This window comes from Allobosea sp. GW821-FHT09G06 (assembly GCF_059416005.1).
The window spans coordinates 163,568-219,695 of the sequence record NZ_JBWKOI010000004.1 but is presented as its reverse complement, the minus strand read 5'-3'; the positions used below and the strand labels follow the sequence as shown (position 1 = coordinate 219,695).

The window sequence follows — 56,128 nt, the reverse complement described above, 5'->3', positions numbered from 1 at the left end:
TCCCGGCCACGCCATCGAAGAGGCCCTATGCGGGCAGTTGCCGGAACGAGCTCGAGTGGTCTCACCCTTGTCATTCCGGGGCTTCGCATCGCGAAGAACCCGAAACCCACGACTGGGCGCGCCCTTGTCATCAGGTGTAAGAGGCCTCGCCCAGTCGTGGGTTCCGGATTCGCGCCTGTGGCACGCCCCGGAATGACAAAGGCGTAGTTCGCCCCTTGCGATCAACCGAGCCCAGGTCCCTTCCCCGCCCCCCTCGGATCGTGCCAATCCTCCCCGGCGCCAGCCTGAAGGGAATCGGTCTTGAGCGAGGGTCTCCGGCGAATCCGCATCGCAGCCGCCCTGCTGATCGACGCGCGCGGGCGCCTGCTGCTCGTCCGCAAGCGCGGCGCCGCCTGGTTCATGCAGCCGGGCGGCAAGATCGAGCCCGGCGAACAGCCCCTCGATGCGCTTGCCCGTGAACTCCGGGAAGAGCTGGGACTTGTCGCCTTGCCCGAAGTCGCGCGCCATTGCGGGCGTTTCGCCGCGCCGGCCGCCAACGAGCCGGGCTTCATCGTCGAAGCCGAGCTTTACGCCCTGCCTCTCGACGGCGAGCCACAGCCGGCGGCGGAAATCGCCGAGATCGCCTGGCTCGAACCCGACACGGCCTCCACGCTTCCCCTCGCCCCGCTGACGCGCGATCACGCCCTGCCGCTCTGGCGCTCCCTGCTGACGGAGACATCCCGATGAACGACATGACTTCGAGCCCGCGCCGGGCGGATGGCAGCGCCGGTGACGCCGATTACGGCCGCATCGGCCAGGGCTACGCGTCCTATCGCCAGCCCGAACCCGCCATCGCCGCGCTGATCGAGACGGCGCTCGGCCCGGCCCGGCGCATCCTCAATGTCGGCGCCGGCGCCGGCTCCTATGAGCCGCGCGGCCGCGACATGACGGCGGTCGAGCCCTCCGCCTCGATGCGGGCACAGCGCCCGGCCGATATCGTCACGGCGATCGACGCCACGGCTGAGGCCCTGCCCTTCCCCGACGGTCATTTCGACGCGAGCATGGCGACCTTCACCGTTCATCAATGGGGGGATCTCGATGCGGGCCTGCGCGAAATGCGCCGGGTGACGCGCGGGCCGGTCGCGATCCTGTCCTGCGATCCCGAGCTGGTGCAGGCCTTCTGGCTCAATCATTACGCGCCGGAGGTGCTGGCGACCGAGGCGCGGCGCTATCCCTCGCTCGGCCATATCGGCACGGTTCTGGGCGGCGATGTCGAGATCGTCGCGGTGCCGATCCCGCTCGCCTGCCGCGACGGCTTCAACGAGGCCTATTACGGCCGGCCGGAGCTTTTCCTCGATCCGGGTGCGCGCTCGGCCTGCTCGGCCTGGAGCTTCGTTGGCGAGACCGAGAACACCGCCTCGATCGAGAAGCTGCGTCAGGATCTGGAATGCGGCGCCTGGGACGCCTGCTACGGCTTCCTGCGCAATCAGCCGAGCTTCGAGGGCTCGCTGCGCCTCGTCATCGCGCGGCCCTGAGCTTGCTGATTTTCCGTGGAACCACATCGTCATCCCGGGCTTGACCCGGGATCCATCGGAGGGCTCCGGAGCTTTACGATGGAACCCGGATCGGCGCTTCTATGCAGCTTGCCCGGGATGACGGCGTGTTTTCGTGCGAACGACCGTACTCCGAGCCAATAGCAGAAGGGCCGGCTCTCCAACGAGAACCGGCCCTTCAAAATCACAGGCTGAACTCGTCATCCCGGACGCAGCGAAGCGGAGATCCGGGATCCATGCCTGAACCTCGATCGGCAGCGCTCCGGAATGGATCCCGGGTCAAGCCCGGGATGACGGTGCATTTCCGAGAAAAATTCCCAAGCCCTAGAACGGGATGTCGTCGTCGAGATGGCTGGAGGACGAGCGTCCGCCGCCACCACCGCCACCACCCGACGACATAGCCGGCTGGCGCGAACCACCGCCGCCACCGCCCATCGCGCTGGAACGGCCGAAGGAACCGCCACCGCCGCCGCCCGAGCGGTCGTCCATGTAGCCGCCGCTGCTGCCGCCACCCTCGCCGCCATACTCGTCCGAGCCGCCCTGGCGGCTGTCGAGGATGGTGAGTTCGCCGCGGAAGCGCTGCAGCACGATCTCGGTGGTGTATTTCTCGACGCCGGACTGGTCCTGCCATTTCCGGGTCTGGAGCTGGCCCTCGATATAAATCTTCGAGCCCTTCTTCAGATACTGCTCGGCGACCTTCGCCAGGTTCTCGTTGAAGATCACGACCGAGTGCCACTCGGTGCGTTCCTTGCGCTCGCCGCTCTGCTTGTCGCGCCAGGTCTCGGAGGTGGCGATACGCAGATTGACGACAGGCTCGCCGCTGCCGAGGCGGCGCACTTCGGGATCACGCCCGAGATTGCCGACCAGAATGACCTTGTTGACGCTACCAGCCATGACAGGCTCCATTTCCTGCGCACTTCACACAAACCGGCCGATCGACCGGAGCCGAACCCTATCGGCCGATTGAGGCATTATCAATGATGTTCCCGTTTTGTTCAAGAGCTTAGAGCATGGTTTTCCCCCGCTGATTCGCTGACCGTCACCGCGGCGGCTGCCGCGCGCCGAGAACAGCCTGCGCCATCCGGTCGAGCAGCACGGCGAGCAGGACGATGCCGAGCCCACCGACGAAGCCGAGGCCGGGATCGGCTCTTTGCAGGCCGAGCAGCACGACCTCGCCCAGCCCCTTGGCGCCGATCATCGAGGCGACCACGACCATGGCCAGCGCCATCATGATCGCCTGGTTCAGCCCCTGCAGGATCACCGGCCGGGCGAGCGGCAATTCGATCAGCCAGAAGGCCTGCCGCGGCCTGAGGCCCAAAGCCCGCGAGGCCTCGACCAGCCCGGCATCGACGCCACGCAGGCCGAGTTCGGTCAGGCGCGCGAAGGGCGGCAACGCATAGACCAGCGTCGCGACCAGCGCCGGTGCCCGCCCAAGCCCGAGCAGCATCGCGACCGGGATAAGATAGACGAAGCTCGGGATGGTCTGCATCAGGTCGTAGAGCGGTGCCAGTACTCTCCCCAGCCGCGGAATTCGCGCCGCCGCGACACCGAGCGGCAGGCCCATCAGCACGACGAGCACCACGGAGACGGCGACCAGTGCGAGCGATTGCATCGCCTCACTCCAGACACCCAGCCCCGCGAGCGCCAGCGGCAAGGCGGCCATCGCCAGCGCGAAGCCGATCCGCCGCGTCGCGAGCCAGGCGCCGGCCGCAACCGCCAGCACGAAGGCCGGGACCGGAACCTGCTGGAGCAGCGTCTCGACCAGCCGCACCGGCGCGGTCAGCACCGCACCGAAACCGTCGAGCCTATCGCCGTAGCCGGTGACGAGCGCATCCACCGCGCGATTGACCGCGCCCTGCAACGCCTTGCCGAGATCCGGCACCAATGTGGCCGTCACAGGCTGGCAGCGACCTTGCCGGCAACATCGGCCGGCAGCCATTTCTTCCAGATATCACCCTGCGTCTTCAGGAAGACGAGCGCCTGCTGCTCGGGCGTGACGCCCTTCTCGCGCGCCTCTGCCAGCATCTTGGAGGTCACGTCGCTGGTCGTGCCGTAACTCTTGAAGAAACTCGCAAGCTGCGGCGCCTTCTTGGCGAGGTCGACATTGGCGCCGATCACGACCTTGCTGGTCGGATAGGCGGTGGCGCGCTTGGGAGTATCGCTGGCCTTGAGCTCGGCCCAGATCGCGGGATCGAAGGGCGCCTCCTCCAGCTTGACGAGGTCATAGGCGCCGAGCAGCCAGCTCGGCCCCCAGTAATAGAACACGACCGGGCGCTTGCGCTTGAGCGCCGCCTCGATCGCGGCGACCAGCGCCTCGCCCGAGCCACCGCGCGTATTGGTGAAGTCATCAGTGAGCCCGTAGACCGCGAGCTTCTTGCTGTTGATGCCCTCGCAGACCCAGCCGGCGACGCAATTATAGAAACGCCCCTTCCCCGGCTCCTCTGGATCGGCGAACAGGGCCTTGTAGCGCTTCAGGTCCTCGGGTTTCTTGAGGTCCGGCGCCTTGGCATCCGGGCCGGATACGACGTAGCGCGGCACGAACCAACCCTCGCTCGCATCCGGGAAGGTGGTGCCGAGCGGCTCGACCTTGCCGGCCTCGGCTGCCTTCACCCAGGCATCGACCGGGTTGGCCATCCAGATCTCCATGACGATATCGACATCGCCCCGCGCCACGCCATTGACCAGCGGCGCGATCACGCCGGGAACGCGCTCGACCTTGCAGCCGAAACCGCGCTCGGCGATGGCGCTGGCGACGGCGGTGTGGAAGGCGGCGGAATCATAGTCGAGCCCGGCCATCTTCAATGGCCGGTCGAGTTCGCAGGCCATGGCCGGCGCGCCGAGGCCGAGGCCGAGCGCAAGCGTCGCTGCTCCAAGAAGGGCCTTCATCATCGTTGCTCCCCCGATCGCTCATGGCTGGCGCCGCCAGGCTCGTCGCATGCGCGGCTCGCGCTGAAACGCAGGACCGGGCGAATTGATCCACCCGCCCCGGCCTCTCGCGATCGAACATCGCGCAAACGAACCGGCGAGGCGATGCCGGCCCCTGTCAGCGCCCGTCAGGACCCAGCAAGCGCTTCTGGCAGGCAAGACACGTTGACGGTACAGAACGTGCCTGATCCAGAATGATCGGGCCACCGAACGCCATCGCGAAACAGGACGATCTTGCCGTGACCGCCAATAACCACATCGTCCTCTCCAGCGACCACGCCGCCATCCCGCTCCGCCAGGCGATCGCGAAGCATGTCGCGGCGCAGGGCTGGGACGTCGTCGATATCGGCCCGACGACGCCGGAGAGCACCCCTTATCCGAAGCATGGCGAGGCGGCGGCAAGGCTCGTCGCCTCCGGCGATTGCCGGCTCGGCATCATCCTGTGCGGCACCGGCCAGGGCATCATGATGGCCGCGAACAAGGTCAGGGGCATCCGCTGCGGCGTCTGTTCCGACACCTTCTCGGCCCGCATGATCCGCCAGCATAACGACGCCAACATGCTCTCGCTCGGCGCGCGCGTGGTCGGCGAAGGGCTGGCGCTGGCGATCGTCGACGCCTTCCTTGGCGCCACGTTCGAAGGCGGCCGGCATGCGACGCGGGTGGAGATGATCGCGGCGCTGGAGAGTTAGTGTGGGTCGCAGCACCCGGGCGGGGAATGGCTGCCCGGCAAGATTTGCTTCCGCCCCATGGCCGAGATCAAGCCTGTTACCCTCCCTTCGTCGAGTTGACTCGTCGGGAGGGCCCCCCACAATCATCCCAAGCAAAGATGCTGGGGGGCTTCCATGCTTAAGGCCGCGATCGCCGCGCTATTCGTCATGACCGCAACGTCTGCCGTCGCGCAGCATTACCCGCGACCGGTCGAGCGCGGCGCGCATTGCAAATGCGCCCGGATGCTGTTCGGGATTCAATCCGTCAACGGATATTGCCATTGGAGCGACCGTCTCTCCAACGAGATCAACGCCTGCGCGGCGCAGCAACGGCCAGTGGTGCGGCAAGAGCGAGTGGCTCCAAACCCGGTGCAAGCGAAAGGCGCCGGCAGCGTTCCTTATCGCATCGGTCTCGGACTGGCGGCGCATCGCGGCATCTACGGCGCCAGCGGCGGCTGCTACGCCCGCGTCTTCGAAGCCTCCGCTTCTCAGCAACGCTCGCCCGATCATCGCATCCGATATGGCATCAACGGTCGGGACATGCCGGCATTTGCGCGGGAGCTACAGCGGCGCTGCGGAATTTTGTTCTCGCGGCAGCACGAAACCTCAAAGGTGGCAACCTGAACGGCGCGAAACGCCCCATAGCCATTCTTGCGAGAGTTCGCTTTCGCGATGCGCCCTCTCGGAGCCTGCCTTGAGCGCTAATCCCCCATGACGACGCGCGCTGCGGCTGGTGCTGTCATTCTGGCGCTTTGGGCAACCGGACAGGCGTCAGCCGATCAAACCAGATCAAATTTGGTGGGCTCGTGGACATGGAATGAGCGCGGCGTTCCGTCGCGTGAATTCAGGAGGCAGCAGGGGAAGCAGGCGGCTTTCTCGCTGCTCTTCAGGAAGGACGGGATGCTGGATGCATGCGTTTTCATGCCGAACGGATTGGGAAAAGGCGCTGGTGAAGGGCTTTGTTCGAACGGTCGCCATCGACTGGTGAGAAATCGCCTCCTCATCACCCGGGAACATGTTCCCGCGGACGGATGGCCTAGCAGAGATGGAAATCCGCCCTATCGATACGCGTGCTCGATAACCTTCTCGCCGGAGGCCACAAGCTTCCGGTTGAAAAAATGCCCTATCAGCGGAACTTGGCTGCGAGACGATCATCCGTAGCTCGTCCGCTTCCGCCCCATACTGGACAGTCGCGCCCCTTCGCAAACCGTGTATTGCGTACGCTGGCTTAAGCCAAAACAAAGCCGACGCGTGATTGGCTTGCGGCGCCTTAAGAGCATGCTTAGTGGTCCGCATAACGACTGGGAGAGCGCATGCGTTCGATCATGGCTGTCATTGCCTTCTTTGCTTTTTCGGCGCCGTCCGCTGCCGTAGCTCCATCCGCACAGCCGGCGTCAACGCCTGCCGCGACGACTTTTCACGCAACCTTTCTATGCCGTCTTTCTGATCACCTCTGCCACTTGGTTTATCGGGAACTTGGCAGGCTCGTTGATGCTCGACTTAAGGATCTTCAAAGATATCGCCGCTATCCATTGGAGCAGCGTATTGAGTTGACTGCGAGTCGCGACTTCGCCCGCTTGCAGAAGCGGTTGACTTCGCTTCGCAAGGACGTAGGGGACGAGGTCCTGCGGCTTCATCTGTGCGCAGCAAAGGACAGGCTGGCGACTGCAAGAGGCGCTCCCTATTCAACAGATTGCAACAAGCTGCATACTAGATAAGCCAGCCTGCACGGTTGAGTGCGCCCTGACCGAAAGGTCAGGTTCCGACCCGATCAAGACATTGGGAACGCCCACTCACAGGCGTCGTCGTTGAGCCGAATGACGCCCCGCATGCCGGCCTGATGCAGCCGAGCATCCCAAGGGGCTGTTTCCCGGCAGGAAGATCGTGCGAAGGTTGGGCGCAAGGCGGAGCTGCCCGAAGAAGCCCGGCTCCGGAACCCTGCGACGGAGCTCGCCATGCTGAAACGCTATCTCGCCCTGGCCTTCATCCTGCTCGGCCCGGTCGGCTGCACCACGCAGGACACCGTTCCCCGCGCGAGAGCTGACGGACCGGCCTATACGCAGCCCGGCATCGGCGCCCCGGCGCGCCAGACGGATTCGTTTGGGAGCGTCCTCCGCTAGACGCCTCCAGCCCACCAAGGCGCCGCGGTCGCGAAAGGCGGAAGCCCACAGCCCAACAAAAAACCGGCAGGCCGAAGCCCGCCGGTTCATTGACGTCAGATCGTTCGGCCGTCTCAGCCGCGCGGCGCGAAGGCCTTGAGCGTTGCGGCGGCCAGCGCCGACTTCAGGATGGCGCCGAGGATGAAGGGCACGGCACCCAGCGCGATCGCCTTGGGCAGGCCGATCAGGACAGCGAGCCAGGCCACGCCGATCACCAGGCAGAGCGCATTGCCGGCGAGCATCGCGGCGAAGGCGAGGCCGACGCGGCTGCCGTTCCAGCCGCGCTGCGCCAGCCAGCCGGTCAGGGCCGCGGCGAAGGGGAAGGCCAGCAGGTAGCCGCCGGTCGGGCCGGCGAAATAGGCAGCGCCACCGACGGCGCCGGCGAAGACGGGCAGGCCCATGGCGCCCTGCGCCAGCCAGGCGATGACGGTGACCGCGCCGAGGCGCCAGCCATAGAGCGCGCCGATCAGCGTGACGGCGAAGGTCTGCATGGTCATCGGCACCGGATACATCGGCACCTTGATCTGCGAGGACAGGGCCAGCAGCAGGCTGCCGACGATCACGGCGCCGGCCTGCCAGGCGAGCGAGCGGCTTTCCAGCCGCAGCGGGCTGAACGGGCGGCTGAGGGCGAGATCGGTCATGGTCACTCCTTGGTCGCGATCAAAATTATCTATAATTTCGATCTTTGATCTATGAGGAAGTCCATATCTCGCCGGAAAAGGCAAGCGCGCCTTTCGCTGCGGTATCCCCGCTGGCCCAAAAATCACGAGTCAGGGCAGAGCGTCATTCTCGGGCGTAGCGGAGCGAAGACCCGAGAATCTCTTGCCGGAAGAAGCACGCGGAGCCCTCTTCGGCAGGAGATGCTCGGGTCAAGCCCGAGCATGACGGCCATGGCATGTGCATGTTTACGGAACCCGCATTCGCAGCTTTGGCGCGCCCCTCACCCGACGATGGCAAAGGCCCCACGCGTCGCCCCGGAGGCCGTGCGGACCGGGCGCTCGCCGATCCATTGGGCATGCCGCGCCAGCGTCGTGATCGCGGTTTCCAGATCGCCATTGCGCAGGGCGTTGAGGATCGCGCGGTGGTCGTGGTCGGTGCGGGCCTCCCATTCCGAGCGCCAGGCCGAGAACAGGAAGCGCGCGCTGGCGGCGTGGAGATCGTCGATCGTCGCGAGCAGGCGCTTCATGCCGCAGGGCGCGACCAGCGTGCGGTGAAAGCGGCGATTCGCCTCCTCCCAGGCCCGAACGTCGGTGGCGGCGTCGCAATCGCGCCGCGCCTGCTCGGCCTTGTCGAGGATGGCGGCGGTGAGATGCGGCGCGGCATGGCGCAAGGCCAGCACCTCCAGCGCCGCGCGCATGGCCGCGACCTCCTTCACCTCCGACAGATCGAAGGAGGCGACGCGGACACCCCGGCGCGGCTCGCTGATCGCCAGCCCCTGCGCCTCCAGCCGGCGGAAAGCCTCGCGCACCGGGACATGACTGGTCTCGAATTCCGCGGCGATGTGATCCTGCCGCAGGCGCGAGCCGGGCTCGATCTCTCCGGCGATGATCCGCTCGGCCAGGGCCCTGGCGATGCGGACGGCGATGGTGTCTTCGGCAGGCTTCGTCATGATTTATAGATAATTCGGCCACGCGGCGGAGTCGATTGCGATCGGCGTGATCATCCCCACATCAGGGCCTCGCCGATCCTGACGCCTTCTGTCAGGAAGACGGCAGCAGCCGGGACGGCTGCGTGCTATTCATGCCGGGCAGATCGCCGCGAGGCTGGAAAGGCCCGGCATTTGCCCTATCTGTAGTGCTTCTCCTCGACCGGACGCCCCGATGGCCCGCAAGACCGAATCCGCCGCTGCCCAGGCCGCTGCGCTGGAAGACATGTTCGACCGCAACCGCGCGGCCGACCCGAACAGCCGCGCCATCACCGTGCGCGGCGCGCGCGAGCACAATCTCAAGAATGTCGACCTCGCAATTCCGCGCGACAAGCTCGTGGTCTTCACGGGTCTCTCCGGCTCCGGCAAGTCCTCGCTCGCTTTCGACACGATCTATGCCGAGGGCCAGCGCCGCTATGTCGAGTCGCTCTCGGCCTATGCCCGCCAGTTCCTCGAGATGATGCAGAAGCCCGATGTCGACCAGATCGACGGGCTTTCGCCGGCGATCTCGATCGAGCAGAAGACGACCTCGAAGAACCCGCGCTCGACCGTCGGCACGGTCACCGAGATCCACGACTACATGCGCCTGCTCTGGGCGCGCACCGGCATTCCCTATTCGCCCGCGACCGGCCTGCCGATCGAGAGCCAGACCGTCCAGCAGATGGTCGACCGCATGGTCGAATTGCCGGAGAAGACGCGCGGCTACCTGCTCGCGCCGGTGGTGCGCGGCCGCAAGGGCGAGTTCAAGAAGGAGATGGCCGACTGGCTGAAGCGCGGCTTCCAGCGCGTCAAGGTCAATGGCGAGTTCTACGAGATCCCGGACGCCCCGGCCCTCGACAAGAAGTTCAAGCACGACATCGACGTGGTCGTGGACCGGATCGTGATCCGGCCGGACCTCGGCGCCCGCCTCGCCGACTCGCTGGAGCAGGCGCTGGAGCTGACCGACGGCATCGCCGTCTTCGAATATGCCGACGAGAAGGAGGAGAACGGCGAGGCCAGGCGCGTCACCTTCTCGTCCAAGTTCGCCTGCCCGGTTTCCGGCTTCACTATCCCTGAGATCGAGCCCCGGCTGTTCTCGTTCAACAATCCGTTCGGCGCCTGCCCGGTCTGCGACGGCCTCGGCCACGAGATGCGGATCGACCCGGACATGATCGTCCCGGACGCCTCGCTGACGCTGAAGAAGGGCGCGATCGCTCCCTGGGCCAAGTCGACCTCGCCCTATTACGGCCAGACGCTGGAAGCGCTCGCCAAGCATTTCGGCTTCTCGATGACCAAGCCCTGGTCGGAATTGCCGGAGACTGCCCAGAAGGCGATCCTGTTCGGCACCGGCACCGAGCCCGTGCGCATGGCCTATAATGACGGCCTGCGCAGCTACGAGGTGAAGAAGCCCTTCGAGGGCGTCATCACCAATATGGAGCGGCGCTGGAAGGAGACGGAATCGGACTGGGCGCGCGAGGAGATCGGCCGCTTCATGTCCGAGACGCCCTGCGCCGCCTGCAACGGCTATCGCCTGAAGCCCGAGGCGCTGGCGGTGAAGATCGACGGCCGCCATATCGGCGAGGTCTCGAAGCTCTCGGTGAAGGACGCGCTGGACTGGGTCACCGCCCTGCCCGCCCGGCTCTCGAAGAAGCAGAACGAGATCGCCCCGCGCATCCTCAAGGAAATCCGCGACCGGCTGACCTTCCTGCTCGATGTCGGGCTGGAATACCTGACGCTCGCCCGCGCCTCCGGCACGCTGTCCGGCGGCGAGAGCCAGCGCATCCGCCTCGCCAGCCAGATCGGCTCGGGCCTGACCGGCGTGCTCTATGTGCTGGACGAGCCTTCGATCGGCCTGCACCAGCGCGACAACGAGCGCCTGCTCGGCACGCTGCGGCGCCTGCGCGACCTCGGCAACACGGTGATCGTGGTCGAGCATGACGAGGATGCGATCCTGACGGCCGACTATGTCGTCGATGTCGGCCCCGGCGCCGGCATCCATGGCGGCGAGATCGTCGCCAAGGGCACGCCGCAGGACATTCTCGACGACCCGAATTCGCTCACCGGCAAATATCTCACCGGCGAGATGTCGGTCGCGGTGCCGGCCAAGCGCCGCAAGGCCACGAGCGGCCGCAGCCTCAAGATCGTCGGCGCGCGCGGCAACAACCTGCGCAATGTCGATGTCGAGATCCCCTTGGGGATGTTCACCTGCATCACCGGCGTCTCCGGCGGCGGCAAGTCGACGCTGGTGATCGACACGCTCTACAAGGCGGTGGCGCGCAAGCTGAACGGCTCGATCGACCACCCGGCCCCGCATGACCGCATCGAGGGCATCGAGCATCTCGACAAGGTCATCGACATCGACCAGTCGCCGATCGGCCGCACGCCGCGCTCGAACCCGGCGACCTATACCGGCGCCTTCACGCCGATCCGCGAATGGTTCGCCGGCTTGCCGGAGGCGAAGGCGCGCGGCTATCAGGCCGGGCGCTTCTCGTTCAACGTCAAGGGCGGCCGCTGCGAGGCCTGCCAGGGCGACGGCCTCATCAAGATCGAGATGCATTTCCTGCCGGATGTCTACGTCACCTGCGACGTCTGCAAGGGCAAGCGCTACGACCGCGAAACCCTCGAAGTGAAGTATCGCGACAAATCGATCGCCGACGTGCTCGACATGTCGGTCGAGGAGGCGAAGGGCCTGTTCAAGGCGGTGCCCTCGATCCGCGACAAGATGGAGACGCTGGCGCGCGTCGGGCTCGACTATGTCAAGGTCGGCCAGCAGGCGACGACGCTCTCGGGCGGCGAGGCGCAGCGCGTCAAGCTCTCCAAGGAACTGTCGAAGCGCGCCACCGGCCGCACGCTCTACATCCTCGACGAGCCGACGACCGGCCTGCATTTCCATGACGTCGCCAAGCTCATGGAGGTGCTGCACGAGCTGGTCGACCAGGGCAATTCGGTGGTGGTGATCGAGCACAATCTCGAGGTGGTGAAGACCGCCGACTGGGTGATCGACATGGGCCCCGAAGGCGGCGACGGCGGCGGCCAGGTGGTGGCCGAAGGCACGCCGGAGGACATCGTCCGCATCGGCAAAGGCCACACCGCGCGCTTCCTCAAGGAGGTGCTGGACCGGCGGCCGATCAAGAAGGGCAAGGTGCAGCGGCAGGCGGCGGAGTAGCGCACAATTGCGGACGTTTTGGGCATCTATGCCTCTGGCCTTGCGCTCTCCGACGCATGCGCTCCGGGAGCGGGCTTAGAATGCCTTTTGCAATCCGCGCTGCAAGCCCCGGATCAGCACCCGGGCGGCGACGCAGCACACCGCCTGAAGCTAGGACGATTTACGACACGGGGCCCGCCAGTGCAGATCGGCGGGCAACTCCCCTTTAGCAGGCATTGTTCTTTTTTTGTTCTCATGATAATCGATTGGAAACCGATTCCGGCATCAAGTGCCGAGTCAGATTCCTGAGGACGTTCTTGGTGTGTCCTCTTTTGAGAATCGCAGAGAGATGAAATTTGTCGAAGCGCACACTAATAGGGGCAGTCGGACGGCAGGCGACAAGCAGAGGCTTTTTCCGAACTGCTATCGACAACGACCTGAAGCGCGCGCAGTTACAATGTTGCTGGAGGCATTCAGGTGCCTGAGTTCGTATCGCTATTCTCCGGCTTGGGCGGATTAGACCTTGGGCTTGAGACTGCCGGGTGGGATTGCGCTTATGCAACCGACATCGATCATCAGGCCGTCGAGAGCCTAAAGTCGAACGCGGGTCGTCCCTTAGGCGGCCGCAAGCGCTTCATGGCTAAGACGCTCGTGGAGCAAGGGGACATTCGCTTCCTTCAAGGTAGCGAACTGTTGAATAAGATCGGCCGGAGCAGGGGAGAGATCGAGTTGATGGCTGGCGGCCCTCCGTGCCAGTCGTGGAGCAGTGCGGGGCATCAGCTCGGATTTCAGGACCCGCGAGGTCGGCTGATCGCTGACTATCTGCGCGTGGCAGGAGAAATCGATTGCCGCTTTCTCATTTTCGAGAACGTCCGCGGCCTTGTGACTGCGCGGGGGGCCGATGGCATCCCCGGATCAGCGTTGGCATGGTTGAGGAAGAGACTGTTTGAGGCTGGGTGGCAAACTAGCGTCGAGCTTCTAAATGCTGCCGACTTAGGAGTTGCCCAAAGGCGCGTCCGTGTCGTTCTCATCGGCTACAGGTCTGGTGACGCCCCGGACCTGCCAAAGCCGACCCATGCTAAGAACCCTATTGATGCTGCTAAGCTGCCTTGGCGCACGCTAGGTGAATGCTTGTCAGCCATAGCCCCCCCGACGCTGGACGAGATAATCCGACCGACAGGAAAGCTCGCAGACCAGCTTGCACTTCTCTCTCCGGGAACTGGCGTAAAGAGCCCTGGGAAGGCCGAGGCAACCCGGCCAGGCGGGCATTGGGGATACAAGCAGGGTGCATTTATCGCTGATTTGGCCCTGCCGGCACGCACAGTGACCGCTAACGCCCAGCAAGATTGGATCAAGGATGTGAGCCTCGGAATTCGGCGGCTCAGCCCTAGAGAATGCGCAGCCATCCAAGCCTTTCCCGAAGGCTGGGCAATTGCAGGTAGTCGCACAGATCAATATAGGCTGATTGGCAATGCCGTTCCGCCACTTCTTGCGCAGGCATTGGGAAAAGCCTTGCTTACGTCAAATCGTAAGTCAATTACGGAGCGCAATTGGGATAGCGTCAGAGACCTCCCTGAGAAATTAGCGTCTGCCATCGCCTACACGAAGCGCGAGGAAGATAGGAACGGGGAATCGAGAAGAATTGCGCCCGTTAAGCGCCGAATGAAGCGCGTCGCATGAGCCCCGTAGCGCCGTTTACTTCGAGGGAATACCATCGAGACGCCGCAAAGGCAGCTGTAAGTATTTACGTTGCCGGGATGGATCCTGGGCCTTTGGCGGCAGAGTGGCGAGACGTGACGCGCCAAGTTCGCAAGCGGATACTGCGAACCTTAATCGATACCGATTACTTGCGAGATATTCGCCACCCTTTGACTAAGAGTGGGAAGCATCTACTCGTACTTAGACATCTTTTTGCTCCGCCGATCAGTCAGGATCAGCTAAAGCTGCTTCTTCCGCTTTACCCAAAAGGTGCTGAAAAGAAGGAGAGCAAGCTAAGCAAGGCTGCAGCGGATCAGTTCGCAGACGCATTCGAAAAGCGACGAGACCTTTCACTAACGAAGTGGCTTGAAACAAACTCTTTGCCAACAAAGACCCAAGTTCGACGCCTCTTACACACCGTAGCGCCGATGATTAGCTCGCAGATATTCAATACGGTCCGCCGGATTAGACTATCAAATGAACAAGAGAAAGCCGTTGAAGAACTACTTTTAAGCAAAGGCTGGACCAAAGACATTTCGAAATTGGTTAGCACCCCGGCCGATTTAGTCGGCTCGCATTACATGAGAAATACGAAATGCAAAACCAGAACCTCTCAAAAGGAGGTTGATATAGCGTGCGGAGTTAGCTCAAGCTTGATACTCGCGATGGAGTGCAAGGTTTCCAATGACTCAACCAATTCAATTAAGCGAGTAGCTGAGGTAATGGATAAGGTTAAAGCCTGGAAAGATCAATGGGGCGCCTTTATTCAGACCGCAGCCATGCTCCAAGGCGTCGTTGGACCCAGACAAGTTGATGCGCTTCTGGATAGCGATGTTTTGGTCTTCTGGTCACACGACTTGCAGCCGTTATCGGATTGGCTAGACCGGAAGGCCGGTCCCTAGGCGCATGATTTGATTTGAAAATCAAATACCTCGGGCGCTCGAAACCCCAACACCCTTTCCCGCTCGCGAATCCCTTTGATGGAGCGGGGTTCCAATCGTGCCTCGAGCAATGCGCTTCCGATTCGCGCTCCTCGGCGGCTACACCGCTGGCTTCAGCCGGCGGCCGAAGCCCACGTTCCTGACGTCGGCTAAGGGCCAAACTTATCCCCGCCCCTCATTACCCGCCCTATCCTGCCCTCGCCCATCACCCAAACGGGGCGGCCGTCCGGAGGTATGCTGGAGGTTGGGTGAGGGTCGGCGCCTGCGGGCGGGGGTTACGCCCTGCTCCCGGGAGGCTTCGGGGCACCGCCCTGGGGACACTACGGTCCCTGTGCGAGGAGCTCGCTGGGAACGGCCGGCCGTTGACGATGGCTATGGCGACGACGCGACGACCCGCTGAGGGACACTGGCGTCGAAACCCGCCCATCCTGAACCGCTTAGGCCCGATAAGCGCGGCCCGGAGCCCAAAATCGCCGGAGGCGGAGCGCCACGGGGCGTGCGACGGGTGGCTCAATCCCGCCGCGCCGCAGCCTGGCTCAACGGTTGCGGATTCTCTTCGCGCCTCGCGGCGCTCCGCCAGCCCTGTCCAGCCACCCCTCCCGCCGCGCAGCCGCGCGGGCGGATGATCCTGCGTGCCTGACCCCACCGGAGCCTCGCCATGCCGAAACGCCAGAACACCCCCGCCGCTACCCCGCCGATCACCGATTTCGAGAGCTGCCAGAGGGCGCGGTCCGCCCTGTTTCGCCGGCTGACCGACCAGCTCGAAATCTTCCGCGTCTGCCCGAACAGGACCTGCAAGCGGATGCGCGCCTGCCAGGATGCGCGCGGCGACTGCTTCCGCACCGTCTTGCGGGCCATGCCGGACGATACCCGCAGGTCCTTCGCCTACGCGATGGAGAACCGCGCCAACGGGCTCGAAACCGACGAGGCGATCGCGCAGGCCGAGGCCCGCGTCGCCGGGGAGAGCGCCCGGCACGGGAAGTGACAGGCCGTCATTCTCGGGCGAAGCGCAGCGCAGACCCGTGAATCTCCGGCCGGATGAGGCGCCCGAGCCTCCTTGTGATGAGATGCTCGGGTCAAGCCCGAGCATGACGCGCGCGGGGGCAGAGAAGCAGTCTGCGCCCCTCGCCCCTCAGAAGCGGTCGATGATCGTCACGCCCGTGCCCTCGAAACGGTCCATCGCCATCAGGGCGGGGATCGATTCGGCGAGGTCGATGCGGCGGCCGACGAGCTGCTGCGGGGTGAGCTTGCCGGCGCTGATCATGTCGAGCATCGCGCCATAGCGATGCGCCTGCATGCCGTGGCTGCCGAGGATTTCGAGCTCCTGGGCGATGACCTGCGCCATCGGGATCGGCGGCGTCGCCTGCTCCGCCAGCAGGAGCCCGACCTGGATATGCTTGCCGCGCTTGCGCAGGTTCGCCACCGAGTTGAAGCAGGTCTGGGGAGACCCGAGCGCATCGAGCGAGACATGGGCGCCGCCACTGGTCGCGTCGCGCACGGCGGCGACGACATCGGGTTGGGTCTTGGCGTTGATCGTCACCGCGGCGCCGACCTCGCGGGCGAGGCGCAATTTGTCGTCGGAGATGTCGACGGCGACGACGTTGGCGCCGAGCGCATTGGCGATCATGATCGCGGAGAGGCCGACGCCGCCGCAGCCATGGACGGCGACCCATTGCCCGCCCGTGACCTTGCCCTGGTCGACCACGGCGCGGAACGAGGTCACGAAGCGGCAGCCGAGGCTGGCGGCCGTGGCGAAATCGATCTCCTCGGGCAGGCGCACGAGGTTGAAATCGGCCCGGTCGATGCGGACGTATTCCGCGAACGAGCCCCAATGGGTGAAGCCGGGCTGGAACTGGTCGTCGCAGACCTGCTGGTTGCCGGAATGGCATTGCGGGCAGGAGCCGCAGCCCGAGACGAAGGGCACGGTGACGCGATCGCCCTCGCGGAAGCGCACGACGCTGCGGCCGACCGCGGCGATGACGCCGGCCAGCTCATGGCCCGGCACATGCGGCAGGCGGATATCGGGATCGTGCCCGACCCAGCCATGCCAGTCGCTGCGGCACAGGCCCGTCGCCTCGACCTTGATGATGACGCTGTGAGGCTCCGGGGTCGGGTCCGGCAGGATGCGGAGTTCGGGGGCCTGCCCGAAGGCTTCGTAGACGACGGCTTTCATGGGGCAGGCCTCCTTCAATCGAGGCCCGTGTCATGCGGCAGCGCGGGCGGAATCGTCAATCGCGGAGCTCCGGCCGGTGAGACGCCCTTAAGATTCCGCGCCTATGCTGCGTTCGCGCTCGGCCTGCCGCATCGGCAGGCTTTCCGAAGACGGCCGCGAAACATCCATGAGCGACAGCGTCCACGGCTCGACCATCAGCGACACATCCCGATCCGCGGCCGAGCCCGGTCTGCTCGGCAGCATCCTGGCCGGCTGCGGGCTGTTCATCCTGATGCTGTCGCTGCAACCCTTCGCCGGCGTGCCGGAGCAGACGGTGCCGGGCGAATCGACCGGCAACATCGTCAACCAGGTCGGCTGGTTCGGGCTCGGCCTCGTCTTCCTCGTGGCGATGCTCGGACTGACGCAGCGCGACGTGCTGACGCGTCTCGGCCTAAGCCGCTGGGCCATTGTCTTCGGCATCGCCGCGCTCTCGATCGCGCAATCGCTCGATCCGACCGCCTCGCTGCGCGGTTTGCTGCTGACCGCGATCGTGATGATCGTCGTCGCGGGCGTGCTCGTCCTGCCGCGCGACGAGCGCAGCTTTGCCACTGCTGCGGTCAATGCCTGCCTCGTGCTCCTGCTGCTGGTCTACGCCATGCTGGTCGTGGCGCCGCATCTGGTCGTCCACAGCGCGGAGGGCGCCGAGGGCGTCCATGCCGGCGACTGGCGCGGGCATCTCTCGCACAAGAACTTCGCCGCCCCGGTCTTCTCGATCGTGGCGATGATCGGCATCTATGGCTGGCGCAGCGGCCTGCGCTGGCGCGGCGCGCTCGTCGTCGCGCTCGGTGTGCTGTTCGTGCTCAACAGCGGCTCCAAGACGACGATGGGCTTCCTGCCGCTTGCCATCGGCGTGGTCACGCTGGCGCGCATCACCGGCCGGCCGGGACTAGCGGTTCTGGTCCATCTCGTGCTGGTCGCGTTGATCGCGGCACTGACCGTCGGCTCGGTGATGTCGCCGACGCTCAACGCCATGCTCAAGGCGGTGATTTCGGACCCGACCTTCACCGGCCGTGACGAGATCTGGAAATTCGCCCTGCAGCGCATCGCCGAGAAGCCCTGGCTCGGCTACGGCTATGCCAGCTTCTGGCAGACGCCGGCGGTGACCGGCTTCGAGGAGAACTACGAGGCGAGCTGGGATATCCGCGGCATCGGCTCCGGCCATAACAGCTATCTCGACGCGGCGCTGACCTTCGGCGTTCCCGGCGCGGTGTTGATGATCTGGCTGCTGATGGGCCGGCCGCTGATCGACTACATGCGCAGCCGGCAGATTCCGGAGAACCGCAATCTCGCCGACCTCTTCGCCATGATCCTGATCTTCATGACCTATGTCGGGATGCTCGAGACCTTCCCGCTCAACCGTGCCGATCCGCTCTGGGTGCTGTTCGCCATGGCGGTCATGGGGCTCGGCCTCGCCGCGCGGATGCGGACCAAGGCGCCCTGACGGCGGCGGCTCACTCCGCCGGAGCGAGCGCGGGGGCCTTGCGATTGCGCCATTGCTTCTGGCCGAGCACGTAGGGCTTCACCTTGAGGAAAGGCTTCTCGATCCAGAGCCATGACACCAGCGCGAAGGCGATGACGATCGGCGCCGAGACAGCGAAGAGCAGTGGCCCGTTGCCATGGGCGAAATCGGTCTGGCTGACGATCGCCTGCTGGATCGGGAAGCCGTAGAGATAGATGCCGTAGGACACGTCGAGCTTCTTGATGCGCGCCGGCAGATGCAGCGGCAGCAGGCCGAGATAGACCACGCAATAGGTCAGGAAGGGCGGCACGAAGAAGGCATATTCGCGCGGCGCGGCCATCAGGGCGATCGAGGCCAGGAGTGCTGCGACGAAGAGCAGCCAGTGCATCTTCACATGCTCGCGCCACTGGAAAAACAGGCAGCCGACCAGGAAATAGAAGACCACGACGGTCCAGTGATAGTTGCCCTCGGTGACGCCGAAGCCGACCTTGAACGCGGCAACCGTAGCGCCGAGGATCACAGCCAGCGACAGCGCGGCGAAGAGCAGCCGGCGGTGCAGGATGCCGACCGCGATCATGATCGCCATCAGAATGTAGCAATAGAATTCCGGCTTCAGCGTCCAGAGGTTCTGGTTGACCACGCCGGCGACCGGGTTGCTCTCGAACACGCCCGGCAGTTCGAAGCGGATGCGCCCGACGATATTGCCGAAATACTCCCAGAAGCGGATATCGGCGACATAGTCGCGCAGCAGCCAGGTTGTCAGCAACGGGCCGAGCACCAGCGCCGACAGGGTGATCTCGACGAAGAGCGCCGGCACGATGCGGATGGCGCGCAATGTGATGAAGGGCCGCACCGCGTCGGTCCGCATGGCGCTGCCGGTGACGAGGAAGCCGCTGAGCGCGAAGAAGGCCGGCACCAGGCTCATCAGGAAGATGCCATGCAGCCCTTCCCAGTCGCGGCTCGTATCGGCGCCCGCGACCCAGCCGGAATGCACCGCGAGGATGGTCAGAGACAGGATCAGGCGCATCGCATTGAAGCCGGGGCCTTCACCGCCGTTCCGGTTCAGGATATCGGCAGCGCTCGGAAGGGAACGGTAGTGCCGGATCATGCTTCACCTGGATGCGGGACTGCATCATGCGCAGGCGGCGATATGGCCCGGCAGCCGGACCTCTTTCAACAAATGCCGGCAGTTAATCTTAACCCGTGACTGACCGGATCTTCGAAAAGGGCCAGCGCAAGCAGCCCGGCTTCTGGCGAGCGAGACATCCATGAGCGCAAACCCGATTTCCCTTGGCCTCATCGGCGCCGGCATCATGGGCGAGCGCATGCTGCGCGCGGCGCTGGACCAGCCCGCGACGGCGCTTCGCGTCGCCGGCATCTGGGACCCTTCCACCGAGGCGCTGGAGCGGATCGGCTCCGCGCTGCCGTCGGTGGCGCATCAACCGGACGCCGCGGCCCTCATCGCGGCGAGCGACTGCGTCTACATCGCCTCGCCGCCCTCCTCCCATCTTGGCCATGCGCGCGCGGCGCTCGCTGCGGGCAAGGCCGTGTTCTGCGAGAAGCCATTGGCGGTCGATGTCGAGGATGCTCGTGCTTTCGTCGCCGAGGCCGGTGAGCGCGGTGCTGTGAATTTCCCTTTCGCTTCCTCGCCGGCCGTCGCTCGTTTGCGGGAATGGATCGACACCGGCGCCATCGGCACGCCACAGCGTGTTTCGATCGAGGTCGCCTTCGCGAACTGGCCACGCTCCTGGCAGGTCGATGCGGCCGGCTGGCTCGACCGCACGGCGCAGGGCGGCTTCACCCGTGAGGTCGTCTCGCATTTCCTGTTCCTGACCCGCCGCATCGCCGGGCCTTTCGCCGGCCTTTCCGCGAAGGCGGCTTATCCCGAAGCGGGCAAGAGCGAGCGCCGGATCGAGGCGACGCTGACCGCAGGCGCCCTGCCTGTCACTTTGAGTGGCAGCGTCGGCACGACCACGAAGGATGACCATAACGTCTGGACGCTCGAAGGCGACAAGGGCGCGGTCCGGCTCTGCGACTGGTCGCGCGCCGAACGGCGCCTTCCCGATGGTAGCTGGGAGGCCGATCCGGAGGCACTCTCCCAGAATGAGGCGCGCCCGCTGGCGCTGCGCCGGCAGCTCGAAGGTGTGTCGAAGCTCACCCGCGGCGAGCCGCATCACCTTGCGACGCTGCGCGAAGCGTTCGATGTACAGGACATCGTCGAGACGATCCTGAAAAGCGCCTGAACATGGGCCGCTCCGGGCAGCAATCGCGCTTCAACGTGAGAAGCTGCCCGGATGGCATAAATTTGCGGCAGATCGGCCTAAAAATACTTCTTCAGGATAATTCTACTCTAGCGCGCCGATAATTCGAAAAAACCGACTACCTGATGTGAATTGAGCTGAAACCCGCCTGTAGCGTAAAATCCCTGTTCGAAAGACCGAACGGGGATGGGCGTTATCGTGGCAGTTCTGAACGTCATCGATCGACAGGGCCGGAGCCATGAACTCGAAGCCGTGGAAGGCTGGCGGGTCATGGAAATCCTGCGCGACTACAAGGTCGGCATCGAGGGCGTCTGCGGCGGTTCCTGCGATTGCGGCACCTGCCATGTCATCGTCGCGCAGGAATGGGCCGGAAAGCTGCCCGAGCCGCGCGACGAGGAGATCGACGCGCTCGACGAATTGCCGTTGATCGAGGCGACCTCGCGCCTCTCCTGCCAGATCATCTGGGCCGACGACCTCGACGGGCTGACGCTGACACTGGCGGAGGCCGCGTGATGGCCGCCCAAGCGAAACGCGTTCCCCTGCCGGCGATCCTCCTCGCCAACGACCTGCTCGATGGCGATGTCGTCTTCGCCTTCGTCGATGGCGCCGGCCCGCTGGCCTGGACGCGCGACCCGGCGCTCGCGCTGGTCGCCGCCGATGATGCGGCGGCTGACCGGCTCGAAGCCTTCGCCGCCACTGAGCTGCGCGGCAACAAGGTCGTCGACGCCTATCTCGTCGATGTCGCCATCGAGAGCGGCAGCCCGGTGCCCCGCCATTTCCGCGAGCGCTTCAAGACGCTCGGTCCCAGCAATCGTCCCGATCTCGGCAAGCAGGCCGGTGAAGGCATCGCCTCCGCGCCGAAGGGCTGATTTCATGTATCGTTATGACGAATTCGACGAGCGTTTCGTCCGGGAGCGGGTGGCCCAGTTCACCGACCAGGTCGCGCGCCGGCTCGACGGCTCGCTGACCGAGGACGAGTTCAAGCCGCTCCGGCTCAAGAACGGCGTCTATCTCCAGCTCCACGCCTATATGCTGCGGATCGCCGTGCCCTATGGCACGCTGAATTCGCGGCAGCTCCGACAGCTCGCCCTGATCGGCGAGCGCTATGACCGCGGCTACGGCCATTTCACCACGCGCCAGAACCTGCAGTTCAACTGGCCGAAGCTGCGCGACGTGCCGGCCATCCTCGGCCTGCTCGCCGATGTCGAGATGCATTGCATCCAGACCTCCGGCAACTGCATCCGCAATGTCACGGCCGACCATTTCGCCGGCGTCGCGCAGGACGAGATCGAGGATCCGCGCCCCACCGCCGAACTGATCCGGCAATGGTCCTCGGCCCATCCCGAATTCAGCTACCTGCCGCGCAAGTTCAAGATCGCGGTGACGGGTGCCGAGGCTGACCGGGCGGTGATCAAGGCCCACGATATCGGCCTGCGCTTGCGCCGCCATCCCGACACGCACGAGACCTGCTACGAGATCAGCGTCGGCGGCGGGCTCGGCCGCACGCCGATGATCGGCAAGGTCGTGCGCGACTATCTGCCGAAGAAGGACCTGCTCGCCTATCTCGAGGCGGTGATGCGGGTCTATAATCTCGAGGGGCGGCGCGACAACAAGTACAAGGCGCGCGTCAAGATCCTGGTCCACGAGATCGGCGCCGAGGAATTCACCCGCCGCGTCGAGGCCGAGTTCGCCCAGCTCGACGGCCCCTCGATCAATGCCGACCCGGAAGAGGTCGCGCGTATCGCCGCCTATTTCGCGCCGCCGCGCTACGAGGCGCTGCCGGCCGTCAGCAATACACTGGAGGCGGCCAAGGCGAGCAATCCGGCCTTCGCCCGCTGGGTCGAGGTCAACACGGTGCCGCACAAGGCGCCGGGCTACACGGCGCTGACGATCTCGCTGAAGCCGGTCGGCCAGGCGCCGGGCGACGCGACCAGCGAGCAGATGCGCCGCGTCGCCGATCTCGCCGAGCGCTATTCCTTCGACGAGTTGCGCGTCACCCATGCGCAGAACCTCGTGCTGCCGCATGTGCGCCAGCGCGATCTCTACGCGATCTGGCAGGCACTCGGCGAGGCGGGCTTAGCCACGGCCAATGTCGGGCTCGTCACCGACATCATCTCCTGCCCCGGCCTCGATTATTGCGCGCTGGCGACGGCCCGCTCGATCCCGATCGCGCAGGCGATCCAGAGCCGCTTCGCCGATGAGGCGCGCCAGCGCGAGATCGGGCCGCTCGGCATCAAGATCTCCGGCTGCATCAATGCCTGCGGCCATCACCATGTCGGCCATATCGGCATTCTCGGCCTGGAGAAGCGCGGCATCGAATCCTACCAGATCACGCTCGGCGGCGACGCCACCGAGAACGCCGCGATCGGCGAGATTCTCGGGCCGGGCCTCGCTGCAGAGGAGGTGCCGGACGCGATCGAGCGGATCGTCTCGGTCTATCTCGCCGCCCGCAGCGATGGCGAGAGCTTCATCGACAACGTGCGCCGCATCGGCCTCGGGCCGTTCAAGGCCGCCTTCCAGGAGACCGCCCGTGCCGCTGCTTGACCGGAACGGAAGCGCCGAGGACCGCTGGACCCGCAGCGAGGGTGCCGCGATCGGCAACATCCCAGCCGCGCTCGTGCCCTGGGAGGTTCTCGTCGAGGCGCTCGACGCGCAGGAGCCCGAGCAGGTCATCGGCGTGCTGATCCCCAACAACGTGCCGTTTGCCGAACTCGCGCCCTTCCTGCCGCGGCTGGCGCTCGTCGCGATCGCCTTTCCCGCTTACTCGGACGGGCGCGGCTTCAGCCTCGCCCGCCAGATCCGGCGTGCCGGCTTCGCAGGGGAAATCCGCGCCAGCGGCCCGCTGATCGCCGACCAGTTCGCTTATGCCCTCTCCAGCGGCTTCGACACGATCGAGTTGCCGGAAGCGAACGCCGCGCGCCAGCCGGTATCGCAATGGCTGCATGCGCGCGACTCGTTCAGCGCCATCTATCAGCGTGGTTATGGCGAGAGCAGCCGCAACGTCCTCGACCAGCGCCGGGCGGCGAGAGCCGCCGCGCCCATCGCAGCGGAGTGAGTCATGACGATCTCGACCGCGACACATGGCTCGATCGAACGCCCCCGCACGGCCACGGGCATCGACGAGGACCGCTCGGACGCCGAGCTGGAGGCCCTGCTGCCGCGCCAGCCTGCGAGCGAGGCACGCGGGCGCTGGTTCGATCTTTGCTTTCGCCTTATCATCCTGGCACTGGCCGCGCTGTGGCTGCTGACGCCACCGGCGGGCAACGAGCGCATCGCGGCAGACGAGAAGGCCGTAGCGACGACCCGATGACCGAAAGACAGCCCGAATCCACCGCGGCCCGCATCGAGCCGCTGGCGACGCTGCCGCTCTTCCACAAGCTGGTCGGGCGCAAGGTCGTGCTCGCCGGCAGGACCGAAGGCGCGCTGTGGAAGGCTGAGCTGTTGGCGGCGACCGGGGCTGAGTTGCATGTCTTTGCCGATGGCACGGAAGCACTGTTCGCCGGATTGGCGCAGGGCGAAATCGGCCATCGCGTGCATGTCCACCACCGAGCCTGGCAGGCTGACGATTTGACCGATGCGGCGATCGCGGTTGCCGACCTCGACGATGCCGATGCGGTTCGCGCCTTCGTCGCGGCGGCGCGACAGGCCGGCGTACCGGTCAATATCGTCGACAAGCCCGAGCATTGCGATTTCGCCTTCGGCGCGCTGGTCAACCGCTCGCCGCTGATCGTCGCCGTCTCCACGGATGGCGCCGCGCCCGTCTTCGGACAGGCGATCCGCACCAAGATCGAGGCGCTCCTGCCGGCCGGCTTGAAGAACTGGGCGCAGGCCGCAGCCGACTGGCGCCCGGCGGTGCAGGCCCGCGAACTGCCCTTCGCGCTGCGACGCAGCTTCTGGGAGCTCTTCGCCGGCAAGGCCATGGCCGAGCCGGAACGCACGCCGAACCTCGACGACGAAGCAGAGCTTTTCGCGAAGCTCTCCCGCATCGAGGCCAACCATGACGGCAAGGGTCGCGTCACGCTGGTCGGCGCCGGGCCGGGCGATCCGGAACTGCTGACGCTGAAGGCGATCCGCGCCCTGCAGAGCGCCGACATCATCCTCTATGACGACCTCGTCTCGCCCGGCGTGCTCGAACTCGCCCGGCGCGAGGCCAAGCGCATGCTGGTCGGCAAGACCGGCTACGGCCCCTCGGTGAAGCAGGGCGACATCAACGCGCTGATCGTCTCGCTGGCTGCCCAGGGCAAGCATGTCGTGCGGCTGAAGGGCGGCGATCCCGGCATCTTCGGCCGCGCCGGCGAGGAGATCGAGGCCTGCCACACTGCGGGCGTGCCCGTAGCGATCGTGCCCGGCATCTCGGCGGCGCAGGGGGCTGCGGCTTCGCTCGGCCTGTCGCTGACCCATCGCGACCATGCCCGGCGCCTGCAATTCGTCACCGGCCATTCGCGCAAGGGCGAGTTGCCTGACGATCTCGACTGGCGCGCCATGGCGGACCCTGCCGCCTCGACCGTGATCTACATGGCCCGGGCCACCCTGCCCGGCTTCCGCGAGCGCGCCATCGCCGCCGGGCTCGACCCGCAGACGCCGGCCGTCGCCGTGCTTGCTGCGACGCGCCCCGACGAGCAGCGCATCGCCGCGACCATTGCAGACCTGCCGGAGCGGCTTGGCGAATTGCCGGCGAACGGCCCCGTTCTCGTCCTGCTCGGCCATGCTTTCGGCCCGGCCCTGTCTGCCGCGAATCCGGCGGAAGACCGCCGCCGGGCCTGACCACGGCCCGGCCTCGTCGCCGGGTGGAACGTCATCGCCGGAGATGCGTTTTCTCCTCCGGCGCCCGAATTTGGAAGGCGCTGTTTGCGCCAAGTCATTGAGAAAAGGACGACAATTCAGTACATTTCGTTTGTTATTCAGAACGGATCGATGCCTCATCCGAGCCTCGCCGTGAACCAACGGAGCCCTGACATGACGCGACCCGTTTTTAGCCGCCTCCTCCGGGCCGGGCTGGTTCTGGGAGCTTTCACGCTCTGCTTCGGCGTCGTCGCCGGGGCGCGTGCCCAGACCGAGCTCCTCAACGTCTCCTACGATCCGACCCGCGAGCTCTATCGCGAAATCAACGCGGCCTTCATCGCCGAGTGGAACGCGAAGAACCCCGACAAGAAGATTTCGACGATCCGCCAGTCGCATGGCGGCTCCGGCGCGCAGGCCCGCACCGTGATCGACGGGCTCAATGCCGATGTCGTGACGCTGGCGCTGGCTGGCGATATCGACGCCGTCGCCGAGCGCTCGAAGAAGCTGCCGCTCGACTGGCAGAAGCGCCTGCCGCACAATTCCTCGCCCTATACCTCGACGATCGTCTTCCTCGTCCGCAAGGGCAATCCCAAGGCGATCAAGGACTGGGGCGACCTCGTGAAGCCGGGCGTCCAGATCATCACGCCGAACCCGAAGACCTCTGGCGGGGCGCGCTGGAACTACCTCGCCGCCTGGGCCTATGCCGAGAAGGCCTTCAACAAGGACGAGGCCAAGGTCCGCGACTATATCGGCAAGCTGCTCGCCAATGTCCCGGTGCTCGACACCGGCGCGCGCGGCGCGACCACGACCTTCACCCAGCGCGGCATCGGCGACGTCTTCCTGTCCTGGGAGAACGAGGCCTTCCTGGCGCTCAAGGAATTCGGTGCCGACAAGTTCGATATCGTCGTCCCCAGCCTGTCGATCCTGGCTGAGCCGCCGGTTGCACTGGTCGATGCCAATGTCGACGCCAAGAAAACCCGCGAGCAGGCGCAGGCCTATCTCGACTTCCTCTACACGCCGAAGGGACAGGCGATCATCGCCAGGAACTTCTACCGCCCGCGTAATCCGGAAGCGGCCGACGCCAAGGATGTCGCCAATTTCCCGAAAGTCGATCTGGTGACGATCGACGACGTCTTCGGCGGTTGGAAAAAGGCGCAGCCGACCCATTTCGGCGATGGCGGCACCTTCGACCAGCTCTACAAGCCGGCCCGCTGAGGACTGCCCATGACGGCGGCGACGACGACCTTCCGCTGGCGCGAGCCGAGCATCCTGCCCGGCTTCGGGCTCGCGTTCGGCATCACCGTGACGGCGCTGTCGCTGATCGTGCTGATCCCGCTGGCGGCGCTCTTCCTGAAGGCCGCCAGCGCCGGCCCCGCCGATATCTGGGCGGTGGCGACCTCGCCGCGCACGCTCGCCGCGCTGAAGCTCTCCTTCACCGCCGCCCTGTTCGCCGCACTCGTCAACGCCGTGTTCGGGCTGATCCTGGCCTGGGTGCTGGTGCGCTACGAATTTCCCGGCCGACGCCTGATCGATGCCGCCGTCGACCTGCCTTTCGCGCTGCCGACGGCGGTGGCCGGCATTTCGCTCGCGGCGATCTATGCGCCGAATGGCTGGGTCGGCTCACTGCTGGCACCGCTCGCCTTCAAGCTGACCATCCCCTTCACCGATCTCTCCTTCGGCTTCGACGGCAAGGTCGCCTATACGCCGCTGGGCGTGATGGTCGCGCTGATCTTCATCGGCCTGCCCTTCGTGGTGCGCACCGTGCAGCCCGTATTGGAGGAGCTGCAAAGCGATGTCGAAGAGGCTGCGGCGCTGCTTGGCGCCAGCCGCGTCCGGACGATCTTCCGGGTGATTCTGCCGCCGGTCCTGCCGGCGCTGATGACCGGCTTCGTGCTCGCCTTCGCGCGGGCGGTCGGCGAATACGGCTCGGTCATCTTCATCGCCGGCAATGTGCCGATGATCTCCGAGATCGCGCCGCTCCTGATCGTGATCCGGCTGGAGCAGTTCGATTATGCCGGCGCCGCCGTGGTGGCGACGATGATGCTGCTGATCTCCTTTGCCCTGATCCTCGCGGGCAACCTGATCCAGGCTCGCGCCCGCCGGAGGTTCGGTGATGTCTGACGCGACCCTGCCCTCTGTCTCCGCAGCGACGCCAACGCGCAGCCCCGGGCGGGCGCGGGGCGAGAGCCCCGTCGTTCAGGTCGCACTGATCGCGGTCTCGCTCGCCTTCCTGCTGCTTTTCCTGCTGCTGCCGCTGGTCACGGTCTTCATCGAGGCCGCCGCCAAGGGCTGGGAGGCCTATCGCGCCGCGATCACCGAGCCCGATGCGCTGGCAGCGATCCGGTTGACCTTGCTGGTCGCGGCCATCGCCGTGCCGTTCAACATCGTCGTCGGCATTGCCGCCGCCTGGGCGGTCGCCAAGTTCGAATTCCGCGGCAAGAACCTGCTGATCAGCCTGATCGACCTGCCCTTCTCGGTCTCGCCAGTGATCTCGGGCCTCGTCTTCGTGCTGCTCTTCGGCGCGCAGGGCTATTTCGGACCGTGGCTGCAGGCCAACGACCTGAAGATCGTCTTCGCCCTGCCCGGCCTGATCCTCGCCACGGTCTTCGTCACCTTCCCCTTCGTGGCACGCGAACTGATCCCGCATATGCAGTCGCTCGGCTCGTCCGACGAGGAAGCAGCCCTGACGCTCGGCGCCTCGCCCTGGCGCGTGTTCTTCTCGGTGACGCTGCCGAACGTGAAATGGAGCCTGTTCTACGGCGTGCTGCTCTGCAACGCCCGTGCGATGGGCGAGTTCGGCGCGGTCGCGGTCGTCTCGGGCAAGATTCGCGGCCTGACCAACACCATGCCGCTGCATATCGAGATCCTCTACAACGAATACATGGGCGCGGCCGCCTTCGCGGTGGCCTCGCTGCTGGCGGGGCTGGCGCTGGTCACCCTCGTGCTCAAGACCCTGCTGGAATGGCACTACGGCGATGTCATCGCCGCCAGTCGCCGTCACTGACCCACAGACGAAGGATTTCTCGCCATGTCGGTCGCCGTCACCATCGAGACCATCGAAAAGCGCTTCGACAACTTCCCGGCGCTGCGCGGCGTCTCGCTCGATATCCAGCCGGGAGAGCTGGTCGCGCTGCTCGGCCCGTCCGGTTCGGGCAAGACCACGCTGCTGCGCCTGATCGCCGGGCTTGAGGAGGCCGATCGCGGCCGCGTCCTGTTCGGCGAGACCGATACGCGCGATCTCTCCCTGCGCGACCGCCGCATCGGTTTCGTCTTCCAGCAGTACGCGCTGTTCAAGACGATGAACGTTGCCGAGAATATCGGCTTCGGCTTGAAGTCCCGCCCGCGCCACGAGCGCCCGAACAACGACGAAATCCGCAAGCGTGTCAGCGACTTGCTCGACCTCGTTCAGCTGCCGGGGCTAGAAAAGCGCTACCCGAGCCAGCTTTCTGGCGGCCAGCGCCAACGCGTCGCCTTGGCGCGTGCACTCGCCATCGAGCCGCGCGTGCTGCTGCTCGACGAGCCCTTCGGCGCGCTCGACGCCAAGGTCCGCAAGGACCTGCGGGCGTGGCTGCGCGAACTGCATGGGCGCACCGGCCACACCACCGTCTTCGTCACGCATGACCAGGAGGAGGCGCTGGAACTTGCCGACCGGGTCGCGATCCTCAACGAAGGACGGATCGAGCAGGTCGGCTCGGCCGATGATGTCTACGATCATCCGGCCACGCCCTTCATCTGCGAGTTCTTGGGCGAGGTGAACAAGCTGCCGGTCAAGGTCGTCGGCAGTCAGGCCTTCTTCGGCGACCGGCCGGTGCTGGGCGGATTGTCGCAGAACCAGGGCGGCCCGGCCTCGCTCTATGTCCGGCCGCAGCACCTGCGCATCGTCGACGAGACGCCGCTGGCGCTCCCCGGCACGGTCGAGCACTTGCGCCGCAACGGCCCGATCCGCCGGGCTGAAGTCGCCGTCGAGGGGCTGAAGAAGCGGCTCGAGGTCGATCTCGCCAGCCAGGTCGCCCCGGCGATCGGCGAGCGGATCAGGCTCCGCATCGCCCATGGCAACCTGTTCGCCGCCGCCTGATCCCGCAATGTCGCGCATCGGGCGCCGCGAAAACCGGATTCACCTTTCCGGCCCGATGCCATAGCCTCCCCGGCGAATCCGATAGCCGCATCGGCTACCGGTCCTCGATCCGGACAGGAGATCGCGATGAAAGCACGCGCGAAATGGGTTGATGGCATGGCCTTCATGGGCGAGTCCGGCAGCGGGCACGCCATGATCATGGATGGCGCGCCGGAATATGGTGGGCGCAATCTCGGCATCCGGCCGATGGAGATGCTGCTGATCGGGCTCGCCGGCTGCACGGCTTTCGACGTCGTCGGGATGATCAAGAAGGGTCGCGAGAACATCACCGGCTGCGAGGTCGATGTCGAGGCCGAGCGCGCCACGACCGATCCCAAGGTCTTCACCAAGATCCATCTCGCCTACCGCATCACCGGCAAGGGCCTGTCCTATGCCAAGGCCGAGCGGGCCGTCACATTGTCGAAGGAAAAATACTGTTCGGCTTCGATCATGCTCGGGGCGACCGCCGAGATGAGCTACAGCCTCGAAGTGATCGACGAACTACAGAAGGAGGCTGCCGAATGAGCCGGGCTGAATTCGCCGGATTAATCACGCCGGACGCGCTCGCCGCGCGCCTCGGTGACGAGAACCTCGTCATCATCGACATCCGCACCGCGGCCGATGGCGCAAAAGCCGCCTTCGAGGCCGGTCATATCCCCGGCGCGCTCCATTCCGACTACGCGGCCGATGGCTGGCGGGCGAAGATCGGCAATGCGCCGGGCATGGTGCCGCCGCTCGACCATCTCGCTGCGCTCGTGGGCCGGCTCGGCATCAAGCCGCATGACGAGATCGTCATCGTCCCGGCCGGCACGGCCGCGACCGATTTCGCCGCGGCGGCACGTGTGTACTGGACGCTGAAATTCATCGGGCACGGCCAGCAGGCGATCCTCGATGGTGGCTTCAAGGCCTGGACGGCCGATGCGAAGCGCCCGGTCGCGACCGGCGCATCAGTGCCGAAGAGCGCTGCCGCTTATCCGGTCGTGGCACAGCAGGGCCTGCGCAGCACGGCGGATTCGACGCTCGTCGCCTCCAGAAGCAAGCAGGCGAGCCTCGTCGATGCCCGTGGTCCCAGCTATTTCGAGGGCCGCGAGAAATCGGCCGAGGCCGCGCGTGCCGGCCATATCCCCGGCGCGATCCAGCGCGACTATGCCGGCGCCTTCGAGCCCGGCAGCGGCAAGCTCAAGGAGCCTCGCGAGCTGGAGAAGCTCTTCGCGGCCGTGCCGCAGGGACCAGTGGTCTCCTACTGCAATACCGGCCATTCGGCAGCGGCGAACTGGTTCGTGCTTTCGGAGGTTCTGGGCCGCGACGAGGTCGCGCTCTACGATGGCTCGATGACCGACTGGACGCAGGACCCCGACCGTCCCGTCGCGACCGGCAAGGCGGCCTGATCGCGCTTTCGATTGCAAATCAGCTTGAAAAGGTTCAAAGGAAGCGCCGATCGCGTGCCCTGACGCGCGGCGCTTCCTGACATTCTGAACCGAGCCATCAGCCGATGAACGCCGTCGCGCCGAAAATCTCCTTTGTTTCGCTGGGCTGCCCCAAAGCGCTCGTCGATTCCGAACGGATCATCACCTCGCTGCGCTCCGAGGGCTACGAGCTCTCGAAGAGCCATGCCGGGGCCGACCTCGTCATCGTCAACACCTGCGGCTTCCTCGACAGCGCCAAGGCCGAGTCGCTCGAGGCGATCGGCTCGGCCATGGCCGAGAACGGCAAGGTCATCGTCACCGGCTGCATGGGCGCCGAGCCCGAGCAGATCCGCGACGTCTTCCCGAACGTGCTCGCGATCACCGGCCCGCAGGCCTATGAGAGCGTCGTCTCGGCCGTGCATCAGGCGGTGCCGCCGAAGCACGACCCCTTCGTCGATCTCGTGCCCGACCAGGGCGTGAAGCTGACGCCGCGGCACTACGCCTATCTCAAGATTTCAGAGGGCTGCAACAATCGCTGCACCTTCTGCATCATCCCGAAGCTGCGCGGCGACCTCGTCTCGCGGCCGATCGGCGACGTGCTGCGCGAGGCCGAGAAGCTGGCCAAGGCCGGCGTCAAGGAACTGCTGGTGATCTCGCAGGACACCAGCGCCTACGGCCTCGACATCAAATACGCGCCCTCGATGTTCAAGGATCGCGAGATCCGCACCCGCTTCTTCGAACTCGCCCGCGAACTCGGCCAGATGGGGATGTGGGTGCGCCTGCACTATGTCTACCCCTACCCGCATGTCGACGAGGTGATCCCGCTGATGCAGGAAGGGCTCGTGCTGCCCTATCTCGACATCCCCTTCCAGCACGCCTCGCCGAATGTGCTGAAGGCGATGAAGCGCCCGGCCCATCAGGACCGCACGCTCGACCGCATCCGGAAATGGCGCGACATCTGCCCGGATCTCGCCATCCGCTCGACCTTCATCGTCGGCTTCCCCGGCGAGACCGAAGAGGACATGGACATCCTCGTCGACTGGCTGAAGGAAGCGAAGCTGGAGCGCGTCGGCGCGTTCAAATACGAGCCGGTGAAGGGTGCGCCCGCCAACGATCTCGGCCTCGACCTCGTCCCCGAAGAGGTGAAGGAAGCCCGCTGGCACCGCTTCATGAAGGCACAGGCAGAGATTTCCGCCCGCATCGTCAAGGGCCGCGTCGGCAAGCGCATTCCCGTCATCATCGACGAGGCCGGGCCGACCGTGGCCAAGGGCCGCTCGAAATGGGATGCGCCGGAGATCGACGGCAATGTCTACGTGGCGAGCCGCCGGCCGCTGCGGGCAGGCGACATCGTCACCGTGAAGATCGAGCGCGCCGACGCTTACGATCTTCACGGCGTGGCTGTCTGAGCGACAGCTGGTCAGTTCGGGAATTCGCAGACCCGGCGGACGATCCGGCCGTTACGGTCACGCGCGACCCTGAGTTCGCCGCCGCAGCCTTCCGCGGTCAGAACCGGAGGGGGCTCGTAGCGGGGCGGCTCGTTGCAGGCGTGGGTGATGCAGTTGGCTCCGGCTCCCCGGGCCTTTGCCGCACCCGGAACCCGGACGCGCTCGTGGTCCTGCAGGCGGATGGCGATGACGGAGTTGTGGTCGCCGCCCTGCCCGCCTTGGCCACCGGAGCCGCCACCTCCGCCGCCATTGCCGCCACCACCGCCGCCGCCCTGCTGGGCGAGAGCGACACCCGAAAGGGTCAGGGTTGCGAAGAGAAAGCCGACGATCTGAAACCTGCTGGTCATGACGTCACCTTGAATGGTTGTCAGCATGTGCTGATACCGATTCGTCGCGGCACCTCCTCTTCGGGTTCATTGCTCACGAAAAAAATGCGCCCGGTTTCCCGGGCGCATGGTTCTCCATTCGCATCAGCCTCGGGCTGAATCAGGGAATCAGGACCGTCGAGCCCGTGGTGCCGCGCGATTCCAGCAGGCGATGCGCGTCGGCTGCATCCTTCAGCGGGAAGGTCGCGTTCACCGGCACCTTGACCTTGCCGCTCAGCACCGTCTCGAACAGGTTCTTGGCCATTGCAACCATGGTCTCGCGCTTGGCCGTGTGCGTGTTGAGCGTCGGGCGCGTCACATAGAGCGAGCCCTTGCTGGCGAGGATGCCGAGATTGAAGGCCTCGACCGCGCCAGACGCATTGCCGAAGCTCGCTAGCAGGCCGAAGGGTTTCAGCGTGTCGAGCGACTTCATGAAGGTGTCCTTGCCGACGCCGTCATAGACGACGTCGCAGAGCGCCCCGCCGGTGACCTCCTTCACCCGCGCCGCGAAATCCTCCTCGCGATAGTTGATGACGTGATCGGCACCATGCGCCTTGGCCAGCTCCGCCTTCTCCTTCGAGCCGACCGTGCCGATCACGGTCGCGCCCAGCGCCTTGCCCCATTGGCAGAGGATGAGGCCGGTCGCACCGGCCGCGGCATGGACGAGGATCGTGTCGCCCGGTTTCACCTTGTAGGTCCGGTGCAGCAGGTATTCGGCCGTCAGCCCCTTGAGCAGCATGCTGGCGGCGGCCTCGTAGGAGATGCCCTCCGGCAGCGCGACGACGGAAGCCGCCGGCACGATGCGCTCCTCGGCATAGGCGCCGAGCCCCGCGACCACCGCGACGCGGTCGCCGGGCTTGAACTCGGTGACGTTGGGGCCGACGGCGAGCACGTCGCCGGCGCTTTCGTTGCCTAGGGTGAAGGGCAGTTGCGGCGCCGGGTAGAGACCCGAGCGGAAATAGGTGTCGATGAAATTCAGGCCGATCGCCCGGTTCCGAATCAGGATTTCGCCGGGACCCGGCTGCGGCAGGGTGACGTCCTCGAACTGCAGAACCTCGGGGCCGCCGGTCTTGTGGGCGCGAATGGCTTTGACCATGAAAGGCATCTCCTACGGGATGGATGCCCGACCATAGTTCATCGGGCCGGAAAGGCATCCGTGCCCAACGCAGAACGCACCTTGCGACTTTGCGGCCCGTGGCCAAGTCGCCGCGCATCGGCTAGCCAAGGGCGATGAGCACGGACACTGCCGATCAGGTCGATATCGCCATCGTGGGCGCCGGCGCCGTCGGCCTGGCGGCCGCGCTTGCGCTGAGCCGCGAAGGGCGCAGCGTCGCCCTGGTCGGCCCGGTCGCGGCGCCGCGCGACGGACGCACCGTCGCCCTGCTCGACGGTTCCTGGCGGATGCTGGCCGAGCTCGGCGTGCAGGAGGCCTTGCTGGAGAAGGCCGCGCCGCTGGAAGTGATGCGCCTCGTCGATGACAGCGGCAGCCTGTTCCGCCAGCCGCCGGTCGAGTTCCGGGCCTCCGAGATCGGGCTGGAGGCCTTCGGCTGGAATATCGAGAATGCCGACCTGACCGGGCTTCTCGCCGAGAAGGCGGCCGAACGATCCGGCCTGCGCATGATCCCCGGTTTCGTCCGCGCGATTGAACCGGAGGCGGACGGCGTGCGCCTCTCCTGCGAGGGCTTCGCTCCATTGAAGGCTCGCCTTGTGGTCGGCGCCGACGGGCGCAATTCGCAGGTCCGCGCGGCGGCCGGCATCGAGAGCCGCGACTGGCGCTATCCGCAGATCGCATTGACCGCAATCTTCGAGCATCGCCGCGACCATCAGGAAACCTCGACCGAGTTCCACACGCGCAAGGGCCCCTGCACGATCGTGCCGCTGCCCGGCCGGCGCTCCTCGCTGGTCTGGCTAGTCGATCCGGAGGAGGCTCCCGCGCTGACCGCGCTCGACGATAGGGCCTTCGCGTTACGGGTCGAAAAGCAGGTGCAGTCGCTGTTGGGCGCAATGACGGTGTCAGGGCCGCGCGGCAAGGTGCCGATGGGCGGGCTCTCGGTCGAGCGTTTCGGCGCCGGCCGCATGGCGCTGATCGGCGAGGCCGCGCATGTCTTCCCGCCGATCGGCGCGCAGGGGCTCAATCTCGGCCTGCGCGATGCCGCGGCACTGAGCGAAGCGCTGGCGGGCGCGACGGATGCGGGAGCGGCAAGCGTGATCGCTGATTACGACAGCGCGCGGCAGGCCGATGTACGCTTGCGCACCGGCGCGGTCGATGTGCTCAACCGCACGCTGCTGACCGATCTGCTGCCCGCCGACCTGATGCGCGGCGCCGGCCTGCTGGCGCTGTCGCGGATCGGGCCGCTCAGGCGGCTCGTCATGCGGCAGGGGCTGGCCGGTGGGGCGGCGCGTTAGGCGCTGGTCGGCACTCGATCACGACTGCGTCGCACGACTGTCATTCCGGGGCGCACCGCAGGTGCGAACCCGGAACCCACGACCTGGTGAGACATTCGGTGCCTCGTTGCGAGCCGCTCGCCCAGTCGTGGGTTCCGGGTTCTTCGCTCCGCGAAGCCCCGGCATGACAACCGTTCGTCAGGCCTCGCCCAGTATCTTCCGCGTATCCACCCCGCTCGCCGCGACCTTCCGCAACCCGGCCGCCTGCTCGCGGAAAACCGGCGCGAGCGGCAACGGCGTCGAGACGAGACGGCGGCCACCGGGCTCCTCGACCTGCGCATCGAGCAGGCCGCGCGCCGACATCTGCGGATCGGAGACCGCTTCCTCCAGCGTCCGCACCACCGTGCAGCAGCAATCCAGCGGCTCGACCAGCGCGCGCCAATAGGCGGCGCTTTCGCTTGCGATGATGGCGGCAATGCCCGCTCGCGTCGCTTCGGGATCGCGGCGGTCGTCGCGCAGCCTCTCATCAAGGCCGATCCCCTCGCAGAAGCCCTGCCAGAACTTCGGCTCGATCGCCCCGACCGCCAGGAACCAGCCATCGGCGGTGGCATAGAGCCCGTAGCGCGGGCTCGCACCCGTCAGCAGGCCCTCCCCGCCATCGGGAAAGGAGCCGGTCACCTGCCCCTGCGCCAACCCGTACCAGGCGAAGGTCGGCATCGCATCGGCCATGGCGATATCGAGATGGCAGCCCTGCCCGGTGCGATCGCGCTGGCGCAGCGCCAGCAGGATGTTGAGCACGGCCGGCATGGTGCCTCCGGCGATGTCGGCAACGAGCGGCGGTGGCAGAGGCGGAGCCTCACCGCGCTTCAGCGACTGGCCCAGCAACCCGCCGAGCGCCTGGTAGTTGATATCGTGCCCGGCCTCCTGCGCGCGTGGGCCATGCTGGCCATAGCCGCTGATCGAGCAATAGATCAGGCGCGGGTTGATGGTCTTCAGGGCATCATGGCCGAAACCGAGCCGCTCCATCACGCCCGGCCGGAACTGCTCGATCAGGATATCGGCCTTCGCGATCAGCGGGGTCAGTCGCGCCAGTGCGTCCGGCGCCTTCAGGTCGAGCTCGACCGAATCCTTTCCGCGATTGAGCACTGCGAAAGGCGCCGCAGTCTCCCCGAAGCGCGGCGGGAATCCGCGCATGTCCTCGCCGCCCGGCCGCTCGATCTTGATGACGCGCGCGCCGGCCTCGGAGAGGAAGAGGCTCGCCAGCGGCCCGGGCAGGAGCGTCGAGAAATCGAGGACCAGCAGGTCGTCCAGCGGCAGCATCCGGAATCCTTGTTGCGCGGGGCGTATTTGAAAAGGTCCTCAGCCCTCATCCTGAGGAGCCGTGTCGTCAGACATGGCGTCTCGAAGGATGCTCCAGGAAGCTCCGGAAGCATCTGGAGCATCCTTCGAGACGCCGCTAACGCGGCTCCTCAGGATGAGGGCTTGCTTCCCAAACAAGCTCTCAGTGAAACAGATCGGCCGCTATCCTGCCCGTCTTCACCAGCCACAGGAAGCCCGAGAGCGTGACCATCGAGACGATGGTGCCGACGAGGATGCAGGCCGAAGCGCGCTCGACGCCGACCTTGTACTGCGTCGAGATGACGAAGATGTTCAGCGCCGGCGGCAGCGCCGCCATGATGATCGCGGCATAGATCCAGTTGGTCGGGATGCCGCCGATGGCCGAGAGCAGCAGCCAGACCAGAAGCGGGTGCAGCAGGAGCTTGATGAAGACGAGCCCAGGGACGCCGGCCGGCATCCGCTTCATCGGGCGGAGAGCCACGGTGACGCCGAGCAGGAAGAGCGCGCAGGGCGCCGCCGCCTGCGACAGCCACAACACCATCCGGTCGAGCGCCACCGGCAATTCGAACTTGAGATAGCTCGCCAGCACGCCGGCCAGCGTCGCGACGTTGAACGGATGGGTCAGCACTCGCCAGACCACCTCGCCGGCGGTGGCGAGCAGGCTCTTCTTCTCGACGCCGGCCACCGCCATCAGCAACGGAACGAGCGAGAACAGCAACACGCTGTCAAAGACGAAGATGAGCACGACCGGCGCGCTCGCCTCCGGCCCCAGCGCCGCCAGGATCAATGGCGGGCCCATATAGCCGATATTGGAATAGGCCCCGGCGACGCCCTGCATCACCGCCTGCGGCAGGTCGCCTTTCGCGTGCCGGAGCCCGATCGCCAGCGACAGGCTGAAGGCGCAGAACGTGGCGAAGGTCGTGCCGGCGATGAATTTCCAGTTGGCGAGCTCGCTCAATGGCTTGTCGGCGATCAGCCGGTAGAAAAGCGGCGGCAGCGCGACATAGATCAGGAAGAACTGGAGCCAGGCCAGCCCTTCCTCCGGCAACTGCTTGTAGCGGCCGATGGCGAAGCCGAGCAGGATCAGCCCGAAGAACGGCGCGACCAGATTGAAGATGCTGAGGAGGTCGGCCATCGGTGGCGTTTTCGTCCTGCGATGAAGGCGCCCGCCTTCGACCCGAACCCGGCGGATATCTGCATCTAGCGCATGGCTCGAAGGCAGCAAGGGCTTTTGCAGCGTACTTGCCCGCACCCAGCGCAGAAGAAAGACATGATACCTAGGAAATATTACCCAACAGCAAAGCTAGGACTAATAACCTAGGCATTCCAGCCTATTTGTCATCGAAAGAACCATGGACGGCACGCATCGTCTCGGCCACAGTCGCTGCATTGCAGCATGGAGCCGCCGATGACGACCAGGACGCCGCGCCAGTTCTTCCGCCCGCTCGCGATCGGCGCGCCGGAGCCCTTCCGCGAATTGCCGCTGCGGCTCGAGCGGATGATCCATTTCGTGCCACCGCATCTGGAGAAAGTCCGCGCCAAGGTCGGCGAGCTCGCCGGACAGGTCGATATCGTGCTCGGCAATCTCGAGGATGCGATCCCGGTCGAGGCCAAGCAGGCGGCGCGCGACGGCTTCATCACCATGGGCAAGGCGGTCGATTTCGGCAGGACCGGCCTGTGGACCCGCGTCAACGCATTGAATTCGCCGTGGTTCCTCGACGACATCACCGCGATTATGGGCGAGATCGGCAGCAAGCTCGATGTCGTCATGGTGCCGAAGGTCGAGGGTCCCTGGGACATCCACTATGTCGACCAGCTCCTCGCCCAGTTCGAGGCGCGGCATCTGCTGCGCAAGCCGATCCTGATCCACGCCATCCTGGAGACGGCGGAGGGCGTCAAGAATGTCGAGGCGATCGCCACCGCCTCGCCGCGCATGCACGGCATGAGCCTCGGCCCCGCCGATTTGGCCGCCTCGCGCGCCATGAAGACGACCCGCGTCGGCGGCGGCCACCCGGAATACAAGGTGATCGCCGACCCCTCCCCCGATGGCGGGCCACGCGCGGTCGCGCAACAGGACCTCTGGCACTACACGCTCGCCAAGATGGTCGATGCCTGCGCCGCGGCCGGGATCAAGCCGTTCTACGGCCCCTTCGGCGATTTCGCCGACGAGGCCGCCTGCGAGGCGCAGTTCCGCAACGCCTTCCTGCTCGGCTGCGCCGGCGCCTGGACACTGCACCCCTCGCAGATCGCCATCGCCAAGCGCGTCTTCAGCCCCGACCCGGCCGAGGTCGCTTTCGCCAGGCGGATTCTGGAAGCGATGCCGGACGGCTCCGGCGCCGTGATGATCGACGGCAAGATGCAGGATGACGCGACCTGGAAGCAGGCCAAGGTGATCGTCGACCTCGCCGTTCAGGTCGCGGCGCGAGACCCGGACCTGGCCGAGCGCTACGGAATGTGATGGGACAGCGGGCCTGAATCGATTGATTTCGACGCATTTACGACGCATTGCTTGCGCAAGGCGGCAAGACCTAAAGCCGGCGGCGCATCGGCCGGCGCAAGATGGATTTGTCATGGAAGCGCGTTCGGCCAAGTTCAGGATCGGGCAGGTGGTCAAGCACCGCATCTACCCGTTCCGTGGCGTGATCTTCGACGTCGACCCGGTCTTCTCGAATACCGAGGAGTGGTGGATGGCGATTCCGGAGGCCATGCGCCCGTCGAAGGACCAGCCCTTCTACCATCTCTTCGCCGAGAACGAGGAGGCGGAGTACGTCGCCTATGTCTCCGAGCAGAACCTCGTCGATGACGATTCCGGCGAGCCCGTGCGCCATCCCCGCGCCAAGGAATTCTTCCGGCGCGACCGCAAGGGCCGCTACAAGCTGGACCGCGCCGACCTGAACTGAGGTTTATCGCTCTCTTGTGGCCCTGTCGGCTGACCGCCGATCCAGAAAGCGCCGACATCTCTCAAAATCTCGCCGTCATCCCGGGCTTGCCCCGGGATCCATCGGAGCGCTCCGGAGCTCTGGGATGGATCCCGGATCGGCGCTGCTTCGCAGCTTGTCCGGGATGACGGCCTGGTCCCCTCAGGAAATCGACATGCGAACTAAAAAGGCCGGTCCCGCAGGGGACCGGCCTTTTCTGTTTCAGGCGATAGCGCCGCCGCCGCTCAGGGCTTCGGCGGGGTCGCAGGCGCGGCAGGCGCAGCGCCGGGGGCCGGGGCAGCGCCCGGAGCGGCAGCGCCGCCGGCGCCAAGACGCTGGCGCAGCTCTTCCTGGCGCTTGGCCAGCTCGTCCTGCAGCTGCTTCTGCTGGTCCTCGAGCACCTTCGGGTCGATGGCGGCGCCGTCGAAGCCCTTGGCGAAATCGGCCAGCGGGATGGTGAAGGTCAGCTCGCGAGCGCCCTGGTTCTGGACGCTGACGTTCAGGTTGGTGCCCTTCTTCATCGCGTTGATGAAGTCGTCCTTGACCTGCGACTCGGCGAAGCAGCCGTTCGGGAAGCAGATGGCGTAGCGGCCGCCGGTCGGCTGGGCGTTGTCGACGCCGAAGCGGATGCCGGGCTGCAGCAGCAGGCCGAGCGGCATCAGGAAGCGCACGATCTTGTTCGGGTCGCCCTTCACGTCATAGATCGCGACGGCCAGCACCGGCTGGCCCTGATCCGAGACGAAGTCGCGGGTGGTGTAGCAGATTTCCTTGTTGGCGGCCTGGTCCTTGCCGCAGACCTTGGTCCAGCTCGTCTGCGAGGGCTCGGGCTTGACCTGGACGACCGTCGGGCCGGTGGCCGCGGCACCGCCGGGCTGGGCCGGAGCGGCAGGCTGGGCCGGCGCCGGAGCGGCCGGGCGGGTCGGCGTCGCCGGGCGCTGCGCCGGAGCCTGGGCGAAGCCCGCGACGGGCGCAAAGCCGATGGCCGTGCTGAGCACGAGGCCGAGCGCACGAGATGACAGGCGATACGAAGCGGACATTCTTGTCTTTCCTTACCAAGCGAATTCGGGATCACGACTTCGCAAGCCGCGCGCGTCACCGCTGATGGCCCAATCGCATGGGGCGCAGGCCATCGCAAGCCGTGCACATCAAGGCTGATTGAGGCGTTTGAATGACACCCTGCCCCGCCTTTAGCGAGTTCGCAGCGAGGTTTCCAGCCCGAATAGCTGCGTGACCCTGCTGCTCCCATGCTATTCTTGTCGAGGGAATCAGGTCGTACGATGGAATTTCTTCGATTGCCCCAGGCGGTGAGCCGCCGCGGGGTCAACTTCTTGCTGGCTTTGGCTCCGTTCGCCGTCCTGGCGCGCGGCCGTGATGCGTTGGCCGATTCGGCCCCGCTTCGGCACGCCATCGCGATGCATGGTCAGCCGGCCCTGCCTTCCGGCTTCGCGCATCTGCCTTATGCCGATCCCAAGGCCCCCCGGGGCGGGCGCATCGTCATGGGCATCCAGGGCACCTTCGACAGCCTCAATCCGCTCGTCGTGCTCGGCGTCGCGCCCGATGCCGTGCCGAAATACGTCCAGCAGAGCCTGCTCTTCCGTTCGGCCGACGAACCGTTCACGGCCTATGGCCTGCTGGCCTCCGGCGTTTCGCTCGATGCCGACCGCAAGCAGCTCGCCTTCGAGATCGACGAACGGGCGCGGTTCTCGGACGGCAAGCCGGTCACGGCCGAGGACGTGATCTTCACCTTCGAGATGCTGAAGGCGAAGGGCAAGCCGTTCCACCGCTCCAGCCTCGGTCGCGTGACCAAGGCCACCGCCCCCTCGCCCCGGCGCGTCGAGTTCGAACTCGGCGACGGCTCCAATCGCGAATTGCCGCTGGTGATCGGCGCGATGCCGATCTTCGCCAAGCACGCGACCAATGCCGAAACCTTCGGCGAGACCAGCTTCAAGCCGGCGCTCGGTTCCGGCGCCTATGCCGTCGAGGAGGTCCGCCCCGGCGAATCGCTGGTGCTGCGGCGGCGCAAGGATTTCTGGGCCGAGGACCATCCGCTCACGCGCGGACTCTATAATGCCGACGAGATCCGCTACGATTTCTACCGGGATTCGAACGCGCTTTTCGAGGCGTTCAAGGCCGGGCTCTACGATGTCCGCATCGAGGGCGATCCGACGCGCTGGATGACCGGCTACGACGTCCCCGCCGTGCATGACGGGCGCATCCGGCAGGAAACCCTGCATTTCGACACGCCCAAGGGCATGACCGGCCTCGTCTTCAACACGCGCCGGCCGATCTTCGCCGATATCCGGGCGCGCGAGGCGCTCGGGCTCCTGTTCGATTTCGAATGGGTCAACCGCAACCTGTTCCACGGCGTCTATCGCCGGGCCGGCAGCTTCTTTTCCGATTCGGAACTCTCGGCGCTCGGCGTCCCCGCCGATGGGCGCGAGAAGGCCCTGCTCGCAGCCTTTCCCGGCGCCGTGCGCGAGGACATTCTCGCCGGCAGCTGGCGGCCCTCGGAGACCGACGGCTCGGGCCGCGACCGCGAACAGGCGCGCAAGGCGCTCGACCTGCTCAAGGCCGCCGGCTACGCGCTCCAGAACGGCGTGCTGCGCAACGGCAAGGGCGAGCCCTTCGCCTTCGAGATCACCGTCACCAGCCGGCCGCAGGAGCGGCTCGCGCTCAACTATGCGCAATCGCTCGCCCGCCTCGGCATCGCCGTCTCGGTGCGATTGATCGACGACGTGCAGTACTGGCGGCGCCTGTCGACCTTCGATTTCGACATGATCCAGTGGACCTGGCCGGCCTCGGCCTCGCCCGGCAACGAGCAGATCGGCCGCTGGGGCTCGGCCAATGCCGCCCGCAACGGCTCGCTGAACTATGCCGGCGTGAAATCGCCCGCCGTGGACGCCGTCCTGCAGGCTCTGCTTGGCGCCCGCGAGCGCGAGGATTTCGTCGCGGCGGTGCGCACGCTCGACCGCTTGCTGGTTTCCGGCTTCTACGTCGTGCCGCTCTATTACCTGCCGGACACCTGGATCGCCTTCGCGCGCGGCGTCACGCTGGCGGGGCGGCAGCCGGCCTATTTCCTCTCCAACGAGCTGCTGGCCCGCCTCCCGGCGGCCTCGGCCCCCGCGAATTAGGATCTGTCGATGCGGGCAGAACAGGACGAAGCCTCAGCCTTGCTCGACGGTCTCGATCTCGACACCCTGCTCGCAGCCCTGACCCGCAATCGCGGCTATGACGCGGCCTTGCGCGATCCACCCGGCCGGCGCGGCTGGAGCGACGTCACTCCGGGCTCGGTCAATTTCCTCGACCTCGACGAGCGCATCGACCGGCTGGCGCGGCTGCTCGCCATCAACAAGGGCACGCCGGGCGCGAGCGTCGCGATCCTGGCCCCGCTCGGGCCGGAGGCGATCGTCTCGATCCTGGCGAGCCTGCGCGCGGGCCTGTCGCCCCTGATGTTGCCGCTGCACGGCAACGAGCTCGAACTGCTCAAGTTGATCGAGGCTTCCGGCGCGGTGATGGCGCTCGGCGTCAGCCGGGTCGGGCCGCTGCGGCCCTTGCTCATGTTGCGCAATCTCGCGATGCGCGCCTTCGGCACGCGCTTCGTCGGCGGCTTCGGCCCGGATGTGCCGGACGGTGTCGCCCCGCTCGACATGCTGATGGCGAACCCGACGCTGCATCCCCTGCCGCAGCTCACTGAGCGACCGGTGCTGCAGATCGCCGACGGCGTATCTTTGCAGGGCCCGATCGCGCTGCCGGAGCGGGAATTGCTCGGCAAGGCGCTCGAGATCTCGCGAGCCCTTAAGCCGACCATCTCCTCGCGCATCGTGACGACGCTGGTCGGCGGCGACCTTGCCGCGTTGGCGAGCGGGCCGGGCGTGGCGATGCTCAGCGGGCTCGAACTCCTGCCGCTCGGCCTGTTCAATCTCGGCGATCTCCAAGCCTGCATCGAGGGCGGACGCAGCGTCCATCTGGTTCTGCCCGGCGCCATGGAGCCTGCCCTGGCGCATTCACGGCTGGCAGGCCATCCCGCATTCGCGAGCCTGGTCTTCGTTCATCGCGCGAGCGACGCCCGCAGCCTCCCGGCGATCGATCGGCCGGATGTCGCGATCGTCGATATCGATGCCCATTCGGCCGGCGACATCACCGTCAGCAAGCGGCAGGGGCCTTCGGTCGCCTGACGACATCCCCCGGAAGAATGCCAGGAGGAATTCCTCATCCGCTCCGCGATGAGGAAGCGCCGCGGGTCACGGCAGCGCGCAGCAGCAGATGGAGCACCACCGCATTGAGCAGGTGCCAGAGCCAATGCGTGCCAAGCGGCAGGCTGCCGCAAAGCGCACCGTCGATGCTGCGCATCGTCAGGGAGATGGCGAAAGCCCCCGCCGCAAGCGCCAATAGCCGGCTCTGATCGCGCAGCGCCGGTGCACGCGCCATCGCGAGCGCCACGCCGATCAACCCGAGCAGGAAGGCCGCATAACCGGCCGAGCCCGCCATCCCGGCCGGCAGCACCGCGCGCCCGAGCGCGGACAGGCCCAGCGCCAGAGCGAAGAAGGCCAGCGTTCCAGCAGCCGTGATAGCTACGGACAATCCCAGGAAGCGCCTCAGCGCGAAAGCGAAATAGCCGAAGGCGAAGAGTTGGATCGGTATGACATCGGCCAGCAGCGTCCAGCGATTCGGGAGGGTGTGGAACAGGAAGGAGCCGATGCCGATGGCGAAGACCAGCCCGACTAGGACGAGCGTGACTGCGTCCCGCCCACCCTGCCGGCGCCACAGCCAGAATCCCGCCAGCGCGGCGACGAGAAAGGCCGCATTGGTCACCGCGTTCAGGGGCTCAGCCCAGAAGCTGCCATCGATCCGCTCGCAATAGCCGAACTGCATCGCCCTGCCCGTCAGTCTTCCCGCCAGCGAACCCGCCTGCTGCGACGGCATCATGTCAGGCCCCGCGTGTTGCCTTCGCAAGCCCGCTCCGCAAAGCTCGCGACTCGCTAGCAGGAGATATCCCCATGCGCAGCCTTTGCTTCCCGCTTCTCGCGGCCGCCCTGCTCTCCGGTGGGCTGGCGAGCCCGGCCTTCGCCAATCCTCAGGCCTGTGCCGATCTCTGGACCGCGCGCAACGAGATCTACAAGGCGCAGGGCTATTGCTTCCGGACGAAACGCGCGATCGCGGCCTTCGGCAATGCCGGCTGCCAGTACGATAATGTCGAGGACCTGCCGCTCTCGGCCAACGACCACCGGGCGATCGCCGATATCGTCCGACAGGAGCGTGCGCTGCGCTGCCCGCGCTGAGGTCGATTGCCTGTGGAAGGCAGGGCTGCCCTGCGCCCAGCGAAGGGAAGGCCGTGCTAGAAGCGCCGGCCGCACATCCGCGCCCGATCCAACCCGACGATTCATCGCCCGCATGACCACTGCAATCGAGATGGGAACGACAAGGACCGGCGAGCCCGGTCTGATCGATCTCGCCGAATTGCTGGCGACGCGCCTGCTCGTGCAGGGCAATTCCGGCTCGGGCAAATCGCATCTGCTGCGCCGCCTGCTGGAGCAGAGCGCGCCTCTGGTGCAGCAGGCGATCATCGACCCCGAAGGCGACTTCGTCTCGCTCGCCGACCAGTTCGGCCATGTCGTGGTCGATGCCGAATGCGGCGAGGCCGAATTGCAGCGCGTCGCCCTGCGCGTGCGCCAGCACCGCGTCTCGGTGGTGCTGAACCTCGAAAACCTCGAAGCCGACGAGCAATTGCGCGCCACCGCCGCCTTCCTCGGCGGGCTCTTCGATGTCGATCGCTCGCTCTGGTTCCCGATGCTGATCGTGGTCGACGAAGCCCAGCTCTTCGCGCCGGTGATGGCGGGCGAGGCCTCGGACGAGGCGCGCCGCCTTTCATTGGGCGCCATGACCAACCTGATGTGCCGTGGCCGCAAGCGCGGGCTAGCGGGCGTCATCGCGACGCAGCGCCTCGCCAAGCTCGCCAAGAACGTCGCGGCGGAAGCCTCCAACTTCCTGATGGGCCGCACCTTCCTCGATATCGACATGCAGCGCGCCGCCGACCTGCTCGGCATGGACCGCCGCCAGGCCGAGATGTTCCGCGATCTCGAACGCGGCCAGTTCGTCGCGCTCGGCCCCGCCCTGTCGAAGCGCCCGCTGCCGATCCGGATCGGCACGGTCTCCTCGGTCGATCGCGGCAGCGCGCCGGGGCTGATGCCGCTTCCCGAGCAGGCACCCGAGGATGCCGGCAAGCTTATCTTCACGCGGGGCGAGGACGAGCCGCTGCCGATGGCGCGGCCTGCCCGCCCGGCGCCGCGGCCCAAACCCGACCCGACCGAGGTGCTGCGCCGGATCGAGAACTACCGCCCTGCCCCGCAGCCGGAACCCGAGCCCGAGATCGAGCTGGAGCCGGCCGAGCGCGAGGCGATCATGGTCGAGATCCTGCGCGAACTGATGGCCGATCCCGAGGCGCGCTCGCGACAGGTCGCCGTGCTCTATCAGGATTTCACCGTGCGCTGCCGGATGCGCCGGCTTGGCCGCACGCATCTGAGCCTCGAGGAGTTCCGCCGCAGGCTCGCCGTAGCGCGCGCCGGCGTCAGCGACAGCATCGCGACAAGCGAGGGCTGGCAAACGGCGGTGGCAGCCTCCGGCACGCTGCCGGAAGACCTGCAAGGGCTCTTCCTCTATATCGCCCGCACCGCGATCGAAGGCCGCCCCTGCCCCAGCGATGCCGAGCTCGCGGAGGTCTATGGCAGCGCTTCGCCGAGCCGCGCGCGGCGCGTGCTCAGCTATATCGAGGAGCGCGGGCTGATCGTCTGCCATGTCGATTTCCGTGGCCAGCGCACGCTGGCCCTGCCCGCGCTCGGCGTCGAGACCGCGCCAGGGTTGGCTCAGCCGCGCACTGCCGGCATGCCGCGCAGCGCGCGGGGCTAGCACCGCTCTCGTCGGCTCGATGACTTGAACTCACGAATGCTGTTCCCGCTGGCGGGCTAATCGCGCCGGTTTCGCATCGCCATGTTCCGACCTCCACTGGAGATATGAATCATGGAATATCGGCGTTTGGGCCATTCGGGACTGATGGTCCCCGCCCTGAGCTTCGGCGCAGGCACCTTCGGCGGAACCGGACCGCTCTTCAGCGCATGGGGCACGACCGACGCCCGGGAAGCGCGCCGCCTGATCGATATCTGCCTCGAAGCGGGGCTCAACCTCTTCGACACCGCCGATGTCTATTCGAACGGCGCCTCCGAGGAGGTGCTGGGCGAGGCGATCAAGGGACGGCGCGACAAGGTGCTGATCTCGACCAAGACCACATTGCCGATGGGCGACGGCCCCAATGACGCCGGCTCCTCGCGCAGCCGCCTGATCAAGGCGACCGAGGACGCGCTGCGGCGGCTCGGCACCGACCATATCGACCTGCTGCAACTCCACGCTTTCGATGCCGGCACGCCGGTCGAGGAGGTTCTCTCGACGCTCGACATGCTCGTCCGCGCCGGAAAGCTGCGCCATGTCGGCGTCTCGAACTTTGCCGGCTGGGAACTGATGAAGTCGCTCGCTGCGGCCGAGCGCCATGGCTGGCCGCGCTATGTCGCGCATCAGGTCTATTACTCGCTGGTCGGGCGCGACTACGAATGGGAGCTGATGCCGCTTGGCCTCGATCAGGGTGTCGGCGCACTGGTCTGGAGCCCGCTCGGCTGGGGCCGCCTGACCGGCAAGATCCGGCGCGGCCAGCCGCTGCCTGCCGGCAGCCGCCTGCACGAAACCGCCGAATTCGGCCCGCCGGTCGAGAACGAGCAGCTCTACGCCATCGTCGATGTGCTCGATGCTGTCGCCGGAGAGACCGGCAAGAGCGTGCCGCAGGTCGCGATCAACTGGCTGCTGCAGCGCCCGACGGTCTCCTCCGTCATCATCGGCGCCCGCAACGAGCAGCAATTGCGCGACAATCTCGGCGCGGTCGGCTGGAGCCTGACGGCCGAGCAGGTCGCGCGCCTCGATGCCGCAAGCGTCCGCACCGCGCCCTATCCGTATTTCCCCTACCGGCGGCAGGCCGGTTTCGCGCGGTTGAATCCGCCGGTCGTCTGATCCGCGCAGCCCGCGCGAAACTTGACCACCCCGCCTCAGAGCGTGCATGACCTCAACCCGCATTCACGGGTTCGGCCATGCGCGTTCTGTTGATCGACAACTACGACAGCTTCACCTGGAACCTGGTCCACCTCATCGGTGGCCTGGGCGCCGAGGTCGATGTCTGGCGTAACGACGCGCTCACCGTCGACGAGGCGCTCGCCGGCGATCACGATGCGATCGTGCTCTCGCCCGGCCCCTGCACGCCGAACGAGGCCGGAATCTGCCTGAACCTGATCCGCGAAGGCGCGGGCAGGAAGCCGATCTTCGGTGTCTGCCTCGGCCTGCAGGCGATGGGCCAGGCCTTCGGCGGCCAGGTCGTGCGCGCGCCATTGCCGATGCATGGCAAGGTCTCGCCGATCCGCCACCGGGCGCGCGGCCTGTTCCGCGGCATCAACGGGCCATTGCAGGCGACGCGCTATCATTCGCTCGTGGTCGAGCGCGCCTCCTGCCCGGATGTCTTCGAGATCGAGGCGGAGAGCGATGACGGCCTGATCATGGCACTCTCGCACCGGGAGCTGCCGGTCCACGGCGTCCAGTTCCACCCGGAGAGCATCGCCTCCGAGCATGGCGCGACGATCCTGCGGAATTTCCTCGATCTCGCGGAGCGATGGCAGAGCGAACGCGAAGCCTCCGCCCTGACCCTTTCAGCCTGATTCCGCAGAGTTCCCATGGACGATTTCAAACCCTTCATCGCCAAGGTCGCGACCGGCGCGACGCTCTCCCGCGAGGAAGCGCGCGACGCCTTCGACACCATCCTGTCGGGCGAAGTGACCAACGCACAATCAGCCGCCTTCCTGATGGCGCTGCGCGTGCGCGGCGAGACGATCGACGAGATCGCCGGCGCGGTCGGCGCCATGCGCGGCAAGATGCTGCCCGTGAAGGCGCCGCCCGAGGCGATCGACATCGTCGGCACCGGCGGCGATTCCTCCGGCTCCTACAATGTCTCGACGCTGGCCTCGATCATCACCGCGGCCTGCGGCGTGCCGGTCGCCAAGCATGGCAATCGCGCCGCCTCCTCGCGCTCCGGCGCCGCCGACGTGCTGACCGCGCTCGGCGTCAAGGTCGGGCTCGATCCGGCTGCGACCGAGCATTGCATCCGCGAGGCCGGCGTCGGCTTCATGTTCGCGCCGACGCATCACGCCTCGATGCGCCATGTCGCGCCGGTGCGCACCGAGCTCGGCACGCGCACGATCTTCAACCTGCTCGGCCCGCTCTCCAATCCGGCCGGCGCCAAGCGCCAGCTCATCGGCGCCTTCTCCGAGACCTGGCTGGAGCCGATGGCCAAGGTGCTCGCCTCTTTCGGCTCGACCCGCGTCTGGGCCGTGCACGGCTCGGACGGTCTCGACGAGATCACCACGACAGGGCCGACCCGCGTCGTCTCGCTGGAGAACGGCAAGATCGAGAGCTTCTCGATCAGCCCGGCCGATGTCGGCCTCCAGCCCGCCAAGCCCGAGGTCCTGCGCGGCGGCACGCCCGAGGAAAACGCGGCGGCGCTGAATGCCGTGCTCGCCGGCGAAAAGACCGGCTTCCGCGACATCGCCGCCTTCAATGCGGCTGCCGCGCTGCTCGTCGCCGGCAAGGCCAAGGATTTGAAGGACGGCTTCGCCCAGGCCACGGTCGCGCTCGATTCCGGCAAGGCCAAGGCGGTGCTCGCCGCGCTCGTCAAAGCCTCGAACGCGTGAGGCCGGCATGACCGATATCCTCGCCAAGATCGAAGCCTATAAGCGCCAGGAGATCGCGGCGGCCAAGGCCGCGGTTTCGCAGGCCGAGATCGAGCGCCGGGCGCGCGCGGCCAGCAAGCCGCGCGGCTTTGCTGACGCGCTCGCAAGCAAGCTCGCGCAGGGCACGCCGGCCCTGATCGCAGAAATCAAGAAGGCGAGCCCGTCCAAGGGCCTGATCCGCGCCGATTTCGATCCGCCCTCGCTCGCCCGCGCCTATGCGGCCGGCGGTGCGGCCTGTCTCTCGGTGCTGACCGACGCGCCCTCCTTCCAGGGCCAGCCGGACTTCCTGACCGCAGCGCGCGAGGCCGCCGGCCTGCCGGCCTTGCGCAAGGATTTCCTCTACGAGCCCTATCAGGTCTACGAGGCTCGCGCCTGGGGCGCCGATTGCATCCTGATCATCATGGCCGGCGTCGACGACGCCACCGCCAGGGCATTGAACGAGACCGCGCGCGAGCTCGGCATGGATGTCCTCGTCGAGGTCCATGACGATGCCGAGCTCGACCGGGCGCTCAAGCTCGAAAGCCGCCTGCTCGGCATCAACAACCGCGACCTGCGCAGCTTCAATGTCGATCTCGCCGTGACCGAGCGATTGGCGCCGCGCGTGCCGGCTGATCGGATCGTCATCAGCGAGAGCGGCATCTTCACCCACCCCGACATCGCCCGGCTCAACCGGATCGGCGTGAATACCTTCCTCGTCGGCGAGAGCCTGATGCGGCAGGCCGACGTCACCGCCGCGACGCAGGCGCTGCTCACCGGCAAGGCCGTCGCGGCGTGAGCCGGCTCAGCCATCTCGACGCGCAAGGCCAGGCGCATATGGTCGATGTCGGCGGCAAGGCCGAGACGACCCGCATCGCGGTCGCCGAAGGCCAGGTCGTCATGGCGCCGGAGACGATCGCGATCGTGCGTGACGGCAACGCCAGGAAGGGCGACGTTCTCGGCACCGCGCGCCTCGCCGGCATCATGGCGGCGAAGCGCACGCATGAATTGATCCCGCTCTGCCATCCGCTGCTGCTGAGCAAGATCGCCGTCGATCTCGCCATCGACGAGGCCTTGCCGGGCGTGCGCGTGCGCGCGGAAGTCAAGATGAAGGGCCAGACCGGCGTCGAGATGGAGGCGCTCACCGCCGTCTCGGTCGCCTGTCTCACCGTCTACGACATGGTCAAGGCCGTCGACCGGGCGATGCGGATCGAGAACATCCGCTTGCTGCACAAATCCGGCGGCCAGTCCGGCGATTACGAGGCAAAAGCTAGCTGATGGCGCTCACTCCGGTCCCCGTCGCGCGCAAGGCGCTGCTCGACAGCATTCCGGGGCCGACGGGAGCAGAAACCCTGCCGCTGGCGCAATGCGCCTGGCGGGTGCTCGCCGGCGAGGTCAAGGCGCTCCGGACACAGCCGCCCTTCGCGAATTCCGCCATGGACGGATACGCCGTGCGCGGCGACGAGATGGCGGAAGGCGTCTCGCTCTCGGTCATCGGCGAATCCGCCGCCGGCCGGGCTTTCGACGGATCGGTCGGGCCGGGACAGGCCGTGCGCATCTTCACGGGCGCTCCGATGCCTGATGGAGCCGATACCATCCTGATGCAGGAAGACGCTGACGGCGTCGGCGGCCCGGTGATCCGCGTCCGCATCCCCCCGGCCAAGGGCAAGTTCCTCCGCGCGGCGGGACTGGATTTCCACGAAGGCGACGTGCTGCTGCAAGCCGGCCGCGTGCTCGACAGCGCGGCGCTCGGGCTTGCCGCCGCGATGGGGCATCCGACTTTGCCCGTCCGGCGCAAGCCGCGCGTCGCGATCCTCGCCACCGGCGATGAATTGGTGGCGCCGGGCGAACCGGTCGGCCGCGACCAGATCGTCGCTTCGAACTCGTTTTCGCTCGCCGCCTTGGTCGAGAAGGCCGGTGGCACTGTCATCGATCTCGGCATTGCCCGCGACGATCATACCGACCTTGCAGCCAAGATCGCGCAGGCACGCGAGGCCGATGCCGATGTGCTGATCACGCTGGGCGGCGCCTCGGTCGGCGCGCATGACCTCGTGCAGGAAGCGCTGACGCGCGCCGGCATGACCCTCGGCTTCTGGAAGATCGCGATGCGGCCGGGCAAGCCGATGATGACCGGGCGCCTCGGCCGGATGGTCGTGGTCGGACTGCCGGGCAATCCGGTCTCCTCGATCGTCTGCGGCCATCTTTTCGTGCTGCCCTTGATCGAGGCGCTGCTCGGCATCTCGGATGCCGATCGCGACCGCAGCATCCCCGCAATTCTCGGCCGCGACATGCCAGGCAACGACGAGCGCGAGGACTACCTGCGCTCGGAGCTCACGCTGACGCCCGAAGGCTGGGTCGCGACGCCCTTCGACCGGCAGGATTCCTCGATGCTCGGCACGCTGGCACGGGCGCAAGCGTTGACAATCCGTCCGGCCCATGCCGCCCCGGCGAAGAAGGGCGATACCTGCCATATCCTGCCCTTGCGGTAGCAGCTTGCAGAACACAAGCAGAACGCGTATGGTGTTCGTGCTTTGTTTCGAATCTGCGCATTGAGGGGCTGGCGGCGACCATGCTGACACGCAAGCAACACGAACTCCTGCGCTTCATCCAGGAACGCTTGCGCGAGAGCGGTGTGCCGCCCTCCTTCGACGAGATGAAGGATGCGCTCGACCTGCGCTCGAAATCCGGCATTCACCGCCTGATCATGGCGCTGGAAGAGCGGGGCTTCATCCGCCGCCTGCCGAACCGGGCGCGCGCGCTTGAGGTCATCAAGATGCCGGACGGGCTCGGCGCGCCGCAGCCGCGTCCACGCTTCAGCCCGGCCGTCGTGCAGGGTGGTCTCGGTGCGCAACCGAGCGTCGCCAAGCCTCGGCCCACAGCCGTCGAGGACGACAGCCGGCATTCCATCGCCATTCCCGTCATGGGTCGCATCGCGGCGGGCACGCCGATCTCGGCGATCCAGAGCCGCAGCCACACCGTCTCGCTGCCGCCCGACATGCTCGGCTCCGGCGAGCATTACGCGCTGGAAGTGCGCGGCGATTCGATGGTCGAGGCCGGCATTCTCGACGGCGATACGGTCGTCATCCGCAGGCAGGACACGGCCAATACCGGCGACATCGTCGTGGCTCTCATCGACGACGAGGAAGCGACGCTGAAGCGCCTGCGCAAGCGTGGTTCCTCGATCGCGCTCGAAGCCGCAAATCCGGCTTACGAGACCCGCGTGCTCGGTCCCGACCGGGTCAAGATCCAGGGCCGCCTCGTCAACCTGATGCGGCGTTACTGAAGGCGCTCGACATCGGCATCGGCCTCACTGTCGGAGGCTGATGCAGGCTGCGCCGTTGCCGGCTGACTGGCCGACGGTGTTGCCGACACCGCCGGGCGCGGCTCGCGCCGGCGGCTCCAGGGGCGTTCGGCGGCATTTGGCTCCGAGATGTGGCGGCTCCACCCGTATGCCGTCCGGTAGAGCGAGGTCGCGCCATCGCGTGATAGCGCCATGCGCTCGACCAGCCTGGCCTTGCAAGCCCCGCTCCATGGGATGGCGGTGACGACGAGGTCGGCGCGCAGGCAATCCTCGATGATGGCGAGGCGCTCGCGCGTATATGAGATCGTGCGCTTGTCGGCTGTCTGCGCGACACACCCCAACCGGTCGCAGCTGACGCCGGTACGCAGCGTAGGATCTTCGGGCGAGCGGCTGTCGCCATCGGCGGCAAGCCATTGCTGCAGGACGAAGCGGCTGGGCTTGCCCGCGATCGCGAGGCGCCCGTCCGGGCCGCGCACGGCCAGCCCCGAGCCGTCGCGCTCGATCAGGATCTCGGGCCGCTCCGGCTTGCCGGCTATGGCAACGCCGAGGATGAGCGGCACGGCCGCCAACCAGCGCCAGGCCGTGGTCCAGAGCGTCAGCCAGAGCAAAGCCACAGCGAAACAGGCCAGCACGCCTGAGCCGAAGGCCGCGACCGTCACGGTGGAATGATCGATGGTCGCGACCCAATGCGCCACCTTGAGCACGACGTCGGAGGCAAGCCCCATCAGGGCCCAGGCCGGCCAGTCCAGCCCGAACGGATAGGCGAGTACGCCGAACACGGCCGCCGGCATCACGAAGAGCGAGACGAAAGGCAGCGCCATGGCGTTGCCGAGCAGGCCGAAGGGGTTGAAGGTCTGGAAATGATAGGCTCCGAAGGGAGCGGTCGCGGCGGTCGCCAGCATGGTGGTGACGAGGATGCCGAGCGCCGCCGTCCAGATCGGCCCGAGCGGCCAGGGCAATGCCGATGGCGGCTCGCTGCGGTCTCGTCTCTCCCAGCGCTCGGCGAAGGCGATCAGCGCCGCAACCGCACCGAAGGACATCTGGAAGCTCGGCCCGAGCAGCGCTTCCGGCTCGCGCAGCAGAACGATCATCGCGGCAAGCGCGAGATTGCGCATGCTCAGCGCCGCGCGATCGACCAGGATCGCGCCGAGCATGACCAGCGTCATGATCAGCGAGCGTTCGGTCGCGACATCGCTGCCCGAGAAGACGCAATAGGCGGTCGCGCCGATCATGGCCGCGACCGCGGCGAGCTTCTTGACCGGCCAGTGCAGCGCAACCGTCTGCGACAGGGCGAGCAGCGCGCGCACCAGCCAGAAGATCGTGCCGGCGGCGAGGACCATATGCAGGCCGGAGATCGAGACGATGTGGTAGATGCCGGCGGCACGCAGGTCATTATTGGTGGCCTCGGTGATCAGGCCGCGCTTGCCGGTGACGAGGGCGGCGGCGATGGCCCCGCCCTGCCCGCCCCCGACCTCGGCGATGCGTTTGGTCAGGGCGTTGCGGGCGCGGTCGATCATCACGTCGATCGCTAAGCGCGTCGGCATCGGATAAGGCGCCGGCACTAGGGCAATCTTGCCGGAAACGCTGCCGACGGCGCCGATCCCGCGGAAGAAGGCGTCGCGGCCGAAATCATAGCCGCCCGCCCGCGCCGGCCCCGGCGGCGGCAGCAGGCGCGCGGTCGCGACGATATGGTCCCCGGCTGCGACAGAGCCCTGCCGGATGTTGACGCGGACCCGTTTCGGCCGCTGATCAACGGGCACATTGGCGAGATCGGTCACCAGCACGACGAGCCGCGCGCCGCTGTCGCGCGCCTCGACGCTCTCGACGAAGCCGGTCAGCTTGCCGATGCGCGGCCGATCCAGCATCGGCGCCGCGATATCGGCCGTCCGCCAGGCACCGGCGGCAAAGCCGAGAAAGGCGGCCGCTGCCGCAAGGCAGGCCATCGACGCCACAGGGCGAAAACGCAAGACGAAGGCCGCCACACCACTCATGCCCAGGCCGAGCAGCGGCGCCCATAATGCCGGCTCACGATCAGCGGCGAAATAGAGCAGGATGCCGACGCCCATGGCGATGGGCAGCCAGAGGAAGGGCCGGCGCCGTTCGGCTTCCAGCGCGAAGCCTCGCTGCAAGCGGAGCCAAAGCTCTCGAAGCAAAGGGCGCAGGCTCGCCGACAGCGGCACGAAAACGCCAAGGCGAGCCGGCAAGGCATCGGCGCGTGCGCCGCGCCGGCCACTCTGCTGCCCCTGCCCCGGCGGTGCCGGCTGCATCGCCCGCTCCTTACCCTGCCGGCGCTGCGATTTGTCCGCTTAACCTTTCCGGCCAAGCCATGTTACAGGGCGCGCGCCGGTTGTCATGTCACGACTTGGCCCCTTTCCCTGTCTTGCCCCGGACGGCCCTGCGCCGCCCGGCCGGAGTTCCCTCCCATGAGCAACGCCGTCGTCACGCGCTTTGCGCCCTCGCCCACCGGTTTCCTCCATATCGGCGGAGCCCGGACCGCGCTGTTCAACTGGCTCTATGCCCGCCGGCAAGGCGGCAAGATGCTGCTGCGCATCGAGGATACCGACCGGGAACGTTCGACCGATGCCGCCATCGCCGCGATTCTCGACGGGCTGGAATGGCTCGGCCTCGATTGGAACGGCCAGACCGTCTACCAGTTCCAGCGCGCCGCCCGGCACCGCGAGGTCGCCGAGCAGATGCTCGCCGCCGGCAAGGCCTATCACTGCTACGCGTCTCAAGCCGAGCTCGAGGAGATGCGCGAGAAGGCGCGCGCCGAGGGCAAGCCGCTGCGCTATGACGGGCGCTGGCGCGACCGCGACCCGGCAACCGCGCCGGAAGGCGTGAAGCCGGTCATCCGCCTCAAGGCGCCGCAGACCGGCGAGACCGTGGTCAATGACGAGGTCCAGGGCCGCGTCGTCTGGCAGAACGAGAATCTCGACGATCTCGTGCTGCTGCGCTCGGACGGCACGCCGACCTATATGCTCGCCGTCGTCGTCGACGACCACGACATGGGCGTGACCCATATCATCCGCGGCGACGACCACCTGACCAACGCTGCCCGCCAGACGCAGATCTACGACGCGCTGGGCTGGGACGTGCCGAGCATGTCGCATATCCCGCTGATTCATGGCGCGGACGGCGCCAAGCTCTCGAAGCGCCATGGCGCGCTCGGCATCGATGCCTACCGCTCGATGGGCTACCTGCCGGCGGCGCTGCGCAACTATCTGGTGCGGCTGGGCTGGAGCCATGGCGACCAGGAGGTCTTCTCCACGCAGGAGATGATCGGCGCTTTCAAGCTGTCCTCGATCGGCCGCTCGCCGGCCCGTTTCGACTACGCCAAGCTGGAGAACCTCAACGGGCTCTATATGCGCCAGTCGAGCGACCAGGACCTGCTCGATGCGCTCAAGGTCATCCTGCCGGAGATCGGGCCGGCGCGCGGGCTCGGCCCCACGCTCTCGCCGGAGCTGGAAGCGAAGTTCCTCGCCGCCATGCCCGGCCTCAAGGAGCGCGCCAAGACGCTGATCGAACTGCTCGACAGCGCCTTCTATCTCTATGCCCAGCGCCCGCTCCAACTCGACGACAAGGCCAAGGGCCTGCTCGACGATGCCGCCCGCCAGCGCCTGCCG

General features: G+C 66.6%; 53 protein-coding genes (1 of these 53 only partly in view). 39 read left to right on the top strand and 14 right to left on the bottom strand.

The genetic code is table 11. The features are described 5' to 3' along the window. The first annotated feature begins 300 nt into the window (after nt 1–300). Entirely contained in the window at nt 301–726 is a 426-nt protein-coding gene (locus AC07NY_RS20260; protein WP_494585303.1) for an NUDIX hydrolase, read from the top strand. Continuing rightward, nucleotides 723–1,514 carry a class I SAM-dependent methyltransferase gene (locus tag AC07NY_RS20255; RefSeq protein WP_494585302.1) on the top strand — a complete coding sequence of 264 codons (792 nt, stop codon included), beginning with the start codon at nt 723–725 and terminating at the stop codon, nt 1,512–1,514. The genes AC07NY_RS20260 and AC07NY_RS20255 overlap by 4 nt, the downstream gene beginning before the upstream one ends. Before the next feature lie 342 nt (nt 1,515–1,856). On the opposite strand, the gene ssb is transcribed toward AC07NY_RS20255, so the two are convergent. The 3 genes from ssb to AC07NY_RS20240 all read right to left on the bottom strand — a co-directional run bounded on the left by ssb (nt 1,857) and on the right by AC07NY_RS20240 (nt 4,421). Beyond that, on the bottom strand, nt 1,857–2,426 hold the full coding sequence (gene ssb, locus AC07NY_RS20250) for a single-stranded DNA-binding protein (protein WP_494585301.1): 570 nt from the start codon (nt 2,424–2,426) through the stop codon (nt 1,857–1,859). A 145-nt stretch (nt 2,427–2,571) separates the two neighbouring features. After that, nucleotides 2,572–3,429, bottom strand: coding sequence for an ABC transporter permease (locus AC07NY_RS20245; RefSeq protein ID WP_494585300.1), 858 nt, complete (start codon nt 3,427–3,429; stop codon nt 2,572–2,574). Beyond that, nucleotides 3,426–4,421, bottom strand: a complete 996-nt coding sequence (locus AC07NY_RS20240; RefSeq protein ID WP_494585299.1) for an ABC transporter substrate-binding protein — start codon at nt 4,419–4,421, stop codon at nt 3,426–3,428. Before AC07NY_RS20240 ends, AC07NY_RS20245 begins: the two co-directional genes overlap by 4 nt. A 275-nt stretch (nt 4,422–4,696) precedes the next feature. Between AC07NY_RS20240 and rpiB the strand changes: the two genes are divergently transcribed. The 3 genes from rpiB to AC07NY_RS20225 all read left to right on the top strand — a co-directional run bounded on the left by rpiB (nt 4,697) and on the right by AC07NY_RS20225 (nt 7,284). After that, on the top strand, nt 4,697–5,146 hold the full coding sequence (rpiB, locus tag AC07NY_RS20235) for a ribose 5-phosphate isomerase B (RefSeq protein ID WP_494585486.1): 450 nt from the start codon (nt 4,697–4,699) through the stop codon (nt 5,144–5,146). A 153-nt stretch (nt 5,147–5,299) separates the two neighbouring features. Further along, complete coding sequence (locus AC07NY_RS20230) at nt 5,300–5,788, top strand: hypothetical protein (protein WP_494585298.1); 489 nt, start codon at nt 5,300–5,302, stop codon at nt 5,786–5,788. A 1,331-nt stretch (nt 5,789–7,119) separates the two neighbouring features. Beyond that, on the top strand, nt 7,120–7,284 hold the full coding sequence (locus tag AC07NY_RS20225) for a hypothetical protein (RefSeq protein ID WP_492286423.1): 165 nt from the start codon (nt 7,120–7,122) through the stop codon (nt 7,282–7,284). 113 nt (nt 7,285–7,397) lie between these two features. On the opposite strand, the gene AC07NY_RS20220 is transcribed toward AC07NY_RS20225, so the two are convergent. After that, on the bottom strand, nt 7,398–7,964 hold the full coding sequence (locus tag AC07NY_RS20220; protein WP_492286424.1) for a biotin transporter BioY: 567 nt from the start codon (nt 7,962–7,964) through the stop codon (nt 7,398–7,400). A gap of 299 nt (nt 7,965–8,263) precedes the next feature. Beyond that, a complete protein-coding gene (locus AC07NY_RS20215; protein WP_494585297.1) occupies nt 8,264–8,932 on the bottom strand; it encodes a GntR family transcriptional regulator in 669 nt (222 codons plus the stop codon). Between the two features lie 211 nt (nt 8,933–9,143). Here AC07NY_RS20215 and uvrA point away from each other — a divergent pair, with 211 nt between their 5' ends. From uvrA to AC07NY_RS20195, 4 genes are all read left to right on the top strand, one after another. Beyond that, nucleotides 9,144–12,113, top strand: coding sequence for an excinuclease ABC subunit UvrA (uvrA, locus tag AC07NY_RS20210; RefSeq protein WP_494585296.1), 2,970 nt, complete (start codon nt 9,144–9,146; stop codon nt 12,111–12,113). A 456-nt stretch (nt 12,114–12,569) separates the two neighbouring features. Further along, nucleotides 12,570–13,772, top strand: coding sequence for a DNA cytosine methyltransferase (locus tag AC07NY_RS20205; RefSeq protein WP_494585295.1), 1,203 nt, complete (start codon nt 12,570–12,572; stop codon nt 13,770–13,772). Between the two features lie 113 nt (nt 13,773–13,885). After that, complete coding sequence (locus AC07NY_RS20200) at nt 13,886–14,692, top strand: XamI family restriction endonuclease (RefSeq protein ID WP_494585294.1); 807 nt, start codon at nt 13,886–13,888, stop codon at nt 14,690–14,692. Between the two features lie 697 nt (nt 14,693–15,389). After that, nucleotides 15,390–15,716, top strand: a complete 327-nt coding sequence (locus AC07NY_RS20195) for a hypothetical protein (protein WP_494585293.1) — start codon at nt 15,390–15,392, stop codon at nt 15,714–15,716. A 147-nt stretch (nt 15,717–15,863) separates the two neighbouring features. Here AC07NY_RS20195 and AC07NY_RS20190 read toward each other — a convergent pair whose 3' ends face one another. Further along, complete coding sequence (locus AC07NY_RS20190; protein WP_494585292.1) at nt 15,864–16,904, bottom strand: zinc-dependent alcohol dehydrogenase family protein; 1,041 nt, start codon at nt 16,902–16,904, stop codon at nt 15,864–15,866. 166 nt (nt 16,905–17,070) lie between these two features. On the opposite strand from AC07NY_RS20190, the gene AC07NY_RS20185 reads away from it, so the two are divergent. Then, nucleotides 17,071–18,384 carry an O-antigen ligase family protein gene (locus AC07NY_RS20185; RefSeq protein ID WP_494585291.1) on the top strand — a complete coding sequence of 438 codons (1,314 nt, stop codon included), beginning with the start codon at nt 17,071–17,073 and terminating at the stop codon, nt 18,382–18,384. Nucleotides 18,385–18,394: 10 nt separating this feature from the next. Here AC07NY_RS20185 and AC07NY_RS20180 read toward each other — a convergent pair whose 3' ends face one another. Beyond that, nucleotides 18,395–19,510: an acyltransferase family protein gene (locus tag AC07NY_RS20180; RefSeq protein WP_494585290.1), complete on the bottom strand. Its 1,116-nt coding sequence runs from the start codon at nt 19,508–19,510 to the stop codon at nt 18,395–18,397. A 160-nt stretch (nt 19,511–19,670) separates the two neighbouring features. On the opposite strand from AC07NY_RS20180, the gene AC07NY_RS20175 reads away from it, so the two are divergent. The 14 genes from AC07NY_RS20175 (at nt 19,671) to rimO (ending at nt 32,371) form a co-directional block, all read left to right on the top strand. Next, nucleotides 19,671–20,645: a Gfo/Idh/MocA family protein gene (locus AC07NY_RS20175; protein WP_494585289.1), complete on the top strand. Its 975-nt coding sequence runs from the start codon at nt 19,671–19,673 to the stop codon at nt 20,643–20,645. 216 nt (nt 20,646–20,861) lie between these two features. Then, nucleotides 20,862–21,176 (top strand): 2Fe-2S iron-sulfur cluster-binding protein, encoded by a 315-nt coding sequence (locus AC07NY_RS20170; protein WP_257732935.1) that lies wholly within the window; start codon nt 20,862–20,864, stop codon nt 21,174–21,176. Further along, complete coding sequence (locus tag AC07NY_RS20165; protein WP_492286433.1) at nt 21,176–21,532, top strand: DUF2849 domain-containing protein; 357 nt, start codon at nt 21,176–21,178, stop codon at nt 21,530–21,532. Before AC07NY_RS20170 ends, AC07NY_RS20165 begins: the two co-directional genes overlap by 1 nt. Before the next feature lie 4 nt (nt 21,533–21,536). Then, nucleotides 21,537–23,207, top strand: a complete 1,671-nt coding sequence (locus AC07NY_RS20160; protein WP_494585288.1) for a nitrite/sulfite reductase — start codon at nt 21,537–21,539, stop codon at nt 23,205–23,207. After that, nucleotides 23,194–23,718, top strand: a complete 525-nt coding sequence (locus tag AC07NY_RS20155; RefSeq protein WP_494585287.1) for a DUF934 domain-containing protein — start codon at nt 23,194–23,196, stop codon at nt 23,716–23,718. The genes AC07NY_RS20160 and AC07NY_RS20155 overlap by 14 nt, the downstream gene beginning before the upstream one ends. Nucleotides 23,719–23,721: 3 nt before the next feature. Beyond that, nucleotides 23,722–23,973 (top strand): hypothetical protein, encoded by a 252-nt coding sequence (locus tag AC07NY_RS20150; protein ID WP_494585286.1) that lies wholly within the window; start codon nt 23,722–23,724, stop codon nt 23,971–23,973. Further along, nucleotides 23,970–25,427: a siroheme synthase CysG gene (cysG, locus tag AC07NY_RS20145; protein ID WP_494585285.1), complete on the top strand. Its 1,458-nt coding sequence runs from the start codon at nt 23,970–23,972 to the stop codon at nt 25,425–25,427. The genes AC07NY_RS20150 and cysG overlap by 4 nt, the downstream gene beginning before the upstream one ends. A gap of 192 nt (nt 25,428–25,619) precedes the next feature. Next, the gene (locus AC07NY_RS20140; protein ID WP_492286438.1) at nt 25,620–26,660 is read left to right on the top strand and encodes a sulfate ABC transporter substrate-binding protein; all 1,041 of its coding nucleotides are present in this window, start codon (nt 25,620–25,622) and stop codon (nt 26,658–26,660) included. Nucleotides 26,661–26,669: 9 nt separating this feature from the next. Further along, a complete protein-coding gene (gene cysT / locus AC07NY_RS20135) occupies nt 26,670–27,566 on the top strand; it encodes a sulfate ABC transporter permease subunit CysT (protein WP_494585284.1) in 897 nt (298 codons plus the stop codon). Next, nucleotides 27,559–28,449 carry a sulfate ABC transporter permease subunit CysW gene (cysW, locus tag AC07NY_RS20130; RefSeq protein WP_494585283.1) on the top strand — a complete coding sequence of 297 codons (891 nt, stop codon included), beginning with the start codon at nt 27,559–27,561 and terminating at the stop codon, nt 28,447–28,449. The genes cysT and cysW overlap by 8 nt, the downstream gene beginning before the upstream one ends. 24 nt (nt 28,450–28,473) lie before the next feature. Continuing rightward, a complete protein-coding gene (locus tag AC07NY_RS20125; RefSeq protein ID WP_492286441.1) occupies nt 28,474–29,520 on the top strand; it encodes a sulfate/molybdate ABC transporter ATP-binding protein in 1,047 nt (348 codons plus the stop codon). A gap of 126 nt (nt 29,521–29,646) precedes the next feature. After that, on the top strand, nt 29,647–30,084 hold the full coding sequence (locus AC07NY_RS20120) for an OsmC family protein (protein WP_494585282.1): 438 nt from the start codon (nt 29,647–29,649) through the stop codon (nt 30,082–30,084). Continuing rightward, nucleotides 30,081–30,947, top strand: coding sequence for a sulfurtransferase (locus AC07NY_RS20115; protein WP_494585281.1), 867 nt, complete (start codon nt 30,081–30,083; stop codon nt 30,945–30,947). The genes AC07NY_RS20120 and AC07NY_RS20115 overlap by 4 nt, the downstream gene beginning before the upstream one ends. Before the next feature lie 104 nt (nt 30,948–31,051). Then, entirely contained in the window at nt 31,052–32,371 is a 1,320-nt protein-coding gene (gene rimO, locus AC07NY_RS20110) for a 30S ribosomal protein S12 methylthiotransferase RimO (RefSeq protein ID WP_494585280.1), read from the top strand. An 11-nt stretch (nt 32,372–32,382) separates the two neighbouring features. Here rimO and AC07NY_RS20105 read toward each other — a convergent pair whose 3' ends face one another. After that, nucleotides 32,383–32,757, bottom strand: a complete 375-nt coding sequence (locus tag AC07NY_RS20105; RefSeq protein ID WP_494585279.1) for a hypothetical protein — start codon at nt 32,755–32,757, stop codon at nt 32,383–32,385. A 139-nt stretch (nt 32,758–32,896) separates the two neighbouring features. Then, on the bottom strand, nt 32,897–33,871 hold the full coding sequence (locus tag AC07NY_RS20100) for a quinone oxidoreductase family protein (protein WP_494585278.1): 975 nt from the start codon (nt 33,869–33,871) through the stop codon (nt 32,897–32,899). Between the two features lie 134 nt (nt 33,872–34,005). Between AC07NY_RS20100 and AC07NY_RS20095 the strand changes: the two genes are divergently transcribed. Next, nucleotides 34,006–35,181 carry a UbiH/UbiF family hydroxylase gene (locus AC07NY_RS20095; protein WP_494585277.1) on the top strand — a complete coding sequence of 392 codons (1,176 nt, stop codon included), beginning with the start codon at nt 34,006–34,008 and terminating at the stop codon, nt 35,179–35,181. Between the two features lie 177 nt (nt 35,182–35,358). Here the strand turns inward: AC07NY_RS20095 and AC07NY_RS20090 are convergent, their stop codons facing one another. Next, the gene (locus AC07NY_RS20090; protein WP_494585276.1) at nt 35,359–36,480 is read right to left on the bottom strand and encodes a CaiB/BaiF CoA transferase family protein; all 1,122 of its coding nucleotides are present in this window, start codon (nt 36,478–36,480) and stop codon (nt 35,359–35,361) included. A 181-nt stretch (nt 36,481–36,661) separates the two neighbouring features. Then, the gene (locus AC07NY_RS20085; RefSeq protein WP_492286448.1) at nt 36,662–37,633 is read right to left on the bottom strand and encodes an AEC family transporter; all 972 of its coding nucleotides are present in this window, start codon (nt 37,631–37,633) and stop codon (nt 36,662–36,664) included. 273 nt (nt 37,634–37,906) lie between these two features. Here AC07NY_RS20085 and AC07NY_RS20080 point away from each other — a divergent pair, with 273 nt between their 5' ends. Both AC07NY_RS20080 and hspQ read left to right on the top strand, forming a co-directional pair. Next, complete coding sequence (locus AC07NY_RS20080; protein ID WP_494585275.1) at nt 37,907–38,956, top strand: HpcH/HpaI aldolase/citrate lyase family protein; 1,050 nt, start codon at nt 37,907–37,909, stop codon at nt 38,954–38,956. Between the two features lie 112 nt (nt 38,957–39,068). Further along, nucleotides 39,069–39,398 carry a heat shock protein HspQ gene (hspQ, locus tag AC07NY_RS20075; RefSeq protein WP_047578680.1) on the top strand — a complete coding sequence of 110 codons (330 nt, stop codon included), beginning with the start codon at nt 39,069–39,071 and terminating at the stop codon, nt 39,396–39,398. Nucleotides 39,399–39,661: 263 nt separating this feature from the next. On the opposite strand, the gene AC07NY_RS20070 is transcribed toward hspQ, so the two are convergent. Continuing rightward, nucleotides 39,662–40,453: an invasion associated locus B family protein gene (locus AC07NY_RS20070; protein ID WP_494585274.1), complete on the bottom strand. Its 792-nt coding sequence runs from the start codon at nt 40,451–40,453 to the stop codon at nt 39,662–39,664. A gap of 291 nt (nt 40,454–40,744) precedes the next feature. On the opposite strand from AC07NY_RS20070, the gene AC07NY_RS20065 reads away from it, so the two are divergent. Then, entirely contained in the window at nt 40,745–42,547 is a 1,803-nt protein-coding gene (locus AC07NY_RS20065; protein ID WP_494585273.1) for an extracellular solute-binding protein, read from the top strand. Nucleotides 42,548–42,556: 9 nt separating this feature from the next. Beyond that, nucleotides 42,557–43,591, top strand: a complete 1,035-nt coding sequence (locus AC07NY_RS20060) for an AMP-binding protein (protein WP_494585272.1) — start codon at nt 42,557–42,559, stop codon at nt 43,589–43,591. Between the two features lie 34 nt (nt 43,592–43,625). Here AC07NY_RS20060 and AC07NY_RS20055 read toward each other — a convergent pair whose 3' ends face one another. Further along, on the bottom strand, nt 43,626–44,342 hold the full coding sequence (locus tag AC07NY_RS20055; protein WP_494585271.1) for a ceramidase domain-containing protein: 717 nt from the start codon (nt 44,340–44,342) through the stop codon (nt 43,626–43,628). A gap of 71 nt (nt 44,343–44,413) precedes the next feature. Between AC07NY_RS20055 and AC07NY_RS20050 the strand changes: the two genes are divergently transcribed. From AC07NY_RS20050 to lexA, 9 genes are all read left to right on the top strand, one after another. Further along, nucleotides 44,414–44,695 carry a YARHG domain-containing protein gene (locus tag AC07NY_RS20050; RefSeq protein WP_494585270.1) on the top strand — a complete coding sequence of 94 codons (282 nt, stop codon included), beginning with the start codon at nt 44,414–44,416 and terminating at the stop codon, nt 44,693–44,695. Nucleotides 44,696–44,807: 112 nt separating this feature from the next. Then, nucleotides 44,808–46,319: a helicase HerA domain-containing protein gene (locus tag AC07NY_RS20045; RefSeq protein WP_494585269.1), complete on the top strand. Its 1,512-nt coding sequence runs from the start codon at nt 44,808–44,810 to the stop codon at nt 46,317–46,319. A gap of 111 nt (nt 46,320–46,430) precedes the next feature. Continuing rightward, on the top strand, nt 46,431–47,465 hold the full coding sequence (locus tag AC07NY_RS20040) for an aldo/keto reductase (protein WP_494585268.1): 1,035 nt from the start codon (nt 46,431–46,433) through the stop codon (nt 47,463–47,465). Between the two features lie 77 nt (nt 47,466–47,542). Further along, complete coding sequence (locus tag AC07NY_RS20035; protein WP_494585267.1) at nt 47,543–48,160, top strand: anthranilate synthase component II; 618 nt, start codon at nt 47,543–47,545, stop codon at nt 48,158–48,160. 15 nt (nt 48,161–48,175) lie between these two features. Then, the gene (gene trpD, locus AC07NY_RS20030; protein WP_494585266.1) at nt 48,176–49,189 is read left to right on the top strand and encodes an anthranilate phosphoribosyltransferase; all 1,014 of its coding nucleotides are present in this window, start codon (nt 48,176–48,178) and stop codon (nt 49,187–49,189) included. Nucleotides 49,190–49,196: 7 nt separating this feature from the next. Beyond that, complete coding sequence (trpC, locus tag AC07NY_RS20025; protein WP_494585265.1) at nt 49,197–50,003, top strand: indole-3-glycerol phosphate synthase TrpC; 807 nt, start codon at nt 49,197–49,199, stop codon at nt 50,001–50,003. Continuing rightward, complete coding sequence (moaC, locus tag AC07NY_RS20020; RefSeq protein WP_494585264.1) at nt 50,000–50,482, top strand: cyclic pyranopterin monophosphate synthase MoaC; 483 nt, start codon at nt 50,000–50,002, stop codon at nt 50,480–50,482. The genes trpC and moaC overlap by 4 nt, the downstream gene beginning before the upstream one ends. After that, entirely contained in the window at nt 50,482–51,693 is a 1,212-nt protein-coding gene (locus AC07NY_RS20015; protein WP_494585263.1) for a molybdopterin molybdotransferase MoeA, read from the top strand. Before moaC ends, AC07NY_RS20015 begins: the two co-directional genes overlap by 1 nt. A gap of 80 nt (nt 51,694–51,773) precedes the next feature. Next, on the top strand, nt 51,774–52,487 hold the full coding sequence (gene lexA, locus AC07NY_RS20010; protein WP_494585262.1) for a transcriptional repressor LexA: 714 nt from the start codon (nt 51,774–51,776) through the stop codon (nt 52,485–52,487). Here the strand turns inward: lexA and AC07NY_RS20005 are convergent. After that, the gene (locus AC07NY_RS20005) at nt 52,481–54,772 is read right to left on the bottom strand and encodes a ComEC/Rec2 family competence protein (RefSeq protein ID WP_494585261.1); all 2,292 of its coding nucleotides are present in this window, start codon (nt 54,770–54,772) and stop codon (nt 52,481–52,483) included. The two genes, lexA and AC07NY_RS20005, sit on opposite strands and share 7 nt — an antisense overlap. 156 nt (nt 54,773–54,928) lie before the next feature. Here AC07NY_RS20005 and gltX point away from each other — a divergent pair, with 156 nt between their 5' ends. Then, nucleotides 54,929–56,128 carry the 5' portion of a glutamate--tRNA ligase gene (gltX, locus tag AC07NY_RS20000; protein ID WP_494585260.1) on the top strand. 222 nt of this gene lie beyond the right edge of the window, so 1,200 of the gene's 1,422 nt are visible here — the first part of the coding sequence; its start codon is at nt 54,929–54,931; its stop codon lies beyond the right edge, outside the window.

Excerpts from the sequence above, each read along its gene's own strand:
- AC07NY_RS20255 (WP_494585302.1), top strand. The coding sequence starts at position 723 with ATGAACGACATGACTTCGAGCCCGCGCCGGGCGGATGGCAGCGCCGGT.
- ssb (WP_494585301.1), bottom strand. The coding sequence starts at position 2,426 with ATGGCTGGTAGCGTCAACAAGGTCATTCTGGTCGGCAATCTCGGGCGT.
- AC07NY_RS20240 (WP_494585299.1), bottom strand. The coding sequence starts at position 4,421 with ATGATGAAGGCCCTTCTTGGAGCAGCGACGCTTGCGCTCGGCCTCGGC.
- AC07NY_RS20230 (WP_494585298.1), top strand. The coding sequence starts at position 5,300 with ATGCTTAAGGCCGCGATCGCCGCGCTATTCGTCATGACCGCAACGTCT.
- AC07NY_RS20225 (WP_492286423.1), top strand. The coding sequence starts at position 7,120 with ATGCTGAAACGCTATCTCGCCCTGGCCTTCATCCTGCTCGGCCCGGTC.
- AC07NY_RS20220 (WP_492286424.1), bottom strand. The coding sequence starts at position 7,964 with ATGACCGATCTCGCCCTCAGCCGCCCGTTCAGCCCGCTGCGGCTGGAA.
- AC07NY_RS20215 (WP_494585297.1), bottom strand. The coding sequence starts at position 8,932 with ATGACGAAGCCTGCCGAAGACACCATCGCCGTCCGCATCGCCAGGGCC.
- uvrA (WP_494585296.1), top strand. The coding sequence starts at position 9,144 with ATGGCCCGCAAGACCGAATCCGCCGCTGCCCAGGCCGCTGCGCTGGAA.
- AC07NY_RS20195 (WP_494585293.1), top strand. The coding sequence starts at position 15,390 with ATGCCGAAACGCCAGAACACCCCCGCCGCTACCCCGCCGATCACCGAT.
- AC07NY_RS20190 (WP_494585292.1), bottom strand. The coding sequence starts at position 16,904 with ATGAAAGCCGTCGTCTACGAAGCCTTCGGGCAGGCCCCCGAACTCCGC.
- AC07NY_RS20185 (WP_494585291.1), top strand. The coding sequence starts at position 17,071 with ATGAGCGACAGCGTCCACGGCTCGACCATCAGCGACACATCCCGATCC.
- AC07NY_RS20180 (WP_494585290.1), bottom strand. The coding sequence starts at position 19,510 with ATGATCCGGCACTACCGTTCCCTTCCGAGCGCTGCCGATATCCTGAAC.
- AC07NY_RS20175 (WP_494585289.1), top strand. The coding sequence starts at position 19,671 with ATGAGCGCAAACCCGATTTCCCTTGGCCTCATCGGCGCCGGCATCATG.
- AC07NY_RS20165 (WP_492286433.1), top strand. The coding sequence starts at position 21,176 with ATGGCCGCCCAAGCGAAACGCGTTCCCCTGCCGGCGATCCTCCTCGCC.
- AC07NY_RS20160 (WP_494585288.1), top strand. The coding sequence starts at position 21,537 with ATGTATCGTTATGACGAATTCGACGAGCGTTTCGTCCGGGAGCGGGTG.
- AC07NY_RS20150 (WP_494585286.1), top strand. The coding sequence starts at position 23,722 with ATGACGATCTCGACCGCGACACATGGCTCGATCGAACGCCCCCGCACG.
- cysG (WP_494585285.1), top strand. The coding sequence starts at position 23,970 with ATGACCGAAAGACAGCCCGAATCCACCGCGGCCCGCATCGAGCCGCTG.
- AC07NY_RS20140 (WP_492286438.1), top strand. The coding sequence starts at position 25,620 with ATGACGCGACCCGTTTTTAGCCGCCTCCTCCGGGCCGGGCTGGTTCTG.
- cysT (WP_494585284.1), top strand. The coding sequence starts at position 26,670 with ATGACGGCGGCGACGACGACCTTCCGCTGGCGCGAGCCGAGCATCCTG.
- cysW (WP_494585283.1), top strand. The coding sequence starts at position 27,559 with ATGTCTGACGCGACCCTGCCCTCTGTCTCCGCAGCGACGCCAACGCGC.
- AC07NY_RS20125 (WP_492286441.1), top strand. The coding sequence starts at position 28,474 with ATGTCGGTCGCCGTCACCATCGAGACCATCGAAAAGCGCTTCGACAAC.
- AC07NY_RS20120 (WP_494585282.1), top strand. The coding sequence starts at position 29,647 with ATGAAAGCACGCGCGAAATGGGTTGATGGCATGGCCTTCATGGGCGAG.
- AC07NY_RS20115 (WP_494585281.1), top strand. The coding sequence starts at position 30,081 with ATGAGCCGGGCTGAATTCGCCGGATTAATCACGCCGGACGCGCTCGCC.
- rimO (WP_494585280.1), top strand. The coding sequence starts at position 31,052 with ATGAACGCCGTCGCGCCGAAAATCTCCTTTGTTTCGCTGGGCTGCCCC.
- AC07NY_RS20105 (WP_494585279.1), bottom strand. The coding sequence starts at position 32,757 with ATGACCAGCAGGTTTCAGATCGTCGGCTTTCTCTTCGCAACCCTGACC.
- AC07NY_RS20100 (WP_494585278.1), bottom strand. The coding sequence starts at position 33,871 with ATGGTCAAAGCCATTCGCGCCCACAAGACCGGCGGCCCCGAGGTTCTG.
- AC07NY_RS20095 (WP_494585277.1), top strand. The coding sequence starts at position 34,006 with ATGAGCACGGACACTGCCGATCAGGTCGATATCGCCATCGTGGGCGCC.
- AC07NY_RS20090 (WP_494585276.1), bottom strand. The coding sequence starts at position 36,480 with ATGCTGCCGCTGGACGACCTGCTGGTCCTCGATTTCTCGACGCTCCTG.
- AC07NY_RS20085 (WP_492286448.1), bottom strand. The coding sequence starts at position 37,633 with ATGGCCGACCTCCTCAGCATCTTCAATCTGGTCGCGCCGTTCTTCGGG.
- AC07NY_RS20080 (WP_494585275.1), top strand. The coding sequence starts at position 37,907 with ATGACGACCAGGACGCCGCGCCAGTTCTTCCGCCCGCTCGCGATCGGC.
- hspQ (WP_047578680.1), top strand. The coding sequence starts at position 39,069 with ATGGAAGCGCGTTCGGCCAAGTTCAGGATCGGGCAGGTGGTCAAGCAC.
- AC07NY_RS20070 (WP_494585274.1), bottom strand. The coding sequence starts at position 40,453 with ATGTCCGCTTCGTATCGCCTGTCATCTCGTGCGCTCGGCCTCGTGCTC.
- AC07NY_RS20060 (WP_494585272.1), top strand. The coding sequence starts at position 42,557 with ATGCGGGCAGAACAGGACGAAGCCTCAGCCTTGCTCGACGGTCTCGAT.
- AC07NY_RS20055 (WP_494585271.1), bottom strand. The coding sequence starts at position 44,342 with ATGATGCCGTCGCAGCAGGCGGGTTCGCTGGCGGGAAGACTGACGGGC.
- AC07NY_RS20050 (WP_494585270.1), top strand. The coding sequence starts at position 44,414 with ATGCGCAGCCTTTGCTTCCCGCTTCTCGCGGCCGCCCTGCTCTCCGGT.
- AC07NY_RS20045 (WP_494585269.1), top strand. The coding sequence starts at position 44,808 with ATGACCACTGCAATCGAGATGGGAACGACAAGGACCGGCGAGCCCGGT.
- AC07NY_RS20040 (WP_494585268.1), top strand. The coding sequence starts at position 46,431 with ATGGAATATCGGCGTTTGGGCCATTCGGGACTGATGGTCCCCGCCCTG.
- AC07NY_RS20035 (WP_494585267.1), top strand. The coding sequence starts at position 47,543 with ATGCGCGTTCTGTTGATCGACAACTACGACAGCTTCACCTGGAACCTG.
- trpD (WP_494585266.1), top strand. The coding sequence starts at position 48,176 with ATGGACGATTTCAAACCCTTCATCGCCAAGGTCGCGACCGGCGCGACG.
- trpC (WP_494585265.1), top strand. The coding sequence starts at position 49,197 with ATGACCGATATCCTCGCCAAGATCGAAGCCTATAAGCGCCAGGAGATC.
- AC07NY_RS20015 (WP_494585263.1), top strand. The coding sequence starts at position 50,482 with ATGGCGCTCACTCCGGTCCCCGTCGCGCGCAAGGCGCTGCTCGACAGC.
- lexA (WP_494585262.1), top strand. The coding sequence starts at position 51,774 with ATGCTGACACGCAAGCAACACGAACTCCTGCGCTTCATCCAGGAACGC.
- AC07NY_RS20005 (WP_494585261.1), bottom strand. The coding sequence starts at position 54,772 with ATGCAGCCGGCACCGCCGGGGCAGGGGCAGCAGAGTGGCCGGCGCGGC.